The 54,347-nt window shown below is 64.3% G+C and carries 59 protein-coding genes, 1 tRNA gene and 1 pseudogene (2 of these 61 cut by a window edge); 38 read left to right on the top strand and 23 right to left on the bottom strand.

Annotation, left to right across the window (positions count from 1 at the left end; all coding sequences use genetic code 11):
• The 4 genes in view from ACZ1JC_RS25825 to ACZ1JC_RS25810 are tightly spaced (each overlapping or abutting the next) and all read left to right on the top strand, a layout consistent with a single transcriptional unit that may run on beyond the window.
• On the top strand, positions 1-617 hold the 3' portion of the coding sequence (locus ACZ1JC_RS25825; RefSeq protein WP_465137446.1) for a CoxG family protein. Its footprint begins 97 nt before the window's first position; 617 of the gene's 714 nt are visible here — the last part of the coding sequence; the start codon falls outside the window, past its left edge; it ends in the stop codon at positions 615-617.
• Entirely contained in the window at positions 614-1,483 is an 870-nt protein-coding gene (locus ACZ1JC_RS25820) for an FAD binding domain-containing protein (protein ID WP_465137447.1), read from the top strand. The genes ACZ1JC_RS25825 and ACZ1JC_RS25820 overlap by 4 nt, the downstream gene beginning before the upstream one ends.
• The gene (locus ACZ1JC_RS25815; RefSeq protein WP_465137448.1) at positions 1,480-1,986 is read left to right on the top strand and encodes a (2Fe-2S)-binding protein; all 507 of its coding nucleotides are present in this window, start codon (positions 1,480-1,482) and stop codon (positions 1,984-1,986) included. The genes ACZ1JC_RS25820 and ACZ1JC_RS25815 overlap by 4 nt, the downstream gene beginning before the upstream one ends.
• Positions 1,983-4,700, top strand: a complete 2,718-nt coding sequence (locus ACZ1JC_RS25810) for a xanthine dehydrogenase family protein molybdopterin-binding subunit (RefSeq protein ID WP_465137449.1) — start codon at positions 1,983-1,985, stop codon at positions 4,698-4,700. The genes ACZ1JC_RS25815 and ACZ1JC_RS25810 overlap by 4 nt, the downstream gene beginning before the upstream one ends.
• A gap of 223 nt (positions 4,701-4,923) precedes the next feature.
• Here ACZ1JC_RS25810 and ACZ1JC_RS25805 read toward each other — a convergent pair whose 3' ends face one another.
• The gene (locus ACZ1JC_RS25805) at positions 4,924-5,742 is read right to left on the bottom strand and encodes a ferredoxin--NADP reductase (protein WP_465137450.1); all 819 of its coding nucleotides are present in this window, start codon (positions 5,740-5,742) and stop codon (positions 4,924-4,926) included.
• Between the two features lie 690 nt (positions 5,743-6,432).
• Positions 6,433-7,398, bottom strand: coding sequence for a magnesium/cobalt transporter CorA (gene corA / locus ACZ1JC_RS25800; RefSeq protein WP_465137451.1), 966 nt, complete (start codon positions 7,396-7,398; stop codon positions 6,433-6,435).
• Positions 7,399-7,672: 274 nt separating this feature from the next.
• On the opposite strand from corA, the gene ACZ1JC_RS25795 reads away from it, so the two are divergent.
• Positions 7,673-8,014 carry a hypothetical protein gene (locus ACZ1JC_RS25795; protein WP_465137452.1) on the top strand — a complete coding sequence of 114 codons (342 nt, stop codon included), beginning with the start codon at positions 7,673-7,675 and terminating at the stop codon, positions 8,012-8,014.
• A gap of 80 nt (positions 8,015-8,094) precedes the next feature.
• Here ACZ1JC_RS25795 and mprF read toward each other — a convergent pair whose 3' ends face one another.
• Genes mprF through ACZ1JC_RS25780 form a run of 3 tightly spaced genes read right to left on the bottom strand, consistent with a single transcriptional unit; the run spans position 8,095 to position 11,920 of the window.
• Positions 8,095-10,677, bottom strand: coding sequence for a bifunctional lysylphosphatidylglycerol flippase/synthetase MprF (gene mprF, locus ACZ1JC_RS25790; protein WP_465137453.1), 2,583 nt, complete (start codon positions 10,675-10,677; stop codon positions 8,095-8,097).
• 29 nt (positions 10,678-10,706) lie between these two features.
• Complete coding sequence (locus tag ACZ1JC_RS25785) at positions 10,707-11,144, bottom strand: DUF2147 domain-containing protein (RefSeq protein ID WP_465137454.1); 438 nt, start codon at positions 11,142-11,144, stop codon at positions 10,707-10,709.
• Complete coding sequence (locus tag ACZ1JC_RS25780; RefSeq protein ID WP_465137455.1) at positions 11,141-11,920, bottom strand: AcvB/VirJ family lysyl-phosphatidylglycerol hydrolase; 780 nt, start codon at positions 11,918-11,920, stop codon at positions 11,141-11,143. Before ACZ1JC_RS25780 ends, ACZ1JC_RS25785 begins: the two co-directional genes overlap by 4 nt.
• Before the next feature lie 182 nt (positions 11,921-12,102).
• On the opposite strand from ACZ1JC_RS25780, the gene ACZ1JC_RS25775 reads away from it, so the two are divergent.
• Genes ACZ1JC_RS25775 through ACZ1JC_RS25765 form a run of 3 tightly spaced genes read left to right on the top strand, consistent with a single transcriptional unit; the run spans position 12,103 to position 14,682 of the window.
• Positions 12,103-12,570, top strand: coding sequence for a PDZ domain-containing protein (locus ACZ1JC_RS25775; RefSeq protein WP_465137456.1), 468 nt, complete (start codon positions 12,103-12,105; stop codon positions 12,568-12,570).
• Between the two features lie 43 nt (positions 12,571-12,613).
• Positions 12,614-13,300, top strand: a complete 687-nt coding sequence (locus ACZ1JC_RS25770; RefSeq protein WP_465137457.1) for a winged helix-turn-helix domain-containing protein — start codon at positions 12,614-12,616, stop codon at positions 13,298-13,300.
• Positions 13,297-14,682 (top strand): sensor histidine kinase, encoded by a 1,386-nt coding sequence (locus tag ACZ1JC_RS25765; RefSeq protein WP_465137458.1) that lies wholly within the window; start codon positions 13,297-13,299, stop codon positions 14,680-14,682. The genes ACZ1JC_RS25770 and ACZ1JC_RS25765 overlap by 4 nt, the downstream gene beginning before the upstream one ends.
• A gap of 464 nt (positions 14,683-15,146) precedes the next feature.
• On the opposite strand, the gene ACZ1JC_RS25760 is transcribed toward ACZ1JC_RS25765, so the two are convergent.
• Complete coding sequence (locus ACZ1JC_RS25760) at positions 15,147-16,034, bottom strand: bestrophin-like domain (protein WP_465137459.1); 888 nt, start codon at positions 16,032-16,034, stop codon at positions 15,147-15,149.
• A gap of 293 nt (positions 16,035-16,327) precedes the next feature.
• Here ACZ1JC_RS25760 and ACZ1JC_RS25755 point away from each other — a divergent pair, with 293 nt between their 5' ends.
• A complete protein-coding gene (locus ACZ1JC_RS25755; protein ID WP_465137460.1) occupies positions 16,328-16,723 on the top strand; it encodes a hypothetical protein in 396 nt (131 codons plus the stop codon).
• Positions 16,724-16,805: 82 nt separating this feature from the next.
• Here ACZ1JC_RS25755 and ACZ1JC_RS25750 read toward each other — a convergent pair whose 3' ends face one another.
• From ACZ1JC_RS25750 to ACZ1JC_RS25720, 7 genes are all read right to left on the bottom strand, one after another.
• Positions 16,806-17,045, bottom strand: a complete 240-nt coding sequence (locus ACZ1JC_RS25750; RefSeq protein ID WP_465137461.1) for a hypothetical protein — start codon at positions 17,043-17,045, stop codon at positions 16,806-16,808.
• Positions 17,042-17,392: a hypothetical protein gene (locus tag ACZ1JC_RS25745; RefSeq protein ID WP_465137462.1), complete on the bottom strand. Its 351-nt coding sequence runs from the start codon at positions 17,390-17,392 to the stop codon at positions 17,042-17,044. The genes ACZ1JC_RS25750 and ACZ1JC_RS25745 overlap by 4 nt, the downstream gene beginning before the upstream one ends.
• 27 nt (positions 17,393-17,419) lie before the next feature.
• Positions 17,420-17,710, bottom strand: a complete 291-nt coding sequence (locus tag ACZ1JC_RS25740; RefSeq protein ID WP_465137463.1) for a hypothetical protein — start codon at positions 17,708-17,710, stop codon at positions 17,420-17,422.
• A complete protein-coding gene (locus ACZ1JC_RS25735; RefSeq protein ID WP_465137464.1) occupies positions 17,707-17,991 on the bottom strand; it encodes a hypothetical protein in 285 nt (94 codons plus the stop codon). The genes ACZ1JC_RS25740 and ACZ1JC_RS25735 overlap by 4 nt, the downstream gene beginning before the upstream one ends.
• 26 nt (positions 17,992-18,017) lie before the next feature.
• Positions 18,018-18,443: a PspC domain-containing protein gene (locus ACZ1JC_RS25730; RefSeq protein ID WP_465137465.1), complete on the bottom strand. Its 426-nt coding sequence runs from the start codon at positions 18,441-18,443 to the stop codon at positions 18,018-18,020.
• Between the two features lie 118 nt (positions 18,444-18,561).
• Positions 18,562-19,455 (bottom strand): phage shock protein PspA, encoded by an 894-nt coding sequence (gene pspA / locus ACZ1JC_RS25725; RefSeq protein ID WP_465137466.1) that lies wholly within the window; start codon positions 19,453-19,455, stop codon positions 18,562-18,564.
• The gene (locus tag ACZ1JC_RS25720; RefSeq protein ID WP_465137467.1) at positions 19,452-19,652 is read right to left on the bottom strand and encodes a hypothetical protein; all 201 of its coding nucleotides are present in this window, start codon (positions 19,650-19,652) and stop codon (positions 19,452-19,454) included. The genes pspA and ACZ1JC_RS25720 overlap by 4 nt, the downstream gene beginning before the upstream one ends.
• Positions 19,653-19,813: 161 nt before the next feature.
• Between ACZ1JC_RS25720 and pspF the strand changes: the two genes are divergently transcribed.
• From pspF to ACZ1JC_RS25665, 11 genes are all read left to right on the top strand, one after another.
• The gene (gene pspF, locus ACZ1JC_RS25715) at positions 19,814-20,890 is read left to right on the top strand and encodes a phage shock protein operon transcriptional activator (RefSeq protein WP_465137468.1); all 1,077 of its coding nucleotides are present in this window, start codon (positions 19,814-19,816) and stop codon (positions 20,888-20,890) included.
• A gap of 268 nt (positions 20,891-21,158) precedes the next feature.
• A complete protein-coding gene (locus ACZ1JC_RS25710; protein WP_465137469.1) occupies positions 21,159-21,674 on the top strand; it encodes a LuxR C-terminal-related transcriptional regulator in 516 nt (171 codons plus the stop codon).
• A gap of 88 nt (positions 21,675-21,762) precedes the next feature.
• On the top strand, positions 21,763-22,092 hold the full coding sequence (locus ACZ1JC_RS25705; protein ID WP_395330999.1) for a hypothetical protein: 330 nt from the start codon (positions 21,763-21,765) through the stop codon (positions 22,090-22,092).
• Between the two features lie 20 nt (positions 22,093-22,112).
• On the top strand, positions 22,113-22,616 hold the full coding sequence (locus tag ACZ1JC_RS25700; protein WP_465137470.1) for a hypothetical protein: 504 nt from the start codon (positions 22,113-22,115) through the stop codon (positions 22,614-22,616).
• A gap of 32 nt (positions 22,617-22,648) precedes the next feature.
• Positions 22,649-22,975, top strand: a complete 327-nt coding sequence (locus ACZ1JC_RS25695; RefSeq protein WP_465137471.1) for a JAB domain-containing protein — start codon at positions 22,649-22,651, stop codon at positions 22,973-22,975.
• Between the two features lie 621 nt (positions 22,976-23,596).
• Positions 23,597-24,157, top strand: coding sequence for a ribosome maturation protein RimP (rimP, locus tag ACZ1JC_RS25690; protein WP_465137472.1), 561 nt, complete (start codon positions 23,597-23,599; stop codon positions 24,155-24,157).
• Positions 24,158-24,160: 3 nt separating this feature from the next.
• Complete coding sequence (gene nusA, locus ACZ1JC_RS25685; RefSeq protein WP_465137473.1) at positions 24,161-25,792, top strand: transcription termination factor NusA; 1,632 nt, start codon at positions 24,161-24,163, stop codon at positions 25,790-25,792.
• Positions 25,773-26,501, top strand: coding sequence for a DUF448 domain-containing protein (locus ACZ1JC_RS25680; protein ID WP_465137474.1), 729 nt, complete (start codon positions 25,773-25,775; stop codon positions 26,499-26,501). The genes nusA and ACZ1JC_RS25680 overlap by 20 nt, the downstream gene beginning before the upstream one ends.
• A gap of 23 nt (positions 26,502-26,524) precedes the next feature.
• On the top strand, positions 26,525-29,269 hold the full coding sequence (gene infB, locus ACZ1JC_RS25675; protein ID WP_465137475.1) for a translation initiation factor IF-2: 2,745 nt from the start codon (positions 26,525-26,527) through the stop codon (positions 29,267-29,269).
• Between the two features lie 238 nt (positions 29,270-29,507).
• Entirely contained in the window at positions 29,508-29,669 is a 162-nt protein-coding gene (locus ACZ1JC_RS25670; RefSeq protein WP_465137476.1) for a hypothetical protein, read from the top strand.
• A complete protein-coding gene (locus tag ACZ1JC_RS25665; protein ID WP_465137477.1) occupies positions 29,666-30,199 on the top strand; it encodes a DUF1697 domain-containing protein in 534 nt (177 codons plus the stop codon). The genes ACZ1JC_RS25670 and ACZ1JC_RS25665 overlap by 4 nt, the downstream gene beginning before the upstream one ends.
• A 61-nt stretch (positions 30,200-30,260) precedes the next feature.
• Here the strand turns inward: ACZ1JC_RS25665 and ACZ1JC_RS25660 are convergent, their stop codons facing one another.
• Positions 30,261-30,596: an RcnB family protein gene (locus ACZ1JC_RS25660; protein WP_465137478.1), complete on the bottom strand. Its 336-nt coding sequence runs from the start codon at positions 30,594-30,596 to the stop codon at positions 30,261-30,263.
• 111 nt (positions 30,597-30,707) lie between these two features.
• Here ACZ1JC_RS25660 and rbfA point away from each other — a divergent pair, with 111 nt between their 5' ends.
• Positions 30,708-31,124: a 30S ribosome-binding factor RbfA gene (gene rbfA / locus ACZ1JC_RS25655; RefSeq protein WP_465137479.1), complete on the top strand. Its 417-nt coding sequence runs from the start codon at positions 30,708-30,710 to the stop codon at positions 31,122-31,124.
• A 64-nt stretch (positions 31,125-31,188) separates the two neighbouring features.
• On the opposite strand, the gene ACZ1JC_RS25650 is transcribed toward rbfA, so the two are convergent.
• Positions 31,189-32,913 (bottom strand): DUF1963 domain-containing protein, encoded by a 1,725-nt coding sequence (locus tag ACZ1JC_RS25650; protein ID WP_465137480.1) that lies wholly within the window; start codon positions 32,911-32,913, stop codon positions 31,189-31,191.
• Between the two features lie 155 nt (positions 32,914-33,068).
• On the opposite strand from ACZ1JC_RS25650, the gene ACZ1JC_RS25645 reads away from it, so the two are divergent.
• From ACZ1JC_RS25645 to pnp, 7 genes are all read left to right on the top strand, one after another.
• The gene (locus tag ACZ1JC_RS25645; protein ID WP_465137481.1) at positions 33,069-33,662 is read left to right on the top strand and encodes a thymidine kinase; all 594 of its coding nucleotides are present in this window, start codon (positions 33,069-33,071) and stop codon (positions 33,660-33,662) included.
• Positions 33,663-33,827: 165 nt separating this feature from the next.
• Entirely contained in the window at positions 33,828-34,112 is a 285-nt protein-coding gene (locus tag ACZ1JC_RS25640; protein WP_465137482.1) for a hypothetical protein, read from the top strand.
• Between the two features lie 175 nt (positions 34,113-34,287).
• A complete protein-coding gene (locus ACZ1JC_RS25635) occupies positions 34,288-35,217 on the top strand; it encodes a hypothetical protein (RefSeq protein WP_465137483.1) in 930 nt (309 codons plus the stop codon).
• A gap of 184 nt (positions 35,218-35,401) precedes the next feature.
• Complete coding sequence (locus ACZ1JC_RS25630; protein WP_465137484.1) at positions 35,402-36,088, top strand: site-2 protease family protein; 687 nt, start codon at positions 35,402-35,404, stop codon at positions 36,086-36,088.
• Between the two features lie 45 nt (positions 36,089-36,133).
• Complete coding sequence (gene truB / locus ACZ1JC_RS25625; RefSeq protein WP_465137485.1) at positions 36,134-37,180, top strand: tRNA pseudouridine(55) synthase TruB; 1,047 nt, start codon at positions 36,134-36,136, stop codon at positions 37,178-37,180.
• A 6-nt stretch (positions 37,181-37,186) separates the two neighbouring features.
• A complete protein-coding gene (gene rpsO / locus ACZ1JC_RS25620) occupies positions 37,187-37,456 on the top strand; it encodes a 30S ribosomal protein S15 (protein ID WP_021232261.1) in 270 nt (89 codons plus the stop codon).
• Positions 37,457-37,625: 169 nt separating this feature from the next.
• A complete protein-coding gene (gene pnp / locus ACZ1JC_RS25615) occupies positions 37,626-39,935 on the top strand; it encodes a polyribonucleotide nucleotidyltransferase (RefSeq protein WP_465137486.1) in 2,310 nt (769 codons plus the stop codon).
• A gap of 308 nt (positions 39,936-40,243) precedes the next feature.
• Here pnp and ACZ1JC_RS25610 read toward each other — a convergent pair whose 3' ends face one another.
• The 3 genes from ACZ1JC_RS25610 to ACZ1JC_RS25600 all read right to left on the bottom strand — a co-directional run bounded on the left by ACZ1JC_RS25610 (position 40,244) and on the right by ACZ1JC_RS25600 (position 43,213).
• On the bottom strand, positions 40,244-41,521 hold the full coding sequence (locus tag ACZ1JC_RS25610) for a sensor domain-containing diguanylate cyclase (protein ID WP_465137487.1): 1,278 nt from the start codon (positions 41,519-41,521) through the stop codon (positions 40,244-40,246).
• A 272-nt stretch (positions 41,522-41,793) separates the two neighbouring features.
• A complete protein-coding gene (locus ACZ1JC_RS25605; RefSeq protein WP_465137488.1) occupies positions 41,794-42,507 on the bottom strand; it encodes a peptidylprolyl isomerase in 714 nt (237 codons plus the stop codon).
• 4 nt (positions 42,508-42,511) lie between these two features.
• Positions 42,512-43,213, bottom strand: a complete 702-nt coding sequence (locus tag ACZ1JC_RS25600) for a GcrA family cell cycle regulator (RefSeq protein WP_465137489.1) — start codon at positions 43,211-43,213, stop codon at positions 42,512-42,514.
• A gap of 101 nt (positions 43,214-43,314) precedes the next feature.
• On the opposite strand from ACZ1JC_RS25600, the gene ACZ1JC_RS25595 reads away from it, so the two are divergent.
• On the top strand, positions 43,315-44,193 hold the full coding sequence (locus ACZ1JC_RS25595; RefSeq protein WP_465137490.1) for an ABC transporter permease: 879 nt from the start codon (positions 43,315-43,317) through the stop codon (positions 44,191-44,193).
• A 79-nt stretch (positions 44,194-44,272) separates the two neighbouring features.
• On the opposite strand, the gene hspQ is transcribed toward ACZ1JC_RS25595, so the two are convergent.
• Positions 44,273-44,653 (bottom strand): heat shock protein HspQ, encoded by a 381-nt coding sequence (gene hspQ / locus ACZ1JC_RS25590; RefSeq protein WP_465137491.1) that lies wholly within the window; start codon positions 44,651-44,653, stop codon positions 44,273-44,275.
• 155 nt (positions 44,654-44,808) lie between these two features.
• Between hspQ and ACZ1JC_RS25585 the strand changes: the two genes are divergently transcribed.
• The 3 genes from ACZ1JC_RS25585 to ACZ1JC_RS25575 all read left to right on the top strand — a co-directional run bounded on the left by ACZ1JC_RS25585 (position 44,809) and on the right by ACZ1JC_RS25575 (position 47,380).
• Positions 44,809-44,898, top strand: a tRNA-Ser gene (locus ACZ1JC_RS25585).
• 126 nt (positions 44,899-45,024) lie between these two features.
• The gene (locus tag ACZ1JC_RS25580; protein ID WP_465169092.1) at positions 45,025-46,185 is read left to right on the top strand and encodes a tyrosine-type recombinase/integrase; all 1,161 of its coding nucleotides are present in this window, start codon (positions 45,025-45,027) and stop codon (positions 46,183-46,185) included.
• 559 nt (positions 46,186-46,744) lie between these two features.
• Positions 46,745-47,380, top strand: a complete 636-nt coding sequence (locus tag ACZ1JC_RS25575) for a hypothetical protein (protein WP_465137493.1) — start codon at positions 46,745-46,747, stop codon at positions 47,378-47,380.
• Between the two features lie 123 nt (positions 47,381-47,503).
• On the opposite strand, the gene ACZ1JC_RS25570 is transcribed toward ACZ1JC_RS25575, so the two are convergent.
• The gene (locus ACZ1JC_RS25570; RefSeq protein WP_395393705.1) at positions 47,504-48,136 is read right to left on the bottom strand and encodes a plasmid pRiA4b ORF-3 family protein; all 633 of its coding nucleotides are present in this window, start codon (positions 48,134-48,136) and stop codon (positions 47,504-47,506) included.
• 149 nt (positions 48,137-48,285) lie between these two features.
• Positions 48,286-49,629 carry a metal-dependent hydrolase family protein gene (locus ACZ1JC_RS25565; protein ID WP_465137494.1) on the bottom strand — a complete coding sequence of 448 codons (1,344 nt, stop codon included), beginning with the start codon at positions 49,627-49,629 and terminating at the stop codon, positions 48,286-48,288.
• 349 nt (positions 49,630-49,978) lie between these two features.
• Between ACZ1JC_RS25565 and ACZ1JC_RS25560 the strand changes: the two are divergent.
• Positions 49,979-50,274: pseudogene (locus ACZ1JC_RS25560) on the top strand (transposase); the annotation flags it as partial.
• A 228-nt stretch (positions 50,275-50,502) separates the two neighbouring features.
• Here the strand turns inward: ACZ1JC_RS25560 and ACZ1JC_RS25555 are convergent.
• Both ACZ1JC_RS25555 and ACZ1JC_RS25550 read right to left on the bottom strand, forming a co-directional pair.
• The gene (locus ACZ1JC_RS25555) at positions 50,503-50,721 is read right to left on the bottom strand and encodes a hypothetical protein (RefSeq protein WP_395393709.1); all 219 of its coding nucleotides are present in this window, start codon (positions 50,719-50,721) and stop codon (positions 50,503-50,505) included.
• A gap of 359 nt (positions 50,722-51,080) precedes the next feature.
• Positions 51,081-51,299, bottom strand: coding sequence for a hypothetical protein (locus ACZ1JC_RS25550; RefSeq protein ID WP_465137495.1), 219 nt, complete (start codon positions 51,297-51,299; stop codon positions 51,081-51,083).
• Positions 51,300-51,519: 220 nt separating this feature from the next.
• Between ACZ1JC_RS25550 and ACZ1JC_RS25545 the strand changes: the two genes are divergently transcribed.
• The 5 genes from ACZ1JC_RS25545 to ACZ1JC_RS25525 form a co-directional block, all read left to right on the top strand.
• Positions 51,520-52,107, top strand: coding sequence for a hypothetical protein (locus ACZ1JC_RS25545; RefSeq protein WP_465137496.1), 588 nt, complete (start codon positions 51,520-51,522; stop codon positions 52,105-52,107).
• Positions 52,108-53,307: 1,200 nt separating this feature from the next.
• Entirely contained in the window at positions 53,308-53,460 is a 153-nt protein-coding gene (locus tag ACZ1JC_RS25540; protein ID WP_465137497.1) for a hypothetical protein, read from the top strand.
• Positions 53,461-53,519: 59 nt separating this feature from the next.
• Entirely contained in the window at positions 53,520-53,720 is a 201-nt protein-coding gene (locus ACZ1JC_RS25535) for a hypothetical protein (RefSeq protein WP_465137498.1), read from the top strand.
• A 199-nt stretch (positions 53,721-53,919) separates the two neighbouring features.
• Entirely contained in the window at positions 53,920-54,129 is a 210-nt protein-coding gene (locus ACZ1JC_RS25530; RefSeq protein ID WP_395393719.1) for a cold-shock protein, read from the top strand.
• 79 nt (positions 54,130-54,208) lie between these two features.
• Positions 54,209-54,347: the 5' portion of a hypothetical protein gene (locus ACZ1JC_RS25525; protein ID WP_465137499.1), read on the top strand. It continues 74 nt past the right edge of the window; 139 of the gene's 213 nt are visible here — the first part of the coding sequence; it begins with the start codon at positions 54,209-54,211; its stop codon lies off the right edge, out of view.

Here is a 54,347-nt window from a genome sequence, read left to right as displayed (position 1 = left end):
GCCAGTCGCTCGAACGGGATGGAGACAACCGCTTCGTGGCGGCGGCGGAAGTGAAGATCGGCCCCATCGGCGCGCGGTTCAAGGGCGCGGTGGAACTGTCCGATCTGGACGCGCCGAACGGCTATACGATCACCGGTTCGGGCAACGGGGGCGTTGCCGGAACCGCGAAAGGCGGCGCGAAAGTAAGGTTGAGCGACGCAGCGGCCGGGGGGACGCTGATCGCTTACGAGGTCGATGCGGAAGTCGGCGGGCGCATGGCCCAGCTTGGCGGACCGATCATCGATGCCACTGCGAAGAACCTGGCCGGCAAGTTCTTCGCAAAGTTCGGTGAGGTGGTTGCTTCCGGGGGGAAAACAACCGCCGCGACCGAACAAGGGGCGACGGCACCGGGCGCAGCGGTCGGGGGACCTGCGGCCGGTGCCGTTCCTGTTTCCGTTTCGACGGGATCGGCGCCCGGCGGCTTGTGGGGCTGGGTGGCGGCGCTGATCCTGGCGGTGCTGGCCGGCTTCCTGTTGGGCGCGGCGCATCTGCGAACCGAGATGCTGGTGGTGCTGGTGCTGCTGATCGTCACCGCTGCCGCCGCGTTCGAGGCGGGTCGCAGGGGAGCGCGGCGATGAAGCCCGCGCCTTTCGACTACGAGCGGCCCGGCACGATTGAGGAGGCCTGCCGCATCCTTTCCGAAGCGGGCGGCGGCGCGACGGTGATTGCCGGCGGGCAGACGCTGATGCCGCTGCTGAACTTGCGAATGAGCCAGCCTTTCATCCTTGTCGATATCGGCCGGATCGCGGCCTTGCAGGGCGTCACCCGCGTCGAGGGCGGCACGCGCGTCGGCCCGATGACGCGGCAGGCGGATGCCTTGGCCGATCCCGTGCTGGCGGCGCATCTGCCGGCGCTGGTCACGGCGCTGGGCCATGTCGGCCATCACCAGACGCGCAACCGGGGCACTGTGGGCGGCTCCATCGCGCTGGGCGAACCGGCGGCGGAAATGCCCGCGACGGCGGTGGCGCTGGGCGCGGTTTTGGAGATCACGTCGGTCAGGGGCACGCGCACCGTGCCCGCCAGCGAATTCTACATCGGCCCCTACATGACCGCGCTGGAGCCGGACGAACTGCTGACCGGGATCACTTATCCCGACTGGCCGGAGGGGCACCTTGTGCTGTTCCGCGAAGTGGCGCAGCGGCCGGGCGACTTCGCGCTGGTGGGCATGGTCGGCGCGGCGGTGGTGGAGGGCGACACGGTGACCCGCGCGGGCCTCGCATGGTTCGGCATGGGCCCCACGCCGATGCGGATGCGGCAGGTAGAGGCAGCTCTGACAGGCGCCTCGCTCTCCGGCCTCGATCCACGCGCCATGGCCGACCTTGCGGTGGCGGATACCGCGCCGTTCGACGATCACCACGCCAGCGCCGAATATCGCCGCACCGTCGGCCGCCGCATTTTCGCGCGAACCTTGCGCGAGGCACTGCAATTGAGGGAGGCGGCATGAGCGAGCACGTCCTTGCATTGACGCTCAACGGCCAGCGCCGCGACGCGGTGGTGGAGGCGCGCACCAGCCTTGCCGATTACCTGCGGCTCGATGCGGGTTGCACCGGCGTCCACCTCGGCTGCGAGCACGGCGTCTGCGGTGCCTGCACGGTGATGGTGGACGGACGCGCGGTGCGATCCTGCCTGATGCTGGCAGTTCAGGCGGACGGCGGCACGGTCACCACCGTGGAAGGCCTCGCCGCGCCGGACGGCACGTTCCACCCCGTCCAGCAGGCCATGCGGGAGGCGCACGGGCTGCAGTGCGGGTTCTGCACCCCCGGCGTGCTGATGACTTTCGCCGCACTCACCGGAAGCGAGACGAAGGCGAGCGAGGACTCGCTGGTTTCGGCGATGAGCGGCCACATCTGCCGTTGCACCGGCTATCAGGGCATCCGCCGCGCTGCCAAGGCGCTGGCGGAAGGCACTGTCGGCACCGGAGTGGCCGGTTCGGGAGCGGCCGAATGAACGCCCCCAATTCCAACCTTGGCGCCACCCGCTGGATCGGCAAGCGCGTTCCCCGCAAGGAAGACCCGCGCCTGCTGACCGGGCGCGGTCAGTTCGTCGACGATGTGACGCTGCCGGGGATGCTGCATGTCGCCTTCGCGCGCAGCCCGATCGCACGCGGGCGGATCGTTTCGATAGACACTGCGGTCGCGCGTGAGATGCCCGGCGTCCATGCCGTGCTGACCATGGCGGACCTTGCCGCGCGGCCGATCAAGATGCTCTCGTTCTTCTTTACCGAGGGCGAGATCGCGAACACCCCGCTGGCCGACGGCCATGTGTCCTATGCGGGCGAGCCGGTGGTGCTGGTCGCCGCCGAAACCCGTGCGCAGGCGGAAGACGCGGCCTCTCTGATCGAGATCGAGTACGAAGAACTGGATCCGGTCGTCACCATCGCGCAGGCCAAGGCAGCCGGGCCGATCCATCCCGGCATGGACAGCAATGTCGCCGCCGAAATCGGTGACGAGGAGATCGAGGACGAGCTGGAGGACAAGCTCGCCGGATCGGCCCTGCGCCTCAGTCACCGGATCGTCCACCAGCGCATCTCGCAATCGCCGATGGAAACGCGCGGCGTGCTCGCCTCGCGCGACGGACCGGAGGAACTGACGCTCTGGATCACTTGCCAGAGCCCGCATCTGGTGGCGCGTTGGGTCAGTCTTGCGCTTGGCCTGCCCGATACCGCGATCCGGGTGATCGCTAAGGATGTGGGCGGGGCCTTCGGCCTCAAGAACCATCCATGGAAGGAAGAGAGCGCGGTGATCGTCGCCGCGCTGCTGCTGGGCAAGCCGCTCAAGTGGATCGAGGATCGGTATGAGGCGCTGACCGCCTCCAATCAGGCGCGCGAGGCGGAAATGACCTTGCAGGCCGGGTTCGATGCGGAAGGGCGGCTGACCGGATCGCACGGCATCTATGACTGCAATAACGGCGCGTTCCCGCAGGGGGCGGACAGCAATATCGCCGTGCACATGTTCGTCTGGGCGGCCTATCGCGTGCCTGCCTACGCCTTCGTTTCGCGCGGGTGGTACACCAATACCAACGGCCTTGCCGCCTATCGCGGGCCCTGGGCGATGGAATCGCTGGCACGCGAGACTCTGCTGGACCGGGCGGCGCGGCAACTGGGTATCGATCCGATCGAGATCCGGCGGCGTAATCTGGTCTATCTGACGGATCAGCCCACCATGACCTCGATGGGCATTCCGGTCGACGACATCACCCCCGGCGAATGTCTGGAAAAGCTGCTCGACCATTTCGACGTGGCCGCGTTCCGGCGCGAACAGGCGGCAGCGCGGGCAGAGGGGCGCTATCTGGGCGTCGGGATCGCTTCCTATGTCGAGCCGACCGGCTCGGCCGGATCGATGGCACCGATGACGGGCGAACTGGCGCAAGTGCGGATCGAGCCGACCGGCAAAGTCACCGCCACGCTTTCCACCCATTCGCAGGGCCACGGCACGGCAACGACGATGGCCCAGTGCATCGCCGACCGCCTGGGCGTCCGTTACGAGGACGTGACCGTGTTCGAGGGCGATTCCACGCGCGGCGGCTTCGGCCCCGGCGCGGCAGGTAGCCGGCAGGGGGTGATTGCCGGCGGCGCGGCGATCCGCTGTTCGGAAATGCTGGCGGACAAAGTGCGCACGCTGGCCGCGCACTTGCTCAACGCCAGCGTCGAAAGCGTGGTGATCGACGATGGCACGGTGCGCGTGGAAGGCGCGCCGGAAATGGCCCGTCCGCTCGCGGAGATCGCCGCGATTGCCTATGGCGAGCCGGACCGTTTGCCGCCCGGTTTCGAAAGCGGGCTGGAGATGCAGTTTCGTTATCAACCGCCACCGATGACTTTCACCAGCGCCACGCATCTGGCCGTGGTGGAAGTGGATGCGGAGACCGGCTTCGTGAAGATCCTGCGCTGGATCTCCTCGGAGGATTGCGGGACGGTGATCAATCCGGCCGTGGTTGAGGGGCAGATTTCCGGCGGTCTGGCACAAGCCATCGGCATGGTGCTGCTGGAAGAGATGCCCTACGACGCGCGCGGCAATCCGCAGGCGGCGACGTTCAAGGACTACATGCTGCCGTCGATCAACGACGTGCCGACGTTCGAATTCGTCCATGCCAACACCCCGTCCAAGACCATCGGCGGTATGCGCGGCGTGGGGGAGGGCGGGGCGATCATCGGCCCGCCGACTTTGGTGAACGCCATTGCCGATGCGCTCACGCCCTTCGGCGAACTGGGCGATGTGGTGCTGCCGCTGACGCCCGCGCGCATCCTCGATGTGATCGAACAGCGCGACGTTTCGGGCGTCCATGCGCCGGAGCCGATGAAGGTGGAGGTTGTGGAGCCGGTCGCAGCGGCACCGAAGCCGATGGTGGAAGCGCCTGCCGTGTCTTCGGCCGGGCCGGAGGGCGACTGGAACATGGTGCTGAAGACGCCGATGGGGCCGCAGGCGATGGTGGCGCACTTCGATATCGAAGGCACGGCGCTCAGCGGCTATCTCTCCGCGCCGGAAGGGCGACAGGATTTTGCGGGCGGCACGGTGGAGGGCAACCGGTTGCGCTTCGATCTGAAGGTCGAGAAGCCGATGAAGATCACGCTGAAGTACGATCTGGAGATCGGCGGCGACACCATCACCGGCAAGTGCAAGATGGGCATGTTCGGCTCGGCCAAAGTGACCGGCGAGCGAGCTTAGCGCTCAGGCATTCCACCGACGGCGCCGACCCAAACCACCCCGTCATCCCCGCGAAGGCGGGGATCCCGCTTTTCTTGCGGCTTACGAGAGAGCGCAGAAGAAAGCGGGGCCCCCGCCTTCGCGGGGGCGACGGGGGTTTTGGGTGGAATGCGGGGCGCGGAGAGCACAAAAGAAAAGGGGCGCATCGCTGCGCCCCTTTCCCGTATTCCGTCGGTCGATCCGATCAGTCGACGAACGCGCGTTCGATCACGAAATCGCCCGGCTTGTTGTTCGAACCTTCCTCGAAGCCCATGGCTTCCAGGCTGTGTTCGAACTCGCGGATCATCGCCATCGAGCCGCAGAGCATGATGCGGTCGGTCTCGGGATCGAGCTTGGCCGGGCCGCGCAGCTGCGGGATGAACAGGCGGCCGTCCTCGATCAGGTTGCCGATGCGGCCCTGCGTGTGGAAGTCCTCACGCGTGACGGTAGGCAGATAGTGGAACTGCAGCAGCGCCTCGTCGGCGATCAGCGGATCGTCGGCCAGCTGGCTTTCCAGTTCGGTGCGGAAGGCCAGATCGCTGACGCGGCGGACCGAGTGGACCAGCAGGATCTGCTCGAAACGCTCATAGATGTCCGGATCGCGGGCCAGGCTGAGGAACGGCGCAAGGCCGGTGCCGGTCGAGAACAGGAACAGGCGCTTGCCCGGGCGCAGCGCGTCGGCAACGAGCGTGCCCACCGGCTTGCGGCCGAGGTAGATCTGGTCACCCGGCTGGATCTTCTGCAGGCGCGAGGTCAGCGGGCCGTCCTGCACCTTGATCGACAGGAATTCCAGTTCCTCGGCATAAGCCGGGCTGGCGATCGAATAGGCGCGCAGCAGCGGCTTGCCGTTGTCGCCCGGCAGGCCGATCATGATGAACTCGCCCGAACGGAAGCGGAAGGTCGAGGGGCGGGTGATCTTGAAGCTGAAGAGGTGGTCGTTCCAGTGATGGACCGACAGCACTTCCTCAACCGTCAGTGCGCCGGTGGGGGTCAGGGTCGCCGTATCGGCGGCGCTATCGCTCATTACTATCGAATCCTTCGGAAAAAATGCTGTGTCCGGGAAATACTGTCGGCGGCGGTCTTCTTGGGGCGGCTGACCCTGCATTACAGGGTGTGAAGTCGCCGCGCGAACCGTGTGGTCCGCAGGCCGAACAGGATCGCCTCGTCCTCGCCAATGATGCGCCCATCCATCGGCGTGAGTCGAAACCGTTCGCGCGAATGACCTGTCATTGGCGGCATGGCAAGGCGAAAATGGCCGGCCTCCGGAGTGTGCGGCCCGCGCCGAAAGCGCGGATTGCATCGCCTGTACTGCCAGAGACGACTCGCCCGCGCGCCGTCGCGAGCGCGAGACGCCCGGAATTGCGTGGGTTTGGCGCCGGCTGTTCGGCAGATGCAGGCATGGCTCACTCCTTGTCTAACCTCGTTATAGCTAATGATAACTAGTTGCAATAATGGAGCGAGGATTTCTAACAGGCCGGCAAGTTGGGGTTTCGGGGCGGCGCTGGCGATGTTTCGGATAGGTAAATCGGATTTCGGAACTTCGCCCAGATCCGCGTGTTTATCTTATATGTCCCCTGATGGCTCCGGGCAGGTCGGTCTGCTCGGAGCCATTTCGTTTAGAGCAGTCAACCCGCCTGCGCCGGGTCGACTGCTCTAAGTTTTTGGTTTGGCGCATTTCCCGAGTCATCAGGTTTCCACCTGATTAGAAAATGCTCTACAGCCACCTGGTGTGCTTGAACCAACTGAACAGACCTCCGCACAGTACAGCGATCACGCCCAGCACGATGAAATAACCATAGCGGGTGTGCAGTTCGGGCATATTCTCGAAATTCATGCCATAGATACCGGCGATGGCGGTCGGCACTGCCAGGATCGCCGCCCACGAAGCGAGCTGGCGGGTGATCTCGCTCTGGCGCTGCGATTCCAGCAGGTGGCTGACTTCGAAGACCGAGGTGAGCACTTCGCGCAAGTTCGCCACCATCGATTCCACCCGCCGGACATGGTCGAACACGTCGCTGAAATAGGGCTTCACCGCCGCATCCAGGAACGGCATGTCGAGGTGGACCAGCTTGCTGCACACTTCGCCCATCGGCCCCAGCACGCGCTGGAAGCGGATCAGTTCGCGGCGCAGCGCGAAGAGGCGCATCACCTGCTCGCGATCGAGAAATGCGTCGAGCGCCTGCCGTTCGATCTCCAGCACTTCCTCCTCGATGGTCTCGACGATCGGCAGGTAGCCATCGACGATGAAGTCGAGGATCGCGTGCAGCACATAGTCCACCCCGTGCTGCAGCAGCGTCGGTGCCGCCTCCAACTGGGCGCGCAGCGTGGTGTGCGCGCGGGCGGAGCCGTGGCGAACGGAAATCACGTGATGCGGGCCCACGAACATCGAGGTTTCACCGTAGACGATGGCGTCCTTTTCCAGATGCGCGGTGCGGGCAACGACGAACAGCTGATCGCCATAGACGTCCACCTTGGGCAACTGATGCGCCTTCAGCGCGTCTTCCACCGCCAGCGGGTGCAGGCCGTAGGTCTTCTGCACGGCCCGCAGTTCGGCCTCGCTGGGTTCGTAGAGGCCGATCCATACGAAGTCCCCGTCCTGCCGCATGGGCGGGCAGCTTTCGAGCGACACGGGCTCGGCAGAGCGGCCATTGTGGTAGAGTTGGGCGGCGATGACGGTCATTTCTGGTCCCGATTGAGGGGCTTGGGGCGCGACATTAGCGACAGGTCACGGCGTCGGACAACTGCCTGTGCGGTGGCGAAGTGGAGAAGTTCTTTGTTGGGAATGGAGGAGGTGATGAAAGCTCAGCCCCGGCCCCTCCATCTTGCGGGAGAGGGGCGAAACCTGCGAAGTGTAGCGGTGTTAGTCCCAGCGGTGTGGGGGAACGCTACGGCTGCTAAAGCCTCCCTAGCCGCTGTTACCCGATATGATATTATGCGGTCTCGGAGGTTGGCGCATGGCCCTGGTCATTATTGCTGTTCTCTTTGCTTTGACGCTTTTCGGTCTGGCGCGATCGGCAAACGTTCGGTTTCGTCTTGAAGATCGATTGCCGATGCAGTGGTGGCTGGACGGGAACGTGACGTGGTCAGCGCCGCGGCCAGTGGCCCTCGCGTTTATTCCGACGTTGGCAATCTGCGTGCTTCTGAGTTTTGTCGTTTTGTCACTCTGCGTGCAGCCCAGGCTTGGCCAAGAAGGCATGGTGGTTCCGACACTCATCGGGATTGGTGCTTTATTCGTTGTCATCCAGCTTCTTCACGTCTGGATGATCGACAAGACGCTCCGCAGGAACGGCAGCTAACCATCCTCGTCATCCCCGCGGAGGCGGGGGCCCCGCCTTCACGGGGGCGACGGGAGTATTGGGGTTTCGTTGGGGAGACCTTACGACCCGGTTTTCCGCTGCCCTCCGCGCAGTCTCCCCACACTTCGCCCGTCGCCGATCAGCGCTTGCAGGTCCAGCAGGGCGCGGCCGGTCGCCACGCCGCCGTTGCAGGCGATGAAGCGCGGTTCCCATACCGGAGAGAACTTTTCCTTGTAGTTGCGCAGCCCCTCGAAACCGTAGAACGCGGCGCCGTGGCGGAACAGCATTCCCGCCGCGCGGGCCCATGTCGGGGCCAGACGGCGGGCCTCGATGCCGGAGAGGGGGGCAAGGCCGAGGTTGAACCAGGCATAGCCCTCCTGCCGGCCCCAGAGCATCAGGCGGGTGAACAGGAAGTCCATGCAGCCATAGGGCACTTCGGCGCGGTGGCGCATGAGGTCTACCGAAAGTTCCTCGCGCCCCGCCGTCTTCCAGAGGTTGGCGAAGGCGACGATCGCACCCTGCTTGCGCACCACGGCAATGTCGCAGCGGGCGATGTAGGGTTCGTCGAAACGGCCGACGCTGAAGGCTTTCTCTCGCTGGCCCTTGGCGTGGAGCCATTCGTCGGAAACCAGCCGCAGCTCGCCCATGATCGCGGGCACGCGGGCGGCGGGAACGATGGCGAATTCCGCGCCCTCGCGCTCGGCGCGGCGCATGGCGTGGCGCAGCGGGCGGGCGCCGGGGCCGTCCAACGAGAAGTGGGCGAGGTCCACGCGCGCTTCCTCTCCGTACTTCATCAGTTGCAGGCCCATGTCGATGGCGATGGGCAGCACGGCGGGGGTCACCTGATAGAGCAGCACGCGGCCCTGATTGGCGTCCGCCCGTTCGCGCAGGCGCCAGAGCAGGTCGGGCCAGTCGGCCTCATCGCCCACCGGATCACCCATGACGATCCACGAATGGCCGCGCACCTGATACATCAGCAGGCTGCGGTTGTCCGGCCCGGCCAGGAACAGCTTGTCTCCGGTCAGCGCCAGCATCGATTCCGAACGGACGGCGTGGGTCAACGCCTCGTCCACGTCCACCGGCGCCTCGTCGGGCCGTGCGCAGTGGCTGGACGGGCGCAGCAGGGCCAGCACGACGAAGGCACCCGTCGCCACCGCCACGGCGAAACTGGCGCGCATGTAGCGGGAGGCATCGCCGGACCATGCGAACTTCCACCAGAGGCTGCCGCGATAGGCGGGGAAGGTCTGGGTGAAATAGCCGATCACGATCACCAGCGTGATCGTCGCCACCATGGCGAGGATCCAGTTGGCGCTCATCACATCGGTGGTGAGCGCGGTGCGCCGCCAGAAGCCCTTGCGCGCCAGTTGCAGCACGCCGGCGACGGCCAGCAGGGTCATCGCCTCTTCGTAGTCCAGGCCCTTGACCAGCGAGAATACCGCGCCTGCCACCAGCAGCGCGCGGGTCAGGATGAAGGCGGCGTCCAGCCGGCGGTAGAGCGCCGGGGCCAGCACCAACAGCAAAGTGCCGACAAGGCTGGCGGCGATCTGGCTGGCTTCGACGAAGGGTAGCGGAACGATACCACGGATGGCGGCCATGCGCTCCGGAAGGGCAGGCGTTGCGCCCGAAAGCAGCAGCACGCCGCCGCCAAGGAAGACGAGCAGCGCGATCACGCGCGGGGCCAGCGCGGTCAGCATCGTCTCGCCCGCTTTCAGGGCAAGGCCGGCAGGACGCTTCCAGCGGGCATGTTCGTGATGCAGCAGCAGAACCAGCGCACCGGCCAGCGGCAACAGGTAGTAGACGATGCGGTAGACCAGCAGCGCGGAGAGCAGCATCCCCGGCGGCACTTGCGGGCAGAGCGCGACCACGGTCGCCTCGAACACGCCCAGCCCGCCGGGAACGTGGCTTACCAGCGCGACGACGATGGCGAGTACATAGGCCAGCAGCAACGGCGCATAGAGCGCGGGGGCAGCATGGGGAAGCAGCACGAACAGCGCGGCGCAGGCGGCGCCGATATCGGCCAGCGCCACCGTGGTCATGCGCGCCATGCCGGCGGGGCCGGGCAGGTGCCAGCGCCTGCCGATCAGCGCGACGATCCCCAGCAGCGCCAGCAGTCCAGCGCCGGCGGCGTGCTGCATCGCCAGCGGCAGGACATGGCCTGCCACCACCAGCGGGCTCTGGTGCACCAGCAGCGCCAGCGCGGCGGAGGCCAGCACGCCGGCCCAGAACGTGACCCCGGCGATGGCAGTCACGCGGGCGACATCGCCCGTCGTCAGCCCGCGCGCGCCATAGACGCGCAGGCGCGCGGCGGCGCCGGTGATGATGCCGAAGCCCAGATTGTGGCTGAGCGTATAGCTGGTGAAGGACGCCAGCGCCGCCGCACGCCACGGCTGCGGCTTGCCGATCGCGCGCAGGGCCATGACATCGTAGATGGTCAGCAGCAGGTAGCTTGCGGCCGTGAAGCCCAGCGCTGCCGCCAGCCGCCACGCGGGCAGGGCGCGGGCATCGCGCAATACGGCGTGAAGGTCCAGCCGGGTCGCCATGTGGTGCAGGCAGATCCCGGCCAGCAGCAGCACCAGCGCCGCCAGCGCCAGTTGTGCGGGAACCGCCAGCTTATGAGCCAGCGGTTTCAGGTGCATGAGGCGCTTCTGCAGTGGCGTTGTCACGGTTGTCGCATCCCGTCAGTTCCGCTTGTCTATCGTCTCGTCCAGATCTGGGACTTGCAGAGCAGCCCATGCAGGATGCAGCCGCTGATCTTCAGGTGGCCGTCATCGGGCTGGTGAATGCGCGAGAAGAAGGTGGATCCCATGTCGGGCACGAAGACCTGCCCCTGCCAGTTGCCGGCATCCTGACGGCGATAGCCCTGCAGCAGCTGGGTGCCGACAAGGTGCTGCACCCCGGCATCCGACGCATCGGCCAGCGCCTGTCCGCCCACCCATGTCACCGTGCCGCAGAGCAGTGCGCCGCAGGGCGCGACCGAGACTTCCACGTCTCCCGCCGGATTGAGCCAGCGGCCAAACGGATTGAGCGCGGCGGGTTGCGCCACCGTCGGCACGGCCCCGGCGGGAGCGACTGTTGCCAGCGCAAGACCCAGAAGCAGGGCGCGGAAGGGGGTGGTCATGCGGCGGGTCATGTAGTGGACTCCGGGAAATTCAGGCTCTTGGCGGTTTGGAAATGGCCGGCGATCACGGTGCGCAGAGTCGTGAACAGCCGGTCGGCGTCGTGTTCGAGGTAATGGTCGCCGGGCAGCGCAAGCTGGGTAAGGTGGGGAAGGTGCAGCAGCGGGCAGAGGCTGTCGGTCTCCTGCGCGCCGCGAATGCAGACCACCGGCACCCAGTCCAGCTTGCGCGCGGTGGCGATGGCGGGCGCGTCGGGCGTGGTCTTGTCCAGCCATTCCAGCGGGGAGACGCGCAGGAACACCGTGCGTGTCGGCACCGTCAGCACCACCAGCGAAACGTGGGAACGCAAGTCTGCCGGCAGGTTCTCCAGGCCGACATGAACCATGTCCGCCCCGAACGACTGGCCTAGCACGACAACCTTGTCGACATGGCCCAGCGCCATCGCGTCGCGGATCGCCTGCGCCATCATCGCGGTCACTTCGGCGGGGGTGCGGCGCACGCGGAAATAGTTCAGCGAATTGACCGAGACGGTGGCCACGCCGTGTTCGGCAAGGCCCTGTGCCACCGGGGCGCCCATGCCGGCGCGCGGGCCCATGTCGCCCGAAATCAGCACGGCGGCATAGTCCTTGCGGGCATCGCCGCCTGCGGGAAGCTGGCGGAACGGGCTGGCGTCGAATGCGCCCAGCCATGCCAGCCAGCCGAGCACGCCCAGCACGATCACCATGATCGCGACAAGCGCGTAACGCCCTTTCCTTCGGCTCTTTCGCTGAAATGTTGCAGCCCTGTTCATGCTGCCTCCCTGCGCCCACGGTCCTTGCCGCAGCGTGGAGCGAACATGGAATTTCCTTAATGTGACAATCGCCGCTGGCACTGCGATACGTAAGGGCAAGGGTGTGCTTGAGCCGCCGGCTTTCGCGTATCGACCATCGTGTATCGACTATCGCGTGCCGGAGGCGTGGATTTTTCCGTTCGATGACCGAAGCTGACGACACCCATAGAGATTCCGACGCCAAGAACCGCGTGTTGGACCTCCTGCCGATGCTGGGGGCGCTGCTGGTCGTGACCGGCGCGCTGACCTGGGGCGACCTTTGGGCGCAGCACCATTTCGGGCTGGGCGGCCCCGATGCCGTATCCGTGCAGGACAACACCGCGCGGGACGAGGCGAGCCACCGCGTGCTGGACTTCACCGCCGACGATCTGCCCGACGGCAAGCCGGGGCTGGTGATCACCTCCGTCCGTTCGGACGGCTATGCCGAACATGCCGGGCTGGTGGTGGGCGACCGCATCGTCCACGTCGATGGCCGGCAGCCGACCTCGTTCTCGTCTCTGGCGGAGGAGTTGTCTGAGCGCGGGCGGCAGCCTATGCATCTGGATGTGGTGCATCTGGGGGCGGTCCGCAGGATCGACCTTGCCGGTACGCCGCAGTCCGGCAATCCCTGATTTGCCGGAGCGTTCAATGCTGGCGGAGGCGGGAAAGCAAGGCATGGGGCACAAGCTGCTGGTGGTCGAGGATGACGAGGCCACTGCCATCTACATCGTCAAGGGTTTTGCAGAGGAAGGCTTCGTGGTCGACCGGGCCGGCAACGGGCGTGATGCGCTGTTCCTGGCCAGCGACGGCACTTATGACGCGATCGTGCTGGACCGGATGATCCCGCAGATGGATGGCATGTCGGTCCTGGGCGCCTTGCGTGCGGGCGGGATCGAGACGCCGGTGATCGTGCTTTCGGCGCTGGGATCGACCGACGACCGGGTGACCGGGCTGACCTCCGGAGCGGACGATTATCTCACCAAGCCTTTCGCCTTTGCCGAACTGTTGGCCCGCGTGCGCCTGCTGGTGAAGCGCGGCGTCAGCCAGCCGGCGGTGGAGACGCGGCTGACTTGCGGCGATCTGGAAATGGACCTGCTGGCTCGCAAGGTGAAGCGCGGCAGCCGCGCCATCGATCTGCAGCCGCGCGAATTCCGCCTGCTGGAATACTTCCTGCGCCATGTCGACGAAGTGGTGACGCGCACGATGCTGCTCGAAGCGGTGTGGGACTATCACTTCGATCCAGGCACCAATGTGATCGACGTGCACGTCAGCCGTTTGCGCCGCAAGCTGGATGAGGACGGGGCGAGCCCGCTGCTGCACACCGTGCGCGGGGCCGGGTATCGGCTGGGCGTTTCGGCTTGAGGGAAAAGGTCCGGCGGCGCGTGGCGCGGCTGCTGCGTTCCACCTCGTTTCGCCTGTTCGTTCCGGTGGTGCTGTTCCAGCTGGTCGCCACCGGGGGCGTGCTGGCTTTCGTGTGGATTTCCAGCCAGCAGAGCGTGCATGACGAACAGCACGCACTGGTGGAGGATTTGCGCGACGATCTGCTCGCCGCCTTCGAGGATGGCGGGCTTGCCGGCCTGCGTACCACCATAGACACCCGCCTGCGCGCCGAAGGGCGGCGCGCGCCGGTGATGCTGCTCACCGCGCCGGACGGTCAGCGCGTGACCGGCAATCTGGACGCGCTGCCGCCGCGCGGAGACCAGCGGGGCGACTGGTTTTCGACCACGCTCTACCGCAGCGACTATCCCCAGCCCGAGCAGATGATGCTCACCGAAATGCGCCTGCCCGATGGATCGATGCTGCTAGCCGGCGTCGAAACCGGGCGCGACCTGAGGCTTCAGCGCAGTTTCGAGCAGGCGCTGTTCGCGGCGCTGTTCCTGGCTCTGCCGCTGACCATGCTGGTGGCGGCGCTGACCTCGCGGCTGGTGGGGCGGCGCGTGCACGACATGGCGCAGACCGCGCACCGCGTCGGCAGCGGCGCTTTCGACGCGCGCGTACCGCTGGACGGTTCGGGCGACGCTTTCGACGAGCTGGCGGGCGAGATCAACGTGATGCTCGCCCGCATCGAGACGCTGGTGGGCGAATTGCGCGTGGTGGCCGAAGGGCTGGCGCACGACTTGCGCTCCCCCGTCACCCGCCTGCGCGCCGCGCTGGAACAGGCGGCGGTGGAGGCGCGCGACCCGGCGGCAGAAGCGGCGATGAACCGCGCACTGGCCGAAGCCGATACGCTGACCCGCATCCTGACGACCGCGCTGCAGATCGGCCGCGCGGAAGCCGGCATCGGCCGCGAACGCTTTGAACAGACCGCGCTGGCGCCGTTTCTGGAAGACCTTGCCGCGCTTTACGAACCTTATGCGGAGGACGAAGGCTTCACCCTCTCTGCCGAGGCGCCGGAGGGGCTTGCCTGCCTGCTCCACCGCGAACTGATGGTGCAGGCGCTGGGCAATCTGGTCGACAACGCGGTGAAATATGCCGAGGGCGGCAGCCGGATCACGCTGTTCGGCTATCGGCAGGACGGCCAGATGGTGCTGGGCGTGCGCGACGACGGCCCGGGCATCGCGGAAGCACAACGTGAAGCCGCCCTCCAACGCTTCGGCCGCCTCGACCCCACGCGCGCAGTGGCGGGATCGGGGCTGGGTCTTGCCTTGGTGGAAGCGGTCGCCAAACTGCACGATGGCCGGGTCGAACTTGCCGATGCCTTGGGCGGAGGGCTGGAAGTGCGGCTAGTGCTGGGCGCGGGTTAATCGTTTTGGGCGGAAAGCAGCCAGTCCGCATCCGCCGACATTGCGGACCTTTAGCGGAGGTCTATAACGGCTGAGTGCTCATTCTCGCTCTCCTTGCGGCGGCACCGCCTGCCCCCTCCCATACCTGCAACTATGCTAAAATTAGTCCGGTACTCCCGCATACAGATACGACCGTCTTTGTAGCACCCACTGCAACGGCGCGAAGAGGCGAGACGCTGAAATCGGGGGCGTATGTCTACATCTGTGACGAGACGGAAGTCTGGGTTGAGATACGGTTTAACAGCCGTGGTCATGGATGTCCTAGAAATGAAAATGGACTTCCAGTCGAACAGACAAGAAGATGTGCCAAGGGATGGGTTTCGAAAAAAGCCGTGACGGTTTTGTCGGGCTGAATGACCGCTCGCCTGCAGAACCCGCCATTCCTGCGTGCGAGCCGCCTTCCCTTCAAGCATTGGACATTGGTGCTAGATGGGAGTGGCCGCCTCCTGAATACCCCGCGCCTGTCGCAGTGCCTGTTCGCGCGATACTTCCACGATGTGGGTCGAATAGATCCGCCCTTTGCCTATGCCCAGCCGGAACCGCTCGACGCCCGGCGGCACCAGGCCCTCGCGGACGTGGCAGAGGGGGTAGTATCGCGGCCGCCCCATGAAATCGAAGACGCGCTCGATCGTTTCGAACTTCAGGAATTCCCCGCCGAGGTTGAGGTCGCTGAGGTCCTTGATCACGTAAAGCACGGTGAAGATCGTGAAGACCAGCATCCCGCTGAGGAATGACGACAGCACGGTGTCCGATTTCAGCGCCAGAATGCTGGTGATCAGGATCGTCGCCAGCAGCAGCAGGGGCAGCCACTGCAGCAGGCTGACGGTGATCTTGCCGGTGACGATGGTCTCGCGCCGCAGGGCGATCGTTTCCCGCAGCGATGCCACGAAGTTGCGGTGCATGGAGGTGAGGTTCTGCGATGTCAGCGGCGGCAGCGTGTCGAGATTGTCGAACAGGCCGAACAGGGAATCGCGGCCGCGCATAGTGAAGCTGAAGTAATTGTCTCCATCGAAGCGGTCGATCAGGTAGGTGTCGATCAGGTCCACGGTTCTGGCCGTGAACTCCGGGCCGAACGGCTGCGACAGCCGGTAGAGTTCCATCAGCATCGAACTCTCGCGCGAGAGCAGGGATCGGATCGCAGTGAAGCGGTTGAGCAGGAAGGCGACGAAGAAGCCCGCCAGAATGCCGAACAGCAGGCTGCTGACATTGCGCAGCGTGGCAATATCCTCACCATGCGCGGAGGCGCCGGGGCAGGCGAAGGCCGTGGCTAGGCTCAGCGCCAGCGCGCCGCCAAGCACGATCAGGTCACGCATGTGCCAATGTCCGCCGCCGCCAATAGCCATGGCCCGCCTTCTGTCAGGTGAGCGGCGCCCGATCGGGTGCGCCTTTCCACTCCCATGCGGAGAGAATAGTCCAAAATCCCGCCGGGGAGGATTCGGCTTTTCGAACTATTGCGGGAGCGGCTTCGGCTTCGCATAGGCAAGGCATGAAAGTGTTTTCCCTGCTTGCGGTCGCATTCGCCCTTTCGGCCAGTCTGCCTGCCGAAGCCGCCGAACCCGGCGATGCCTCATGCGGTGCCGGTGACGCGAAATATGTCGGAGACTTGTTGACGGTGCTGAGCCGCCGGGCGGTCGAGGCGATCAATCTGGCGGCAGAGGCGCCTGGCAGGTCGGATGCGCGTTTGCAGCAACTGGTTAGCCCGGATGCGGCAATATCGCTGGGGGCGGGCGATGTCGGACGGCCGCTCGGCTCGGGCGTCGCCGCTGTTCGCGCAATGACCCGCGAGATGAAGGCGGATTCCTTCCGCTTTCTCGGCTGGGATTATATTCCGACGCCGATCACCGATCCCTGCGGCACATACGAAGTCACCGTCGAATTCACCAATAGCCTGCAGCGGCACCTATTTTCCGTGAAGTTCGAGTTCACGGCAGGACGGATCACAAAGGCCGAGGGCTGGACACGCTCGTTCCAGGCGGGAGCGATCGCGCCGGTTCGGAATTGAGCGGGGGGATGAAGAGGGGACGCTGCTTAAGAGTGCGGCTGGTTAGGGGTGCGTCTGGCCGGTAGCGTTCCGGCCAGACGGGTCAGTCGCGCAGGGCTTCGATCTGGCGGGCGAGTTCCACGCCGCGCTTGTCGTCGGTGGCGATGCGTTCCAGCACGGCGATGCGCTTGCGCAGGTTCTCCACTTCGGCCTCAAGCTCGTGTTCGCGCTGGCCGTGGCCGTCTTCGCCGAAGCCCAGTCGTTCGCCGCGCAGTTTCTGCGCGCGCAGCCAGACGCCGCAGGCGATCGCGAACATGACGACTATGGCAGTCCAGAAGCTCATTGTTGCGTTACCTCGTGCCGGGCCTCATGTCGGGCTTCCCGCAGGCCTTCGATCTGGCGGGCTACATCATAACCCTGGTCGGTGACAATCCGTTCGACGCTGGCAAGGCGATCCTTGATCGCGCCCACTTCGGCGCGCAGCTGGGCGTTTTCCTGCGTCAGCAATTGCACGCGGGCCTGCGCTTCGCCGTTGTCCTTGGGGTAGACGGCCTTGCCCCAGGAATTCTCCAGCGGATAGCCGTTGCGCATGCGCAGCCAGTTGTTGACCACCCAGCCGACGGTGATCACCGCCGTTGCGGAAATGATCACGGGGGCAAGGGCTTCGATCATGACGAAGTCTACGGCCATGAGGGTGGAGTCCTTAAGTGGAAGGGTTCAGTTCGCGCGCGGATCGGTGTCGCGCAGCGTTTCGATCTGGCGCGCGGTGTCCCAGGCGCCATCGGTGACGATGGTTTCCAGCGCGCGCAGGCGGTTTTCCATTTCGGCATTGTGCGTCGCGTATTGCGCGGCCTTTTCGGCGGCGGTCTTCGCGGCGATGCCGGCGGTCAGTTCCAGCTTGCGCTCCAGATAGGCAAGGCGGCGCTTGTAGACGCCGGCCAGGATCGCGACGATGGCGATCATCGCGCCCATCACGGCCGCAAGGCCCATGACGTCTCCGAAGCTCACTGGCGGGTTTCCTTCTCGCTGGTGGTTTCCTCCACCGCGCGCTGATCGCGCAACGCCTCGATCTGCAGCGCGGTGTCATAGCCGCCATCGGTGATGATGCGTTCCAGCACGCGCACCCGCTCTTCCAGCTCGCGCGAGTTGGAGGCGTATTGGGCGGCCTTCTCGGCAGTCGCCTTGATCTGCAGTTCGGCCATCTTGTGCTGGTGGCGCGTCCAGATCGCGATACCGCCGACGATGAACGGGGCCAGCGGGATGAGGAGGGCGATAGAGCCGTTGTCCATGATGTCTTGTCCCGGTTCTTCGGCGATCAGCGCAGGCTGTCGATTTCGGCGGCGAGGCGCGAATTGCTGCTCTTGTAGTGCTCTTCCATCTCGGCGACGCGGCGGTCGATATCCGAAATGTCCGAACGCAGGCGGCTGGAGCGGCGGTCGGTGCCGAAGCTGCCGAGGCCAAGCCCGCGATCAAGCCCGCGGCTCTGGCGCACGCGGCGGCGTTCCATGCGGCGCAGCAGGCGATCCTCCTCTTCTTCCGAATAGAGGTACATCGGCTTCTTGTCGGCCAGCCAGGCCAGCGCGATGTAGATCGGGATCGTCAGATAGAAGCCGAAGCAGGTGAGCAGCACCGCGGCAAGACGAACCCAGAAGGCGTCGACCCCGGTGTATTCCGCGATCCCGGCGCAGACACCGGAAACCTTGGCGTTCGACTTGTCGATATAGAAATGTCCGCGTGACACTGTCGTTTCCTTCCCCTGAAACTGTTGGAGGCTCAGGGCCTCCGCTCCCGGTCACACGCCCCGTCGAAGGGGCCGGGCGGCGCGCGCATGCCGGGAGGCCAGGCGCGCGCCGACAGGATTAGAACTGATCGCCTTCCGGGGTCTTGGTTGCCGGGGCGGCAGCGGCGGGGGCAGGCGTGCCCATCGCGCGCTTCATCTCGGCAAGTTCGGCCTCGATCGTATCGCCATCGGCAAGAGCGGCGATCTCTTCGGCGAGCGTCGGCTGGCGCTTGTCGGCCAGGCTCATCGCCTCGGCGCGGCCTTCGGCATAGTCGACGCGGCGTTCGAGCTGCTCGAAGCGCACCAGCGCCTCGTCCACCCGCTCGTTCGACAGCAAGGTGCGCAGTTTGACCCGATTTTCGGCGCTCTGCAAGCGGGCGGCAATGGAAGACTGGCGGCTGCGGGCTTCGCGCAGGCGGCTCTGCAGCTTCTCGATGTCTTCCTCATAGGCGCGCAGCGCATCGTCGAGCACGGCGATTTCGGCATTGAGCTGTTCGCCCATGTCGGCGGCCTTCTTCTTTTCCAGAAGCGCGGCGCGGGCCAGATCCTCGCGGTTCTTGCTGAGCGCCAGCTGCGCCTTGTCGCCCCAGTCGGCCTGCAGCTTGTCCAGCTTGCCGACGTGGCGGCGCAGTTCCTTCTGGTCCGCAATGGTCCGCGCGCTGCTGGTGCGCACTTCCACCAGCGTCTCCTCCATCTCGAGGATGATCAGGCGGATCATCTTGGCCGGATCCTCGGCCTTGTCGAGCATGTCGTTGAAGTTGGCGGCGATGATGTCGCGGGTGCGGGAGAAGATACCCATCGTGGTCATTCCTTTGGTGCTGGCCGTACCGAAGCTGGAGAACTGGCGGGGGCGCGCCGCGCCTTCGAAGCCCAGGGTGGACGGATCGAAGGGGCGGGCGCGGCCTGCGAAGCCCTGGCCGGTGCCGTTAGCCGAAGTCTGGAGAATTTCGATCTCCGCGTCGAGCCTGCTCATTGCAGATGTGCTCCCGTGCAGACGGGGGCAGCGGCATAGGCCTTGGTCGCGAACTGGTCGCTCATCGCAACCAGGTTCAGCGTGCCCATCGCCAGGATGCTGATGAGGATCGCCCAGTCGAGCTTGCTGCGAACCGGGGCGCGGCCGGCGGAGAGGCCGGAGGCGCTGTTGGCTGCGGGAGCTTCATGGAACGGCATGGCATCGGTCCTTCGGTTGGTATTCGGTGTGATTGACCAATGCTTCGCAAGGGGTGTGCCAAATTGCACGAATGGCGGAATTGCGCGATTTCAGCGGTTTGGCGGAACCGCGCTCGAAATATGAATTGCCAATGAATGGGAAATTACCCTAATATTTGGGAATGGAGCGCGAAGTCCAATTCATCGGGCAGTCGAGTCCCTTTCTCGATGCGGTCGAGCGGGCCAGCCGTGCCGCTGCCGTGCGCCGCCCGGTGCTCGTCATCGGCGAGCGCGGCACCGGCAAGGAACTGATCGCCCAGCGCCTGCACCACCTTTCGCCCCGCTGGGGGGAGCCGCTCGTCACGCTCAACTGCGCGGCGCTGCCGGAAACGCTGATCGAGGCGGAGCTGTTCGGTCACGAGGCGGGCGCGTTCACCGGCGCGGTGCGGGCCAGGGCTGGGCGGTTCGAGGAGGCCGATCGCGGTACGCTGTTCCTCGACGAGCTGGGCACCTTGTCCATGGCCGCGCAGGAGCGGCTGCTGCGGGTGATCGAATATGGCGAAGTGGCCCGGATCGGGGCCTCGCGCCCGGTGCAGGTGGATGTGCGCATCGTCGGTGCCACCAATGCCGATCTGCCGCGCATGGTGGAGGATGGCACGTTTCGCGCCGACTTGCTCGATCGGCTGAGTTTCGAGGTGATCAACCTGCCGCCGCTGCGCGCGCGGGAAGGGGATGTGTTCGAACTGGCCGACTATTACGGCCGCCGCATGGCGACCGAGCTGGAGTGGGATCGCTGGCCGGGCTTTTCGGCGGAGGCGATGGCCGCGCTGGAAGCGCACGACTGGCCGGGCAACGTGCGCGAATTGCGTAATGTGGTGGAGCGGGCGGTCTATCGCTGGGGATTTGCCGAGGAGCCGATCGGGCGAATCGTCTTCGATCCGTTCGATTATCCGTGGCGCAAGGCGTCGGAGCCAAAATCCGCTCCGGCTGCGGTGTCAGCGGCTTCGATCTCGACTCTGACCCCGACTCCTGCGGCGGCCGATAACGATGATCCGCTTGCCGGCGGCAGCCTGCGTGCCGCTGTGGACGGCTTCGAGCGGCGGCTGATGACCGAAGTGCTGGAGCGGCATCGCTGGAACCAGCGCCGTGCGGCCGCCGCGCTGGGGCTGACCTATGACCAGTTGCGCCATGCGATGAAGCGGCACTGCCTGTCTGCGGCTTCGGGGCTTCCCGATTCTGTCTCGATCGATGCTGTGTGATGATTCGAATCACCGCACTTCGAATCGGCGGGGCGGATGTGCGATGTGCCCGCTCACAACCCGCGCAATCGTTTTTCCGGCAGCCTTTGCGGCCGACGATTCGAAATATCGTCCTGAAAATGCAGTGCCGTAAACGCCGTGATTGTCGAAAGTCTGCGGGTGCCGACTTCAATTCGACAAGAAATTTTGCTTTAGGGGCTGCTCGCGCAGCGGGCTGGTTTGTTATAGTCCTTGCCAGTTGTTGTTTTAGAGGGCCGGCGTGTACCACGTGACCGACATTGCACAGGCCAGGGCCATGCTGGACAGCCTGACCGACAAGCAAGTCGAGGTTCTCGACCGGCTTGTGCTGCATCGCACGACCAAGGAGATCGCGCGAGAGCTGGCGATCGCCCCGAATACCGTCGATCAGCGCATCACCGGCGTGCGAGACAAGTGGGGCACGATCAACCGCAAGGACACGGCGCGTCTGTACGGACGGCTGGTGGAGCTATGTGGCAAACCCCCATATGAGTTTTCCCGTGTCGACGATCGGGCCGAGCAGACGGAAGAAGTCGATCAGGACCTGCCGGTCGATCCGGTCTTCGTTCTCTCGGATGCACGCCCCTTGGTCGGGCATTCGGAATGGGCGGAGATGCGACCTTCGGCAATGGCAGGCCTGGAGGCTTTCGATGCGAAGTTCGGCCGTGCCGGGCGCTTGGTCGCAGTGATCGCCCTGGCATTGATGATGGCGCTGACACTGGCTGCAGCACTCTCCATCGCCGATGCCCTGGGGCGTTTGATCTAGCGGCGCGCCGGTCCGGTTCATCGCTGCGAAGCCTTCGGTCCGCACTCAGCGCATCCCGCAGATCGGGGCGCAACAGGGAATCGAAGCGATGACACCAGAAATTGCCGGCCTGCGCATCACCCGTAGCATCCGTTCGGTTGAGGACGACATGGACGAACTGCTGGCCAAGGCCGGCGAGCTGCTGGCGGAAATCGCCCGCGCCCGTGTCGCCACCGAAGAGGCCGCCCGTCTGGTGCACCAGCCGATGGCCCGCGTCGCCAACGTGCAGCGCACGCTGATGGATGCCCGCCTTGAACTGGTGAAGGCGCACCGCGACCTGACGAAGGTTGCCGAAACTATGGACATTCCGATCCGTTGCCCCGATCAGGCTCGTGTGGCCGATGAACCGGCGACGGCGGAGGCAGCAATCGCTGCGTGATCCCAGCGGAGGGAGCAGGCGTGATCAATACCGAACAGGTGGTGTTCTTCCTGCTCCTGATCGTCTCGATCGGGCTGGCGCTTTGGAAGGGCGGTGCTCCCGAAAGGTGGGGCGCCGTCGTTCTTCTGGCCATGCTCGGCATCGAAGCTCTGGCGGAAGTTGTGCTTCCCAGCGGCTTCAGGCGGGTCGATCCCTTCTCGCTGCTTACCGATCTTGTCGGCACGCTGGGCTTCGGCTGGCTTGCCATCCAGGCGCTTAGGATCTGGCCGCTATGGGCAACCTCCCTGCAACTGCTGAGCCTGAGCGCACATTTTGCGCGATGGGCGGACCTGGGCATCCCGCCGCTGGTCTACGCGGTGATGCGTGGAACGCCCACGGCCTTCGCGCTGCTGGCGTTGATCTTCGGGACGATACTCCACCTGCGCCGGCAGCGTCGCCATGGCAGCGATCGCTCCTGGCAGGATTGGTCCCGGGATACTGCCGGGTCAGACCCCTTTCGCGCCAGCTTCTCGAGACACTGGTAATCCAGCTGGGCCGCCTTGGCCGCGAGATCCTGGTGGAATTGCCTTTCGACCGCGACGGTCGGCTTGCCGGAGAGGCGGTGTGCATCACCGGCGGCGTCGATTCGATCAGCGGCAGTTACCGGATGCTCGTCCAGCGTGCGTTGGAACGCGACGCGGTGGGCATCGTACTTGCGCATAACCATCCTTCCGGCAGCCACCGGCCCAGCAGGGCCGATGTGCTCGCGACCAGACAACTGGCGGCGGTGTGTCGGGCGGTAGACCTGGAATTGTTCGACCATCTGGTGATCGGCGGGCGCAGCGTTGCGAGTATGCGCCATGCCGGACTGATCGCGGGAACGGCACAAGCCCAGCCTGCCTGATCGGTCCGTTCGTATCACCGACGACGAGGTTCGGCGGCACTCCCTCCGCTGTCGAACGCAGGCCGGGTGGGCCCCACCCCCCCCACACTATCCCGCCCGGCCTGCACTGTTTTTGTGACCTGGCGGTCTGGCAAAACGGGCATCCGCCCGTTTTGCGCGGCACCAGCCCGAGTCTTTGTCGGGTGCGCCTTCGACATCCGTCGAAGGCTTGCGGCACCAGCCCACTCCCCCACCCGACCACCCACGAGTGTATCCTGATGGGTGGTCGGTCCCCTCAGCGAAAAGGTCCCCCGGACCTTTTCGTGTTCTTGGGGACGGGAGTGGGCTGGTGCCGCTTCCGGACGTCAGTCCGGATAAAAGACTCTGTTGCGAGCGTTCGGCAGATGTCAGAGAGGCACCCGACTAAATATTCGTCGTCATGCACATTCGTGCGGCAGGCGGTTCGAGCACCATCGAACTCTCGCGCGGGACCCCTTGCCTTTTTCCGGCAATGCGCTTATCTGCGCCTCATCCCGACATTGGTGAAACAAGGTTCGGGCTGGCGCCGGAAGGGGCCGGCGCGAAACTGCGTTGCTCCAGTGTTCGGTTGCACAGACACGAATCGATTCGGAAGGACACGGCTTGGCCGACATCGCACGCATTACCGAAGTCATCGAACCGGAGGTCACCGCCCTCGGCTTCGATCTCGTGCGCGTGCGGATTTTCGGCAAGAGCGAAGTGGGCGACGATGAGATCGCGCTGCAGATCATGGCGGAGAACCCGGAGACGGGTCAGCTCGTGATCGAGGACTGCGTGAAGCTCTCGCACCGCATTTCCGATCGCATGGACGCGCTTGAAGAAGCCGGCGACGTGCTGATCGAGGAAGCCTATCGTCTCGAAGTCAGCTCGCCCGGCATCGATCGTCCGCTGACCCGCCCGAAGGACTTTGCCAACTGGGCCGGCCATGAGGTCAAGGTGAACCTGACGGAGCCGGTGGACGGCAACCGCAAGGGGCTGACCGGTGAACTCGTCGGCATCGACGGCGATCAGGTCACGGTCGATGACAAGAAATCCGGCCGGGTCTCGTTCCCGCTGGGCAATATTCATTCCGCAAGGCTGGTCCTGACGGACAAGCTGATCGCCGCAACCCGCCCGCTGGATGTCAGCGGGGCCGACGAGATCGTCGAGGAACAGGAAGACTAAGCCATGGCCAGTGCGATTTCCGCCAACCGCGCCGAGCTGCTTGCAATCGCGAATTCCGTCGCTTCGGAGAAGATGATCGACAAGTCGATCGTCATCGAGGCGATGGAGGAAGCCATCCAGAAGTCGGCCCGTAACCGTTACGGCGCCGAGAACGACATTCGCGCCAAGCTCGATCCGCGGACCGGCGACCTGCGCCTGTGGCGCGTCGTCGAGGTGGTCGAGCATGTCGAGGACTACTTCAAGCAGGTTGACCTCAAGCAGGCCGAAAAGCTGCAGAAGGGCGCCGCGATCGGCGACTTCATCGTCGACCCGCTGCCCCCGGTGGACCTCGGCCGCATCGATGCGCAGTCGGCCAAGCAGGTGATCTTCCAGAAGGTCCGCGATGCCGAGCGTGACCGTCAGTACGAAGAATTCAAGGACCGCGTGGGTGAGATCATCACCGGCGTGATCAAGTCGGTCGAATTCGGCCACGTGATCGTCAACCTCGGCCGCGCCGAAGGCGTGATCCGCCGCGATCAGCAGATCCCCCGCGAAGCCGCCCGCGTGGGTGAGCGCGTGCGGGCGCTGGTCCTGCGCGTGGAGCGCCAGAACCGCGGTCCGCAGATCTTCCTCAGCCGTGCGCATCCGGACTTCATGAAGAAGCTGTTCGCGCAGGAAGTGCCCGAAATCTACGACGGCGTGATCGAGATCAAGGCCGCTGCCCGCGATCCGGGCTCGCGCGCGAAGATCGGCGTGATCAGCCACGACCATTCGATCGACCCGGTCGGCGCCTGCGTCGGCATGAAGGGCAGCCGCGTGCAGGCCGTCGTGCAGGAAATGCAGGGCGAGAAGATCGACATCATTCCCTGGAGCGAAGACACCGCGACCTTCGTGGTCAACGCGCTGCAGCCCGCGACCGTCAGCCGCGTCGTCATCGACGAGGAAGAAAGCCGCATCGAAGTCGTCGTGCCCGATGACCAGCTGTCGCTGGCGATCGGCCGTCGCGGCCAGAACGTGCGTCTCGCCTCGCAGCTGACCGGCTCGCAGATCGACATCATGACCGAGGCCGAAGCCTCGGAGAAGCGCCAGAAGGAATTCACCGAGCGCTCGAAGATGTTCGAGGAAGAGCTGGACGTCGACGAAACGCTTTCGCAGCTGCTGGTGGCCGAAGGCTTCAGCGAACTGGAAGAAGTCGCCTACATCGATCTGGCCGAACTGGCCGCGATCGAAGGCTTCGACGAGGAACTGGGTGAAGAACTCCAGAGCCGCGCCCAGGAAGCGCTTGAGCGCCGCGAGGAAGCGAGCCGCGAGGAACGCCGTGGCCTTGGCGTCGAGGACGCACTGGCCGAACTGCCGCACCTGACCGAAGCGATGCTGGTCGTGCTCGGCAAGGCCGGGATTAAGACGCTCGACGATCTGGCGGACCTCGCCACCGACGAGTTGATCGCCAAGAAGCGCACCGAACAGCGTCGCCGCGACGGTTCGGTGAACAAGCGCGCCCGCGACGAAGACAAGGGCGGTGTGCTTGGCGAATACGGCCTGAACGAAGAACAGGGCAACGAGATCATCATGGCTGCTCGTGCCCACTGGTTCGATGACGAACCCGAAGCCGGCCAGCAAACTGAGGAGGCCGCCGATGCGGAATCCTCGCAATGAGCGCGTAAGCTCCGACATCGACGGCTCCGGCCCGGAGAGGACCTGCATCCTCTCCGGCGAGACCGGTGCGCGTGAAGACTACATCCGTCTGGCGATCTCGCCGGACGGTCTGGTCCTTCCCGACGTCCACGCGCGTGCCCCCGGGCGCGGCGCGTGGATCGGCGTTTCGCGCACGACCCTTGAAAATGCTCTGACGAAGGGCAAACTAAAGGGAGCGATGGCGCGCGCTTATAAAGGCGCGACACTCACCATTCCGGACGACCTTGCCGACAGGATCGAACAGGCGCTGATTCGCGCGCTGACTGACCGGCTGGGCCTCGAACTGAAATCGGGCAGGTTGCTCATGGGCTCGGACCGCATCGCGCAGAACGCGCGTGAGGGCCGGGTCACGTGGCTTGCCCATTCCGCCGATGCGAGCGAAGACGGCTCGCGCAAGCTCGACCAGGCCTGGAGAGTCGGGAGCGAGGCGGAAGGAAGCGGTCTCAAGGGCACACGCTTGCCACTGGACCGGGAGACGCTGTCTGTGGCATTGGGCCGCGACAACGTCGTTCACCTGGCGCTCAACGATCGCGGCTCGGCCAACCGAGTCGCGGCGCAGTTGCAGCGCCTCCTGCATTTCCAGGGGCAACCCCACGCCGATCAGGCCGGGGGTGGTATGGATGATCGCGACGGGCCGGCACCTGCTGCCGCGCCCGCGACGACGAATTGAGACCGAAGGGCAAAACGAGAGATATGAGCGAGACCGACAACAAACCGACCCTGGGCCGCAAGCCGCTTGGGCTTAAGCGCTCGGTGGAGACGGGTGAGGTCAAGCAGACCTTCAGCCACGGCCGCACCAACAAGGTGGTGGTCGAGGTGAAGCGTAAGAAGCTGATCGGCAAGCCCGGGTCCGAAGGCGCCGTCGAGGGTGGTCACGAGCAGGCCGCTCCGGCGCCGCAGGCTGCGCCCGCACCGCAGACCGCCGCGCCCGCGCCGCAGCGCGCTGCTCCGCCGCCGCCCGCGCCCAAGCCGACGATCATCCCCGGCGAAACCCCGCAGGAGCGCGTTGCCCGCCTCCAGCGCGAGGCCGAGGCTGCCCGCTTTGCCGCGCTTGAGGAAGCCAACCGCCGCGAGCAGGAAGAGAAGCTGCGCGCGATCGAGGAAGAAAAGCGCCGCGCCGACGACAATCGCGCCCAGGAAAGCAAGCGCGCCGAGGAAGAAGCTGCGAAGGCCCGCGCGGCCGAGGAAGCGGCTGCCGCGCCGGCCGAACCAGCTTCGGCGCCCGCGGCCCAGCCCGAAGCTGCCGCCGCTGAATCGGTTGCGGCCGAGCCTGCCGCTGCGCAGCCCGCTGCCGCGCCGGTCGCCAAGGCGCCCGTCGCTGCCCCGACCCCTGCTCCGGCCCCCGCGCCGCGCCGCTTCACCCCGGTCCAGCGTCCCGAGCCGGTGCGCCGTCCGGAAGCCGCTGCCAGCAGCACCAATGCCGGTGCCTCGGCCCCTTCGTCCAGCGCGCCCAAGGCTCCGGCCGGCGCCAAGAAGAGTGCCGCTCCGCCGCCGGCCCGCCCCAATGCCGATCGCGACCGCAAGGGCGGCGATCGTCGCCAGTCGGGCAAGCTCACGGTCAACCGTGCGCTGAACGACGATGAGGGCGCACGCGCCCGTTCGCTGGCCGCGCTGAAGCGTGCCCGCGAGAAGGAGCGCCGCGCGCACTTCTCCGGCCACAACCAGCAGCGTGAAAAGCAGGTCCGCGACGTGATCGTTCCCGAGGCGATCACTGTGCAGGAACTGGCGAACCGCATGGCCGAAAAGGGCGCCGACCTGGTGAAGGCGATGTTCAAGATGGGCATGATGGTCACCGTCAACCAGACGATCGACCAGGATACCGCCGAACTGCTCGTCACCGAATTCGGCCACAACATCCAGCGCGTTTCGGAAAGCGATGTCGACATCGATACCTCGACCGACGTCGATGCACCCGAAACCCTGAAGCCGCGTCCGCCCGTCGTCGCCATCATGGGCCACGTCGATCACGGCAAGACCTCGCTGCTCGATGCCCTGCGCGGCACCGACGTGGTGAAGGGCGAAGCCGGCGGCATCACGCAGCACATGGGCGCCTATCAGATCAAGACCAAGGGCGGCGATCTCGTCACCTTCCTTGATACGCCGGGCCACGCCGCCTTCACGCAGATGCGTATGCGCGGTGCCAACGTGACCGACATCGTGATCCTGGTGGTTGCGGCCGACGACGGCATCATGCCGCAGACGATCGAAGCCATCAATCACACCAAGGCTGCCGGCGTTCCCATGATCGTGGCCATCAACAAGATGGACAAGCACGAAGCCAATCCCCAGCGCGTGCGTGAGCGCCTGCTGGAGCATGAGATCGTCGTGGAAGCCATGTCGGGCGACGTGCAGGACGTGGAAGTCTCGGCCAAGACCGGTGCCGGTCTGGACGAACTGATCGAGAAGATCCTGCTCCAGGCCGAACTGATGGAACTGAAGGCCAACCCCGACCGCGAAGCCGAGGCGACCGTGATCGAGGCCAAGCTGGACAAGGGCAAGGGCCCGCTGGCGACCGTGCTGGTGAACCGCGGCACGCTGAAGGTCGGCGACATCCTCGTCGTCGGCACCGAAAGCGGCCGCGTGCGCGCCATGCTGGACGACAAGGGCCGTCAGGTGAAGGCGGCTCCGCCTTCGATGCCGGTGGAAGTCCTGGGTATCGGCGGCGTGCCGATGGCCGGTGACAAGCTGACCGTCGTCGAAAGCGAACAGCGTGCCCGCGAGGTTTCGGCCTATCGTCAGGAACAGGCGACCGCCAAGCGCACCGCAATGGCGCCCGCCAGCCTCGATACGATGTTCTCGGCACTGGCTGCCAAGCAGAACGTCATCGAGTACCCGGTGGTGGTCAAGGCGGACGTGCAGGGTTCGGTCGAAGCGATCAACGCGGCGCTGCACAACCTCTCGAACGACGAGATCAAGGTTCGCATCCTCAACTCGGGCGTCGGTGCCATCACCGAATCCGACGTTGCGCTGGCTTCTGCCTCGGGTGCGCCGATCGTGGGCTTCAACGTCCGCCCGAACGCCAAGGCGCGCGAGCAGATCGAGAAGACCAAGACGCCGATGATGTACTACGACGTCATCTACGAGCTGACCGCAGAGGTCGCGAAGCAGATGGCCGGTATCTGGGGCCCCGAACGGATCGAAACCGTCGTCGGCCGCGCCGAAGTCAAGCAGGTCTTCCCGGCCGGCAAGCGCGACAAGGCGGCAGGTCTGCTGGTGGTCGAAGGCTTCATCCGCAAGGGTCTCAGCGCCCGTCTCACCCGCAACGACGTCATCGTTTCGGCAACGACGATCTCCTCGCTGCGCCGGTTCAAGGACGACGTGGACGAAGTGCGCGCCGGTCTGGAATGCGGCGTGGTGCTGGCCGACACGAACGACATCAAGGCGGGCGACCACCTCGAAGTCTTCGAAGTCAGCCACCGCGAGCGTACGCTGGGCTGATAGCAGGCGCCCGTTTCGTGCGGGCGCCGGCCGAAAGGTCAAGTACGGCCATCGTCGGGCGAAAAGCCCGGCGGTGGCCGTCGCCGTTTCGGAGCAAGGCGGACTTTCGTGCATGCATTGATCGACGAAGCGGCAACGCGCGCCGGTTGCGACTGCTGGGGGACGATGGCGTCGCTCAGTATTTGCGATGTTTGCTTTTTCGGAGCGCTGCGGTAGCGGCTTGGCCGAAGAGGGGGCTATGGGCGGTCAGGAACCAAACGACGAAACGATCCAGCGCCGCTCGGAAGATGCGAATCTGGCGCTGGGCTGTCTGGGTGAAACGGCGTTCGAAGTGATCGGATGCTTCTGGATTCTGGCCGGTTTGACGCTGCTGCCAATGGGACTGATGATACTGCGATGACCCGCTACTGCGCCTTTTTCGAATCGCTGACCGTTCGCGGCGATCGCCTGTCGATGGCGGACTTGCGCTATGCCTTCGAGCGTGAGGAACTGGAGAACGCGGAGACGGTGATCTCCAGCGGCAATGTCCTGTTCGATTACGAGGATCGGCCGAGCGAGGGGCTGGAGGATCTGCTGGCCTACCTGATGCGCGACCGGTTTGACCTGACGGCTTTCGTGGCCGTGCGCACGCGCGAGGAGATTCGCGCCGCAGTGGAAGAAAACCCCTTCGCGGGGGAGAGTGGGGACAGCTTCGTCCACACCGTGCTGCTGGAAAAGCAGCCGACCCAGCAGCAGTTCGACCGGCTCGTCGCCGATCACGGCCCGCATGGGGGGGAGCGCCTGGCGTTGGGGACGCGGTGCCTGTTCGTCGATTACGCGCGGCCGCCGGCCGAAAGCCTGCTGACGGGTGAGTTCATGGCGAAACGGCTTGGCTGCCGGGGCACGGTGCGCAACGTACGCTCGCTGGCGCGCATTCTCGCCAAGATGTAAAAAAAGGACGGCGCTCCGCCAAGCGCGCCGCCCTTTCTCGATTTTCAGATCCGCTGAGTGATCAGTGGAACATGTTCATGGTAACGGCAGCGACGATGCCGCTGGTGATGCCGACCAGCAGCAGGTCATTGCCCGAACGCACGTAGTGATAGCCGCGCGGCGGGGCCTTCACGTTGCGATACTTGCGGTAATCGACCGTCTGGTAGTTCGTCGCACGGCTGCGGTCGAACCGCTCACCCTTCTGGAAGCGATGCGGGCTGGGGGCCGGCTTCTTGCTGGGGCCGTGATTCTGCTGCGCATGTCCCTGCTGGGGATGGCCCTGTTGGGCGAGAGCGGGTGCCGCGAAAGCAGGCACGACAAGCGTGGCGGCGAGCAGGGTGGCGGTAAACTTGCGCATTCTTTCAGCTCCTTGAAGCGTGGGGGGAACCCTGCCTTAACCAAAGGGCGGATGAATGGTGCCATAATCAATTGTTGCAAATTGTCGCGTCTGGCCCACATGGGGATCATCATGTCCCGTCAGCAGATCACTCCCGAGCAGCAATCCGTCCGCCTTCTCAAGGTGGGTGAGCAGGTGCGCCACGTCATTTCCGAGATTCTCACGCGCCAGCAGGTGCACGATGCCACGCTGACTGCGCACTCGGTTTCCGTCACCGAAGTGCGCATGTCGCCGGATCTGCGCCAGGCCACGGTCTATGTGAAGCCGCTGCTGGGCGAGGATGAAGAGGCCGTGCTGAAGGCGCTGCGCACCAATACCGCGTTCTTCCAGCGCGAGGTGGCCCAGCGCCTGAAGCTGAGGTTCGCGGCCAAGATCCGCTTCCGTTCCGACGAGACCTTCGACGAGGCAGGCCGCATCGACGCGCTGCTCAACGATCCGCGCGTGAAGCGCGATCTCGACGATCAGGATATCGATCTGACCGACGACTGATCTGACGACCGCTGAATACCCGGGCGATCCCGGTTCACAACCGGGATCGCCCGATCGCCGATCGTCAGGCAGCTTCGAACGTCAGCGTCACGCGGTCCCAACGGGCGGCGGCAAGGTCTTCGGGGGCGATCCGGAACTGGAACACGCCTCCTTCGCCCCAATTCCATTCGACCAGGTCGTCGTTCGCCAGCTGCAGCAGCAGGATGTCGTCCGGCCTGTCCGCATGGTTTGCGCCGGTACCGAACAGCTGGTGCTGATCGCCGATCGCCAGCAGGTTGGCGGAATTGATCCGGTCCAGCTCCGTCTGCGGCACTTGCGCGAAGGCGCCGAGATCGCCGGTCACCATCGCGCGCAGCGAGACAGTCGCCAGTGCCTCCAGCGATTGCGGCACGCAGAACCGCACCAGCCGCGCACAGTCGTGATGGACCTGGGCCAGCACTTCTCCCGTCACTTCGACCTCGTCCTCGCTCAGCGGGGCCCAGGGGTCGCGGCCGGAGACGAAACCTTCCATGGCCTCTATCATGCGGCCCAGTTCCGCCTGCTCAGCCTCCAGCGCGGGGATTTCGGCTTCGCTGGCGGCCAGTGCCGCATCCGCCTCGTCATGGTCGGCGGCAGTGGCGTGGGGGTTTTCCGCCAGGGCTGCAAGGCGCGCCCGCGCATGGTGCAGGCGGTCCTGCTCGGTCGCCACCAGATGCGCCGCACCGTCCAGAGCGATGTGCAGGCAATCGGCAAGATGCATCGCGCCATGCCACCACAGCCGGGTTACCGGCTCCTTCGCGGCATAGCCTTCGTTGCGCCGGGCGATGCGCGTATCCAGCCAGGCATTCTCGTCCGCATCGGCCGATGGCTCGTCGATCGGCTCGTTGGCGTTGGAGGGCAGCGGACTGACCGGCCAGAACGGGAAGTAAGGGCGCGACAGGCGCGAGGCATGGGCAGGCAGCGGATGGCCGCCTTCGTCGAAGGCCGGCGGCAGGTCGGCCGGCGGGGCGGTGAACGGGTTGTTCGCCTCGGGCACTTCGATCACGGCCCCGCTGCCCAGGAAGAAGGCCAGCGTGCCGGACAGCGGCAGCGGGCTTTCGGGGAAAGCGGCCGCCAGTTCGGCAAGGTCGATCTGCGCCGCGAAGGGCAGGGCGCCATATTCGTCGTGCGGCCAGATGCGGTCGCCCAGGCGCGGCAGGCCGCCCAGCCAGCTGGCGCTGTCGAACCAGCTCTGTTCGTCGGTACCGCGCTCGCGCGGGTGGCGCACCAGCACCACCGAGGGCAGCAGCGGGTATCGCAAGGGGCCGACGTCTTCGGGCGCGAAGACGGTGGCATCGGCATAGCCTTCGGCCGGCTCCGCGGGGAACTCTTCCACCGGCGGGGCGTCCCGCTCCCGCAGAAGGCCGGGCACATGGTCCATATCGGGCGCCACCGGATCGGGTTCGGGGCGCCACACGAGTTCGGGATCGGGATGCACCAGCTTGCGCCGGCGGCCCTGCCGCGATGCACCGGGCCGCGAGGTGTCGCGCGGGGCTGAGGGCCTGCCATCGGCGGGGACGGGCCCGGCACGATCGCCGCTGCGGCCCACCACCGCCACCAGCAAGGCCAGCACGGCGCCCGTCGCCAGCGGCACGATCACGGCAGGCCCGCGTCCGCCCAGCGCCACGGCGCGCGCGGCGGTTTCATCCAGCCGTTCGAGCGTGGGGCGCAGCGCTGCGGAGCCCTGCGATGCGAATGGAAACAATGCGGCGTAGCCAGCAACGATCGCGGCCAGTGCAAAGACCGCGAAGACGGCGATCCATCTCCTCATCACCACCTCCAGCATGGGCCAACCCGGCCTCGGCCACCGTCAGCTTCGAGTTGTCGCCATGCTTCGTTAGAATACCTTGATCGCGTCCATTCAAGCGGGGACAAATGCAGTTCATGCCCGTGCGGAGGGCAAGTGGGCATGTTATCCCCAGTTTGATGGCGAAACTCTATTTTTACTATGCCAGCATGAACGCCGGAAAGTCGGCGACCCTGCTTCAGGCGAACTTCAACTATCACGAACGCGGCATGCGCACGATGCTGTGGACCGCCGCGCTGGACGACCGCAGCAGCGGTGAGGGCGGGGACGATCATGCGATCGAAAGCCGGATCGGCCTTCATGCCGCCGCGCATCGTTTCGTGCCGGAAACCGATCTTGTCGCCCGCGTCGCCGCCGTCCATGCGGTGGAGCCGCTGGCCTGCGTGCTGATCGACGAGGCGCAGTTCCTCACCCCCGAGCAGGTCTGGCAATGTGCGCGGATCGCCGACCGGCACGACATTCCGGTGGTCTGCTATGGCCTGCGCACGGACTTCCGGGGGGAACTGTTTCCCGGCTCCGCCGTGCTGCTGGGGATCGCGGACGCGTTGATCGAGTTGAAGGCGGTGTGCCACTGCGGCCGCAAGGCGACGATGAACTTGCGCGTCGATGCCTCCGGCGCGGGCGTGCGGGAGGGGCAGCAGACCGAGATCGGCGGCAACGACCGCTACGTCGCGCTGTGCCGCCGTCATTTCTCGGAATCGTTGGGGTTTTAGGGGCAGGCGATTTCGCGCCTTTATAGCATTTGTACGACGAAGGGGCGGGGGCTGAGCCACGGTGCATCGCCTCGGGTGGCGGTCCGATCGATGAATAGGATGTAACGGACGTCCCAATGTCGGCGCGGGCATAAGCAAACGTCGTTTGGCAGAGGGGGCGATTCGATGTTGTCTTCGGAAGTCGTGGCGCCGCTAATTCTTGGGTGGGTTTCGGGATTGGTCATCAACCTTCGTGCCCGTCGTCTCGCACTTCTGGTGAGTTACTGCGTGCCGTACATGTACTTTTTCTTCGCCTCTTACCTTGATGCCGCTCGGATGTGGGAGGGCGGTCATTCGCGGCTTTTTTGGAACGACCTGGCTGAAGTGGCGTTCATTGCGACGTTGGCTGAAGTGCCGTGGGTAATTCTGGTTCGGCTTGGATATGCATTTCGCCTGCGCAAAATTAGGTAGGTGTTGATTGGGGCGGCCGGACGGCTTGCTCCATATCCCATTCCTCCAACCAACTCGCCCGCCGGGCACTTCCTCGCTGCAACCTGTCATTTGGCCGCAAACTGCGCGATATTGGCAGGCAACCTTTCCATCGTCCCCTCGTTGGCAGTGCGACAACGGGTGCAGACGGGTCGAAATGCAGAATGCGATAGTACATCTGGGATACCACAAGACGGCCACGACCTGGCTGCAGCAACAACTGTTCCCTAACGCCACCAGCCACGATTACCTCCCCCGCCAGACGGTGCAGGACGCCTTTCTCAAGCCCGCCGGGATGCATTTCTGCCCCAAGCGGGCGAGTGAGGTGCTTTCGCTGCGCGGGCGCAATCGGCCGGTGCTGCTGAGCGAGGAAAACCTTTCCGGCTATCTCCACAATGGCGGCCTCCACGGCTTCCTCGCCCCCGAAGTGGCGCGGCGCATCAAGGCGGTGCTACCGGACGCGCATATCGTCATCTTCATCCGCAACCAGTTCGAGATCTGCCGCGCCACTTACGCGCAATACGTTTCGGGCGGCGGCACCTGGGGCCAGCATCGCTATTTCGAAACCGCGCGCATGGTGCGCGGCGCGCTGACGCGGCCGTGGAAGGCCCCGGTGTTCGAGTTCGAGCATTTCGAATACGACCGCCTCGTTGCGCATTACGACGATCTGTTCGGACGCGAGCATGTCCACGTCTATCCCTATGAGTGGCTGCGCGAACGCGGTGCCCTGATCGAGCGGATGCAGCAGGACCTTGGCCTCTCGATCGAGGATCTGCCGCCTGAGGGATCGCGGGCGAATACCTCGCTGGGCACGGCGGGACTGGCGATGATGCGCGGCGTGAACCTGTTCACGCGCCAATCGGTGATCAACAAGGATCACATCGTCGATCTGCCGGGCGGGCAGGTGCTGCGCCACGGCGCCAAGTGGCTGGCCGGGCGGATGCCGGTGCTCAATGACCGCCCGGCGCGCCTTTCTCCCCGCCTGCGTGAACGCATTGCCGAGCACTATCCGGACAGCAACCGGCGTCTGATGGACCTGCGCGATCTGCCGCTGGCGGAACTGGGTTATCCGGTCGGAAAGGCCTGACCTACTTTTCGTCGTTGCGAGCGTAGCGAAGCAATCCAGAGGCAGTTTGCGCTGCCTTGGATTGCTTCGCTACGCTCGCAACGACGAAGGGTTGGGAGGCGAGGACAACTTTGTCGTCGGCCGGCCCGCGCGGAATCGCGCCCGTCTCATTGCGGTAAGCCGTTCCGCACCCTAGATCGGCGGAATGAACCAGACCCTGCTGCAGGCCGCGGCGCTCATCATTCCGCTGATCTTGGCCATCGTCTTTCACGAAGTGGCGCACGGTTGGACCGCGCTGGCCCTTGGCGATCCCACTGCAAAGGAGCGGCAGCGGCTTTCGCTCAACCCGCTGCGCCATGTGGATCCGTTTGGCACGCTGATATTGCCAGGCTTCCTGGCGCTCTCCGGCGCGCCGGTGTTGGGCTGGGCGAAGCCGGTTCCGGTCAATCACTGGCGGCTGCGCAACCCGCGTAAGGGGATGATGGTGGTGGCGGCAGCGGGGCCGCTCACCAATCTGGTCCTGGCCGCGATCGGTGCGATATTGCTGGGCTTGACGATCCGCGTCGCTGGGGACAGCACGGGTGGGGCGGTGTCGTTTGCGAAGACGAGCCTTGGCTTCTTCATCATGATCAACGTGTTTCTGGCCCTGTTCAACCTCCTGCCGATTCCGCCTTTCGATGGATCGCACATCGTCGAGGGGCTGTTGCCGGAGAACATGGCGCGGAAATATTCGCGCCTGCGCCCTTACGGTTTCCCGCTGATCCTGCTGATCGTCGTGGTGCTGCCATGGATCTCGCCGGAACTGGGGATCGTGGGCCGCGTGGTCGTGCCGCCGGCGCTGTGGATGCTGGGTCACTACGAAATGCTGGCGAACGCGGTAGCGGGCGGCTGATCCTGCAAAGTTGACAAATCGGCCCGGCGCGACTTGGGGGAAGGCATGACTTCCGCTCCCGCAACCCGCCCGGCACCCCATGGCTGGATCATCCTCGACAAGCCGCTCGGGCTTGGCTCGACGCAGGCCGTCGCCGCCGTGAAGCGCAACTTGCGTGAGGCGGGCTATGGCAAGAAGGTGAAGGTCGGCCACGGCGGCACGCTCGATCCGCTGGCCACCGGCATCCTGCCTGTCGCGCTGGGTGAGGCGACCAAGCTGACCGGGCGCATGCTCGATGCCAGCAAGACCTACCTCTTCACCGTGCGCTTCGGCGAGGAAACCGACACGCTGGATCTTGAAGGCAAGGTCATCGCCACCAGCGATGTGCGTCCCTCGCAGGCGGAGGTGGAAGCCGTGCTGCCGCGCTTCACAGGCCCGATCGAGCAAGTGCCGCCGATCTACTCGGCGCTGAAGGTCGATGGTGAGCGCGCCTACGATCTTGCCCGCGCCGGGCAGGAAGTGGAGCTGAAGTCGCGCAGCGTGACGGTGTACGAGTTGCAAGTCCTCCCCGGGACGGGGAGGGGGACCACCGAAGGTGGTGGAGGGGACTCTCGCCCTGACGCGACGTTGCCGGAGGACGCGAATCCCCTCCACCACCCTGCGGGCGGTCCCCCTCCCCGTCCCGGGGAGGACTTGGCGGAGGTCACCTTCGAGGCCCATGTCTCCAAGGGCACCTACATTCGCTCGCTCGCACGTGACATCGCGCAGGCCCTTGGAACTTGCGGAACAGTGACCATGCTGCGCCGCGTAAAGGCCGGTCCGTTCGACCTGTCTCACGCGATTTCGCTGGACAAATTGAACGAAATCGGCAAGGGCGCGACCCTTGAACAGATACTCTTGCCACTAGAGGTGGGGCTGGACGACATCCCGGCCATCGACCTCGGTTCGGAGCAGGCAAGAGCGGTCCGCCAGGGCCGCGTTCTGACCGAACTGCCCCATGAAGACGGGCTCTACTGGGCGCGAGAGGGAAACACTCCCGTCGCGCTGATGGAGCTTTCGGGCGGAGAAGCCCGCGTCGTCAGGGGATTCAATCTATCGGATGTCGCGGAGTAAAGTACTATGTCGGTTACCGCTGAAAAGAAGCAGGACATCATTTCGGACAACGCACGCGTCGCTGGCGACACGGGCAGCCCGGAAGTTCAGGTCGCGATCCTCACCGAGCGCATCCGCAACCTGACCGAGCACTTCAAGGCTCACCACAAGGACAACCACTCGCGTCGCGGTCTGCTGGCCATGGTCAACAAGCGCCGCTCGCTGCTCGACTACCTTAAGAAGAAGGACGTCGCGCGGTACAACGCACTGATCCAGAAGCTGGGTCTGCGTAAGTAAAGACTTAACGGGAAGCGGCCCCTAGCGGGCCGCTTCTTGCATCAGGGGTTCGTCCGCAATCCGGCGGAGGGCCCGGGGGCCCCAAAGCGGCCCCATACCGGACCGGGACGGCATACCCGGCAGTAAACCCCGCCGCGCAATAGGGCCGGTGGGCTGAGGAATACCTCTTATGTTCGACGTCAAAACCGTAAGCATGGAGTGGGGCGGCAAGACGCTCACTCTCGAAACCGGCCGCGTGGCCCGTCAGGCCGACGGCGCCGTCCTTGCCACCTATGGCGAAACGGTCGTGCTCTGCGCGGTTACCGCCGCCAAGTCGGTGAAGGAAGGCCAGGACTTCTTCCCGCTGACCGTGCACTACCAGGAAAAGTTTTCGGCCGCCGGCCGCATTCCGGGTGGCTTCTTCAAGCGTGAACGCGGCGCCACCGAAAAGGAAACGCTGACCAGCCGCCTGATCGACCGTCCGGTCCGTCCGCTGTTCCCCGAAGGTTTCTACAACGAAATCAACGTCATCGCCCAGGTCCTGAGCTTTGACGGCGAGACCGAGGCCGACATCGTTGCGATGATCGCCGCTTCGGCCGCGCTCACCATCTCGGGCGTGCCCTTCATGGGCCCGATCGGCGCCTGCCGCGTCGGCTTCGTCGATGGCGAATACACGCTGAACCCGAAGCAGACCGCTGCGCTGGCCGATGGCCGCCTCGATCTCGTCGTCGCCGCCACCGGCGATGCCGTGATGATGGTGGAATCGGAAGCCAAGGAGCTGACCGAGGAAGAGATGCTGGGCGCCGTCATGTTCGCGCATGACGAATGCCGCAAGGTCGTGAACCTCGTGATCGACCTGGCCGAGCAGGCTGCCAAGGATCCCTGGGAAATCGACCTGTCGGACAACACGGCCGACATCAAGGCGAAGCTCAAGAAGGCCGTCGGCAAGGACGTTACCGCTGCCTACAAGCTGACCGACAAGTCGGCCCGCTCGAACGCGCTGAACGCTGCCCGCGCCAAGGCCAAGGAAGCTTTCGCCGGCGAAACGCCGCAGCTGCAGATGGTCGCCATCAAGACCATGAAGAAGCTGGAAGCGGAAATCGTTCGCGGCGCCATCCTCAAGGACGGCAAGCGCATCGACGGCCGCAAGCTCGATCAGGTTCGCCCGATCGAATCGATGGTCGGCTTCCTGCCGCGCACCCACGGTTCGGCGCTGTTCACCCGCGGTGAAACGCAGGCGATCTGCACCACCACGCTGGGCACCAAGGACGCCGAGCAGATGATCGACGGCCTGGAAGGCCTGTCGTACTCGTCGTTCATGCTGCACTACAACTTCCCGCCCTACTCGGTCGGCGAAGTGGGTCGTTTCGGCGCCCCGGGCCGTCGCGAGATCGGCCACGGCAAGCTGGCATGGCGCGCGCTGCACCCGGTGCTGCCCGCCAAGGAAGACTTCCCCTACACCATCCGCATCCTGTCGGACATCACCGAGTCCAACGGCTCGTCCTCGATGGCGACGATCTGCGGCGGCTGCCTTTCGATGATGGACGCCGGCGTGCCGCTGGCCCGTCCGGTTTCGGGCATCGCCATGGGCCTGATCCTGGAAGGCGACGAGTTCGCGGTCCTCTCGGACATCCTGGGCGACGAGGATCACCTCGGCGACATGGACTTCAAGGTGGCTGGCACCGAACTCGGCATCACCACGATGCAGATGGACATCAAGATCGCCGGTATCACCAAGGAAATCATGGGCAAGGCGCTGGAGCAGGCGAAGGCCGGCCGCGCGCACATCCTGGGTGAGATGAACAAGGCTCTCGGCTCGGCTCGCACCGAACTGTCGGCCCACGCACCGCGTATCGAGACGATCCAGATCGACAAGTCGAAGATCCGTGACGTCATCGGCACCGGTGGCAAGGTGATCCGCGAGATCGTGGCCGAAACCGGCGCCAAGGTCGACATCGACGACGAAGGCGTGATCAAGATCTCGTCCTCCGACATCGCCCAGATCGAAGCCGCCAAGAAGTGGATCCTCGGCATCGTCGAGGAAGCGGAAGTCGGCAAGATCTACAACGGCAAGGTCGTCAACATCGTCGACTTCGGTGCTTTCGTGAACTTCATGGGTGGCAAGGACGGCCTCGTCCACGTGTCCGAAATGAAGAACGAGCGCGTCGAAAAGCCGACCGATGTCGTCAAGGAAGGCCAGGAAGTTAAGGTCAAGGTCCTTGAGATCGATCCGCGCGGCAAGGTTCGCCTGTCGATGCGCGTCGTCGACCAGGAAACCGGCGCCGAGCTGGAAGACACCCGTCCGGCCCGCGAACCGCGCGAACCGCGCGGCGATCGTGGTGGTGACCGCGGCGGCGACCGTCGGGGGCCCCGCCGTGACGGCGGCCGTGGCGGCAACGACCGTGGTCCCCGTGGCGACCGTGGTCCGCGCGGCCCGCGTGACGGCGGCAACGGTGGCGGTGACCCCGACCACATGCCGGCGTTCCTCAAGGAGGACTGATCGCATAGCGATCAGCGGCCTGAAGGAAGACTGATTCTTCAGGGTTCGCATGAGCTGAAATGAGAAGGGGCCGCAGCGATGCGGCCCCTTTTCTTTTTGTGCGCGGATATGGACTCCAGAACCCCGTCATCCCCGCGAAGCCGGGGATCCCGCTTGTCCTTGCGCTTGGCAGGAAGGAAGCGGGGCCCCCGCCTGCGCGGGGGCGACGAAGTTGGTGAGTGAGTGGACCGGCAAGAACCCCCACGTTCGTCATTGCGAGCGTGGGAAGGGATTAGGCAAGCGCCCGATCCTCAGCAAGGGGCCAGAAATCAGCCCGTAACCGCCAGCCGGGGCGCCTGCTTGTCATCCCGCTTGGAGCGGCGCTCGCAGAGGATCACGCGGTTCTTGCCGCTCTGCTTGGCGGCATAGAGCGCGCTGTCAGCACCGGGCACGACGTCGGCGGCATTGGTGGCGGTTTCGGGCACGGTGGCCACGCCGAACGAGGCGCTGATCGCCGCGCCGTGGGCTTCGGACAGGCTCTCGATCCGCTTGCGCAGCACTTCCGCCTTGGCGGCGGCGTTGTCGAGCCCGCACTTGGGCATGATGACGACCAGCTCCTCACCGCCGTATCGCGCCACGACGTCGGAGGGCCGCAGCGTGCCCACCAGTTGCGCCGCCACGTCGCGCAGCACGGCGTCGCCCTTCGCATGGCCGAATTCGTCGTTGATGCGCTTGAAGTTGTCGAGGTCTACCATCAGCACCGATGTGGCGGTGCCGGTCCGCTCGGCCAGGCTGATGTAGCGTTCCAGCGCATCTTCCATGTAGCGACGGTTGTAGAGCCCGGTCAGCGGATCGCGCAGCGACTGCGTGCGCAACTTTTCGCGCAGGGCAATATTGGAAAGCGCGAGGGACATCGAATCGGCCAGTGCCTGTGCGGTGCGGCGAATGTCGTTCAGTTGTACCGGGGCGGCGTCTACATCGCCTGCCAGCAGCAACAGACCGAACACCTGCCCGCGCGCCATCATCGGCACTTCGATGGTGGTACCCTCGCCGATCTGGTGCATGCAGCACAGGCCGCCGCTCTCTGGATCGTTGGTATGCGGCTTGCCGCGCTTCAGGGCCCAGCAATTGCCGGGCAGCAAGGTGCCGGCCGGCTCGAACGAGGGCGAGCGGCCCCACGACTTGGCAAGGTCCAGCCGGTCGCGCGAGTTGTTGAAGACATAGAGCGCGCCGCCGAAGTCCGGCAGCAGGCGTTGCGCGGTCGCCATCAGGATGGCGCCGGCATCGTCGTGATCCTCGGCCGCCTGCAGCATGTCGGTCATGGCGAAAAGTTCTTCCACCTGCCCGCGGGCATCGCGTGCCTCATCGATCAGGCGGATGTGGTCGCCCAATTCGGCAACGGCGCGGCGGCCGAACAGCACGCCGACGAAGAGCGTGAACAAGGCGCAGGCGGCGGCCACGGTGGCGAGCGAGCGGGCCGTGGTGCCATCGGCGAACATCGCCGCCAGAGCACAGACGGTGCAGATCGCCTGGATGACATGCACGACAACGCGACGGACGAAAGTGACCGTTCTGTTTGGCGACAGGATACTTTCGTGCTGCACCATTGTTCATCCAGGTTCGATTTGGAAAGAACCTAGGTAGGATTCACTAAGAAACGGTAACTCTCGTAACTGGCGCAAACCGATTACAAAATCATAATTATGAAGCTGGTGCCGAAGGATTTGCGAGTACTTCTGTTAACCACGGTGTTACTCGGCGTTGGCCGGGTTAGCTGTCGCGGCCGACCTGAATCGCGGGCGCACAGCCAAGCCGCGCACGCCTTTTCAGGCGGCGCCGAGCGAATCGGGAAATGACGATTTTGTCGGTGCGGGAAGCGTTATTGCGCCGGGGCGGTGGTGCGCCGGGCGGTGAGAATCTTCACCGGCGGCTCCAGCATCTGCCCACGCATCACGCCTTCGCCCTTGGTGGCCGAACGCGGCGCATCCCAGATCTTGCGCACCACATCCATGCCGGAAACGACATGGCCGAAGGCGGCAAAGCCGGCCTTGAACTCGGGATTGTCGGAGGCGGGATTGGCGTCCAGCGAGGTCACATCGCCGATCATGATCGTGAAGTCCGCCGTGGCGGTGCCCGGCGCATAGCGCGCCATGGAGATCGTGCCGGAGGTGTGATGCAGGCCGGTCTGACTGGTCGGCTCATGTGCGACCGGCGGCAGCACCTTGATGCCCTGCAGGCCGCCTTGCAGCAGGCCGCTGGGCGTGTCGCCCCAGTCCAGATGCATGGCGCGGTAGAACGTGGTGCCGTCGAGCTTCTTCGCGTCCACGTACTTCAGGAAATTGGCGGTGGTCAGCGGCGCGTGCGTCTTGTCCAGCGCGAAGACGATCGTGCCTTCACTGGTGGTCATCGCCACATAGACATATTCGACCGGCGTAGCTGCCGGGGCCGGGACGGCCGGAGCAGCGGCAGGGGGCGCGGCAGGTGCCTGCTGCGCCGAGGCCGGAAGGGCGGTGAGAGCCAGAGCCGCGCCGGAAAGCAACGGCACGGCAAAGCGCCAGTTATGCTGAACGCCTTGTCGTGCCGCAATCGTCATCGGATCAGCGAACCCGCGGTCCACCGAAGGGCAGCGGCGGAGGGGGACGGCGCGCGCCGCGCGGCAGCTGGGCCTGATAGGCCCGGCCGCAATGCTCGACGCAGTACGGGAAGCCGGGGTTCACCTTGTCACCGCAGAAGTGGAAGTCCGGCTCGCCCGGGTGGCCCATCGGCCAGCGGCAGACGCGGTCGTTCAGGTCCAGCAGGCTGGTCTTGTCGGCGATTTCCGCGCTCGGCTTGGCGGGCACCAGACGGCGCGGCGGAGCGGGCGGGATCGGCTGCTGCTGATCGCCGGGGCCCTGACGCAGGAAGCCGCCGGGGCCGACCGAGACCACGCGCGGGCCCTTGGGGGCGACGGGCGCTTCGTCATCGGCCGCGAACGGCGGCGTTGCGGGTTCCGGCGCACGCGGCGCAGGGGCGGCGGGCGGCGTCGGCGCGGGGCGCGCGACGGGAGCCTCTGCCGCCTGCGGCGCGGGCGCGGCGGGCCGTTCCTCGGCCGGCTTGGCCTTCTTCGGCGCGGGAGCTGGGCGGGCCGGCTTCTCGTTCGCCTTCACGGGGGATGGGCGTGCCTTGAGGCCGAGGCGATGGGCCTTGCCGATCACCGCGTTGCGGCTGACGCCGCCAAGCTCGTCCGCGATCTGGCTGGCGGTGGCACCACCCTCCCACATCTTGGTCAGCTTCTCGATCCGCTCGTCCGTCCAGCTCATTCCAGTTCCATCTTCTTGCAGGGAGCGATTCGACAGAGAATCGCCCCGAAATTCCGTTGCACGGCTTGCCTTGGAAAGCCGCAGCCGATACTCGCGGGGGCATGGCCGATCAAACGAATTCGACCGCTCTGCAGTCCGCCGAGCGGATCGTGCAGCCCCGCCACTTCCCGGCAAAGGGAGAGCCCCTGATCCACCAGGTGAACTGGCTGGGGCTCAAGACCCTTTATATGAAGGAGGTGAAGCGCTTCTTCAAGGTCCAGACCCAGACGATCTGGGCACCGGCGATCACCACGATGCTGTTTCTGGTAATCTTTACCGTGGCGCTGGGCCGCGGCGGGCGCGAAGTGCTGGGCGTGAACTTCGCCACCTTCGTCGCGCCGGGCCTCATCGTCATGGGGATGATGCAGAACGCCTTCGCCAATTCCAGTTTCTCGTTCCTGGCCGGCAAGATCCAGGGCACCATCATCGACTATCTGATGCCGCCGCTGAGCGAGGGCGAACTGATGCTGGCGATGACCGGCGCCGCCGTCACCCGCGCGCTGCTGGTGGGCCTGGCCCTCTCTGCCGCGATGCTGCTGTGGCCGGGCGTGGACCTGACCGTGCACCATCCCTGGGCGGTGGTGTGGTTCGGCCTGAACGGATCGGTGTTCCTCTCTCTACTCGGCCTGCTCTCGTCGATCTGGGCGGAGAAGTTCGATCACAACGCCGCCGTCACCAACTTCGTGATTGCGCCGCTCTCGCTGCTGTCGGGCACGTTCTACGTGATCGACAACCTTGCGCCGGCGTTCCAGACGGTCAGCCGGTTCAACCCGTTCTTCTACGTGATCTCCGGCTTCCGCTTCGGCTTCCTGGGCCAGAGCGACATCGGCAATTCCAATCTGGCCGTGCTGCATAGCGCCCTCGGCCTTGGCCTGCTGAACGCGGCCTTCGCGCTGGTGGTCTATCTGGTGCTGCGTTCGGGCTGGAAGCTCAAAGGCTGATTTCCCGAACGGACGACATAGAAAAGCCGGCGTAGGTCAAACCCCGCCGGCTTTTTTGTTGTCCCCTAGGACCGGGCGCTCAGTGTGCGAGGCCGCGCCTCAGGCGGTAGTGCCCGTCGTGGAACGCTTCGAACAGCTGCGGCACGGAAGGGTGCTCCACCGGCCCGCCGTCGGCGTCTTCCATCAGGTTCTGCTGGCTGACGTAGGCGACGTAGCTGGAATCCTCATTCTCGGCGAGGAGGTGGTAATAAGGCTGGTCTCGTTTCGGCCGCACGTCGACGGGAATCGATTCGTACCATTCCTCGCTATTGGCGAAGACGGGATCGATGTCGAAGACGACACCGCGAAAGTCGTGATTACGGTGCCGGACCACATCGCCGATAGCGAAACGAGCCCGGGTCTGGCGGGGTGCATCGATGACGCGACCGGCCTGAGGAGAGAAGAACGACGCCCTGTTCATGTGCTCAATATAGGTTTGGGGCCGGGGGCTCACAAGCTGGCCTGTGGATTGTTCCCCACATTTTGCAAAAATGGGGCTTGGCAAGCGCGATTGTGCCAGCTAGAGGCGCGCTTCCCGACCCGATGGAGACCTTCCATCGCTATCGCATCTCTAGCGGAGAGGTGGCAGAGTGGTCGAATGCGCTGCACTCGAAATGCAGTGTACGGGCAACCGTACCGTGGGTTCGAATCCCACCCTCTCCGCCAAGGGACCATCCCACCACATCACGATTCAGTCTCATAAATCCAAGGATTTCCTTGGTTTATGCCCTGATTCGCATCCCACCGCATCCCACTCCATCGCACGGCGTCCGATTCGTTTCGTGGGAAGAAATGTGGGAAGGTTTTGGCATGGGAAAACTGTCCGCAACGAGCGTTAGAGCGGCCACTCGGCCGGGCCGAATGGGTGACGGCGAGGGCCTGTACCTTGTCGTCCAGCCAGGCGGTTCGAAGAGCTGGATATGCCGGGTGCAGAAGCATGGGCTGCGGCGGGATTTCGGTCTCGGCAGCGCCTCGAAGATCTCGCTCGCGACCGCCAGGGAGATGGCGAGAGAAATCCGAAGCTGGATGGAGATGGGCCTCGACCCCATTTTCGAACGCCGCAAGGCGCAGGGCATACCGACTTTTCGTGAAGCAGCTGCCAAGGTGATCGCCGCCAACGGCAAGACCTGGCGCAACGAAAAGCACGCGGCGCAGTGGTCCAGCACGTTGGAAGCCTATGTCTTCCCACATATCGGTGATCGGCAGGTCAGCGAGATCACAGGTCCGATGATTCGCAATCTCCTCTCGGAGATTTGGCTCTCCAAGCCCGAGACCGCTCGCCGTGTCCGCCAGCGGGTCGGCGCAATTCTCGATTGGGCCTATGCCTCGGGCTTTCGCGAGACCGAAGCTCCCATGCGTGCGATCACCAAGGGGCTTCCGCGTCAGCCGAAGAAGGACGGTCATTTCGCCGCCATGCCTTACGACAAGGTTCCGGCGTTCCTGCGTCGCCTGCCCGAGCGCGAAACGTTCAGTCGGCTCGCCTTGCAGTTCGCGATCTTCACCGCGGCTCGCTCAGGCGAGGTGCGGGAGGCAAAATGGAGTGAGATCGATTTCGATACCAACCTCTGGACTGTGCCCAAGGAGCGCATGAAGGCCAACCGCGAGCACGTGGTGCCGCTGAACGATGGGGCCTTGAGAATTCTGCGGCGATGTCTCGAACTGAGGCTGGGGGAGGCGGCTCTAATCTTCCCTGGGTCTCGGCCAAAGTCCCCCTTGTCCGACATGACTCTTTCCAAGCTGCTCAAAGAAATGCGCGAACCCTACACGCCGCACGGTTTTCGCTCGTCGTTCCGGGATTGGGTCAGCGAAGAAACCCAGCATCCCAGCGACGTTGCCGAGGCGGCGCTTGCGCACGTGGTGAAGAGCAAGACCGAGGCGGCGTACCGTCGAGGCAATCTCCTCGAGAAGCGGCGGGTGATGATGGACGACTGGAACGCATTCTGTGTCAGCTAGCTGGCCGGATCGAACTTGCGATCACTAAACTGCGCAACGGCGGCTACTTCCCGAGCTTACTCCGCGGAGAAGGCCTTTGCGGCGGCGATCCAGGACGCCAACGTCTATGGTGTTTTCGACTCGTTTCGGTCGCCGATTTCGTCAAGGCGATCGGTGTCAGGGGTGTATCAAGAGTCAGGTGAGCCGCCTGGTTGCAGAAACCGATGAGCGGGAGCACCGCTTCGACCGCGCCCCATTTAGGGTGGAGTGGCCGTACCATGGATCGAGGCCGCCTATGTCAAAGAGTGCGAGGGCTGACGGACCGTCTCGATGGCGTCGTTAATCGAAGGGGGCGTCAATACCGATGGCCGGCGCGGGGTTCGGGGTGCCGTCACGGGCCTGTCGGGCGCTGAGCCCTTCTGGAAAGCCTTCAAGCGCTTACGGACTGATCGGGCCTGCGCGGTTTGGCGCTAGTCGTCGCCGACGATCAAAGAGGGCAGCAACCAGGTATTTTCAGCATCCTAGCAGTGCGCACGCGTTTGCCCAGGCTGCGCTCAAACAACGTCCCGCTGTCATTGCCATGATCAAAACCATTTTCGCGCAGGAAACGGCCGAGGCGGCGTACCGGCAGTGGGAACAGGTTGCCGATGCGCTGCGCGAGGAGTTCCCAAAGCTGGCTGGCAGGATGGAGGCGTCACGTGACACCTGCTCGCTCACACGGCCTTTGCCAAAGATCACTGGGCGCAGGTTGGGTCTACCAACCCGCTGGAGAAGGGAACAAGGAGATCAAGCGCAGGGCAGATGTTATCGGTGCCAGCCAGCGCGAATGGTCCTTGGCAGGGCCGGCGCTCGGGCGCGCCACCGCGAAACTCTCGAAAGAACTGAGGCATCCCGCATGCGCAATTGCGACATCGAATATCTTGGGCATACCACGATGGAAATCGCGTGGTCTCGTAAGGATTTTTCTATGTCGGTTTCCGCAGAAGTTTACCAGCAAGCGACCACGTGGCTCGATGGGCTTGAGCCCAAGCAGGTATTGGAAGTTTACATCGATCTTCCGGAATATGGTTGGGTTGAGATCACGGATATCTGCACATCCGATTCGTTCACCGTTGCGAAGGTGCGCCATCGGCACGGCGTCTTCGATGGCGGCATTGGAGAAGTCGGCTTTGATATGGGTGCGCTAAAGGCTGTTCGAAAAACGCCCAACCGCTGAGCGATTTGGGGAAACGGCAAAAGAGGCCGCTCACGAGAGGGGAACGGCCTCCGATTCGGTGCCGCCGGGGGTGGCGGGACCTTTTGCGCAAGGACAATTATAGTGTCCACATCGCGTCAATTATCATGGCCGGTCTTGGCGGAACCTGTAGTCGCCGCGTGAGACGCGCATGGCTTTGCTAATGGCTTTGTTGATAGCGTCCAGATTGCATTGCTCGGGATGGAATTTTCGGCCGACCCAGCGATGCATGGCTTTGTGGTCTTCATGATCGGGATCGAGCCAAGCTTCCAGGAAATCGGCGTATCCGCCGGTTCCGCCGACGTCTTCAGGTGGAGCTGAGCGCGCGCCGGCGATGCATCTGGGATATTTGACGCCTTCCTCGCGGGGTAGCCGTTCGAGGCGAAGCAGGTGACGCCAGCTATCACCAAAGTCGTATTCGTAAATGATAGCGAGTGGCTGGCCGTCGGGATCGTAGGGAAAAACGAAATCGACGAGCCTTAGCTCGGTAGCTTCGAAAATCCGGTTGTCGAACAGTTCGTCTTCGTCGAACTCCGGTGCGCCGAATATGAGACCGCCGACATTGAACTGATGGAGATGGCTGTCGGTCCAGCCAAAGGCGGCCTGAAGGACTTCATGGAGTTCGGCGAAGTTCAATGCCATTGGCAGGTCGAGCGTGCGGGTGATCTTCGGCTCGATCTCCAGGATATGGACCTCGGCGCGCACGATGAAGCTGTCGAATGCAAAGGGATCGAGCATGTGTCGGAACATGCCGTGCGTAATTGACGCGAGCAACCGGTGATCGCGTCAATTACGTCTCCGCGCGCATTGCCTCATTGCCGAAGTGCTTTCATCTTTTGGACGCGCGGCTTTGCAAAGACAGAGTAAGCGAACTGTCAATGCCGATGTCAGCTCGGTAGCGTGTTTTTGTAGACCTTCCCGTCCTTCATGATGATGACGAAGTTCCTCGCCGGATCGGCGACGAGGTTGAGATTCTCGAGCGGGTTGCCTTCAACGAGGAGCAGGTCGGCATAGGCGCCGGGCGCGACCACGCCGAGCGCGCCGGGATAGGGATTGCGCAGGCCCGACATGCGCAGCAGTTCGGCATTGGTCGAGGTCGCCATGATCAGTGCCTCCGCCGGCGTGTACCAGCGCATCAGATCGACCAGCATATGACCCTGCTTGCTGGCTCCCGCTGCGGAGAACAGGATGTCGGTGCCCCATGCGGTCTTGATGTGATATTTGCGTACGAGTGTGTAGACTGTGTTGGTACCCTCGACGACCTGCGCGAACTGGGCCCGCTGGTCAGGCCCCAACATCGCCACCATGCTCATATCGAGAAGGGGCTGGGTGCTCAGCCAGACGCCCTTGTCGGCGATCATCTTCGCGGTGGCCTCGTCCATCAGATGGCCATGCTCGATGCATTTGACGCCTGCCTGGATGGCGCGCTGAATCGCCGCAGGGGTGTAGGCGTGGACGCAGACATAGGTTCCCCAATTGTCGGCCGCTTCGACCGCGGCGCGAAGCTCCTCGAGCGTGAAGGTGGAGACGTCGAGCGGGCTGTGCGGCGAGGCGACGCCGCCGCCTGCGGTCAACTTGACCTGGGTCGCGCCCTGCATGAGCTGCTCGCGCGCGCGTAACCGCACCTCGTCGGGGCTGTCGGCGAGCGCGAACCCGCCCACCTCCTCGCCGTGCGTCATCTGGCCCATCGCCCGGGGCAAATCGTTGGAAGTGCGGAAATCGCCATGGCCACCGGTGATCGTGATCATCGCGCCCGAGGGATAGATGCGAGGCCCGGGCAACAGGCCCTCGTCGATCGCACGCTTGAGCGAGAAGGACGGGCCACCGAGATCGCGGACCGTGGTGAAGCCGCGCAGCAAGGTCGCCTCCGCCTCGGCGCCGGCGAGCAGGTTGATATAGCCGGGTTCGCTGGTCATAAGCATCGGCGGCGTCGGGCGTACGAACATCGTATGCCAGTGATCGTCGATCAGCCCCGGCATCAGCACGCGCCCGCCGCCGTCGATTACGCGGGTGTTCGCGTCGGGCGTGATCGGGCTGGTCGAGATGCGCTCGATCTTGTTGCCGCGCACGAGCACGCTTGACGGGGGCGAGAGACTGGTGCTCTTGCCGTCGAAGACGCGGACATTCTGGAACAGCGTCGCCGCAGGCTCGGGCGACGCGGCTTGCTGCGCGCGACCAGGGACGGAGGCGATGATGAGGGCGGCGATCGCCGCGAGCAGCAGCAATGCCACGCGCAGGATCCGCAATGCCGGAAGGGGGGATGACGAACGCATACGATCGATTGAGATCACGGCGGGGCTCCCTGCCAGCGCTCGCCTGGTGAGGCGGGCGTTGCGGCGTCGGCCCCGGTTCGCGCGTCGAATGGAAATTGCTCGGTCGGGACAGGCCGGATGTCCCAGTTCAACCGTTCTATCGAAGTCTCGGACATCGCAGTATCAGGGGCTGCCCCTAGGTAGGTGGGGACGAGCCCGTAGAAGCTCCGCGCGGAAACCCGAGCTTTTTAACAGATCGCTGAAACAGAGATCCCTTGAGCCTCTTGAGATGATTGAAGTCCCTCGGCTGAGGTTTGAAGGATTTGAGATGCGCGGCGGCGATAAACGGGACGAAGGGCTGTTTTCCTACGTGAACTGCGAAGCCCGGGTTCCGGCGAACCATCCACTTCGGCGATCCGTGCGATTGTCGACGAAGCTCTCGAGGTGATGTCTGCTGGTTTCGATGCGGCGTATTCGCGCATTGGCCGGCCATCGATCCCGCCCGAGAAGTTGCTGCGCGCATTGCTCTTGCAAGCTTTCTATACGATCCGCTCGGAACGCCAGCTCATGGAGCAGATGGATTATAACCTGCTTTTCCGCTCGTTCGTCGGCCTGGCGATGGATCCGCGCAACGCGGCGTTTCGGAAAGGTGCGACGGCCGCCGCGAGATCGACGTCACGTTCTCATTGCTGCCACACAATCTCACATCCCACGATCAACCTGCCTGAAGACGGGTTTTCCCGCGACCTGTCAGAGCCGCAACCCTGAGCAATGTTAGTGCGTGCGCCACTTGAGGGGGCATCATTTCATGGACCAATTTGGCGGCGATCACGTGCGCGGCTCGCTTGCGTATTAAGTTTCCACCGACTCAAGGCTCTCTTTGCGCGCGCTGATAAGCCAAAAACCACCTTCGCTCAGCGTTGCCGTGCATAGATATGTTCCATTTTCCAAAATATCCGCGTCACCGTAATTTAAGCGCTCCACCAGTGCGAGTGCAGAGCCGGGATCGTTGCCTATGAACTCTGTGGGCGGCTTCGCCTTATCGAAGGGGACAATGGTGAAACGGGACATGAGAATGCTCCTCTATCAGCGGGAACAAGCACAAACATGTTGTCTCAGGTGCCGGCCATTTGGGCGGCGGTCTGCGAAAATACTCCTTTTAGAGATTTCCTCTAGCCTATTGAGCGATTCGGTAGTCGGGGGGGAACTTCCAATAGGGACCCATCGCTTTTTTCGCGCGTGCCTGCACATCATGTTATCATCGAACCCGACTTTGTCCGGCTGGTCACGATATCGCGGGTCCCCAGCTCGACATCCTTCACGACGCGGTGATCCATCAGTCCGGCCTGGATTCCCTGGCAGGCAGGCGCGGGGGCCGAGGCGATCTCACTTCTTGTCGAGCAGGCGGCGCAGATCAGCAGGGGGGCGCATCATCTTGCGGCCGACCCCGGGCCCCACGCGGCGTGCGTCTTCATCGCTGCGAAATAGTCATCCCGGCCGCGACGTGACCGTTCAACATTGCGGATGATCAACATGACCGCGTCGAACGCCGCGACGAGCCGGTTGATTTTGGCTTGGAAAATGCTTTTGGCTCCCGGGAGCAGGACCCACCTCAGGACGGCGCCAAGCAGAAGATCGATGGCGATCACAAACGCCAGATTGCACCAACGCTTCGTATCGCCTCCGCTGGCAGAGCCGCCAAACGGAAGCGGCCGCGTATCCTCACTAGAACGGGCGGCTCCGCCTTCATGGCAAGGCCCGAAAATAAATAAGTTAATCTACCCCGTCCATGGTAAGATTGCGCCTCGGACGAGGTTGCACCCGACTCAATATTAAGTGGCCTCGTTGCTCCCATGTGGACACTTGGCCATGGACCTCAATGAGTTACTCTATCAGCATCAGCTTGCGCTAATCCACGCACGAGCTTCTCTGCCCGGAGAGAATCGGGAAGCGTATTCCAAGATTGCGGACCATTACGCTGGAAGGCTGCGTGCTTATCGCAGCCGGAACCATATTCGGCAGTATTCTGGAACTACGACGGAGGATGAGCTGCGCTCGCCCCTGCCTTCCGCAGCATCGTGTGATGAGGCGGCGCTTTCCTTCGAGGAGGTTGAAATGATTAGTCTCGCTGCTGCCCGACATGGCGGAACTACAGAAGAGCGGAAAGTTCTGGCGCTGGAAATGATTGCCGATCAGTTGCTACTCCTCCATGCCGACCTGCTGGCTATAGATGCTCATTCCCGGTCGGATATACCCGAGCAAACCCCGTCTCAAGATGTCAGCGCCGCCGATGACGCAGAGGGCCGGGAGGACGCAGGCGAACAGTTGGATGTTCCTGAGGGTGAATTGCCACCTGGTGTGACGGTGAAGACGATGAGTGTCTACTCCGTCGGGCCCTACACCTACTCAGACCTCTCCTCAGCCTTGTTGGAAGCAGCCCGACAGAGCACCCACTGATCTGCACAGATGCCGTTCGGCTCGCCGCGTGAGCTGCATTGCAGCAACTAAGCGCGCGAACCATACGCCTCGCCGAAGCGGGTTTTGAATCTGCTACCGCCCTCCATAACTTCCTGTTCACCCAGGTACGGGGTCGGTTATGAAACCCTCAATCGAGCGCCTGCTGTGCCGGGCGCGAAAGGAAGCTCGCAAGGCGCAGGAAGCGCTGCGGCGCAGACGCTCCATCGCTGCCGTCTACGCCCACCGTGAGCGAGCCGTGGCTTATCACGCGAAAGCCCTGCTGCTGAGCAAGGCGCAATCCTGAAAGAAACAGGCCCCGATGCTTGCTCTGGGCGCCGGGCTGCTCACAGCTTCGACGCCAGCTCCCGACGCGTCACCGAAACCGACGCCGCGCGGGTCCGCAACCACCACCACATTCGCACGAGTAGCTGCTGACTGAACACGAAATCGGTTTGGCGAAGCAACATGGTCGGCTGCAGCTGAAGCGGAGTGCCTGCGGTGCTACGCGGGGTGGGGAGTGAGCCCTAAACGGGTCCAGAGCATCTAAGAGCGCGAAGTGCTCAAGGCGCCGTAGCGCCAGCCCAACGCGAACACCCGACTTCACGCCTGGCGCGGTTGTTTGAGTGCTCCGGGGAGCTATCTAAAAATCCGACCCAGAATTTGACGGATCGCAAAGTTTCTAAGACAGGGCTCCGAAGTTATAAATGGAATCGCCATCGTTTCCGGCTTGCAATTTTTAAACATTGGTTTATATAAAAATTGCCTCACGTCGTTTGCGACGGAATTTGATAGCCGCTTTGCCGGCCCGCCTTTTCCATTTCATGCTGCATGGCTCTGCGCCGGGACACGCCCGGTTGCGGACGATTATTTGTACGCAAGGAACTGGTTTGGCGAAGGAAGAACTCATTTCAGTCGGAGGCAAGATCAAGAGATCCGGCCCTATGGGCGCCTCGGTGTTGACCCTCGACAATGAGCTTCCGATCATCGCCTACACGGCAGCTGCAAGCCGCCGTTGCCGGATCCACCCGGTCGTTGGAAACCACATACGCGCGGCAACGCCGCCTTACGATCTGCCCAAGGGTCGGATGGCCTATCGCGAACGGACGCTCGGCCAAGGGGCAAGCAGCGTCTCGCGGGGGTATGGATCAGGCGCCAACCCGATTTCAGAAGGGGGCAGAAACTGCTGCCCGCAAGGATAATATGAATTATTTGAACACCGGTGCTGCCAAGCTCAGCCCAATCTCGCTGCGTAAAAGCTCGGCTGACAACGGTTCCATGGAGCGGCATTCGACTTTCTCCGCCATGCTTTCGACCCTTGAACTGCGACGGCTTGTCGCTGCGATGGTCGACTGATCAGGAAAGCACTCGCGGCGAGCCCATGAGACATGGGCGCGCCAAGCAGGAGATATCGCATGGATATCAACAAGGAATACGCCGCACACCAGCATGCATTGATGCGTGCCGACAATTCCGTCTGCAATGACGATCGCCGGGCGCACCTCGCCCGCGCTTCGTCGATCGCAGGCCGTATTGGCGCCTTCCAGCGCGAACTTGGCGCCGCGGCAGCCTGTGCCTGGAGCATGGCGCAAGTTTCGGCGGCTGTGCGCGCCTGACATCCCATCACCAGCAGAATCTGGTATTTGAATCCTGCTCTCGTTGAAATTCGAGGGGGATCGACGATTTTGGTTCAGGTTCGGAAAATCACTTTCCCATTCCTGCAAGACGACGACATCCTTTCAAGTAACGACCTGAAGCAAGAGTCCGTCAGTGATTGCGCTGTCGGTCACAACCGTTTCTTGAAAGGAAACGCTCATGACTATCGGAACCGTAAAATTTTTCAACGAAGACAAGGGCTATGGCTTCATTCAGCCTGATGACGGCAGCCGGGACAGCTTTGTCCATATTTCTGCCGTGCAGGCTGCTGGCCTTGGAACCCTGAACAAGGATCAGCGCGTGTCCTATGACGTCGAGTCCGGCCGCAACGGCAAGGAATCGGCGATCAATCTCAGCCTCGCCGACTGATCGACGGATAGTCCGGCAGTGCGTGAGGCGACTGCCGGGCCATCTGACCCCGCTGACCCCGTACCGCGAGTGTATGCCTATGGCGCTTTCCTATGAATTTCTCATCGCGCGCGCGGAGCAAGCCGCGCAAGAGGCAGCTTGCTCGCTTCTCGAAAACGCGCGGGACCGCGCACTGCGTTCGGAAAAAGCCTGGCGGACCATGGCTGACCAGGTACTTG

The sequence above is a fragment of the Sphingomonas sp. BL-S-28 genome (assembly GCF_055521515.1).
The sequence above is the reverse complement of the archived record's forward strand: the minus strand, read 5'-3'. Positions and strand labels throughout refer to the sequence as shown.

Bases quoted from the DNA above. Each gene is read 5' to 3' on its own strand.
- ACZ1JC_RS25575 (WP_465137493.1), top strand. From the start codon at position 46,745: ATGATCAAAACCATTTTCGCGCAGGAAACGGCCGAGGCGGCGTACCGG.
- ACZ1JC_RS25810 (WP_465137449.1), top strand. From the start codon at position 1,983: ATGAACGCCCCCAATTCCAACCTTGGCGCCACCCGCTGGATCGGCAAG.
- ACZ1JC_RS25805 (WP_465137450.1), bottom strand. From the start codon at position 5,742: ATGAGCGATAGCGCCGCCGATACGGCGACCCTGACCCCCACCGGCGCA.
- ACZ1JC_RS25735 (WP_465137464.1), bottom strand. From the start codon at position 17,991: ATGGACAACGGCTCTATCGCCCTCCTCATCCCGCTGGCCCCGTTCATC.
- ACZ1JC_RS25720 (WP_465137467.1), bottom strand. From the start codon at position 19,652: ATGCCGTTCCATGAAGCTCCCGCAGCCAACAGCGCCTCCGGCCTCTCC.
- pspA (WP_465137466.1), bottom strand. From the start codon at position 19,455: ATGAGCAGGCTCGACGCGGAGATCGAAATTCTCCAGACTTCGGCTAAC.
- ACZ1JC_RS25780 (WP_465137455.1), bottom strand. From the start codon at position 11,920: ATGAACAGGGCTGCAACATTTCAGCGAAAGAGCCGAAGGAAAGGGCGT.
- ACZ1JC_RS25555 (WP_395393709.1), bottom strand. From the start codon at position 50,721: ATGTCCCGTTTCACCATTGTCCCCTTCGATAAGGCGAAGCCGCCCACA.
- ACZ1JC_RS25680 (WP_465137474.1), top strand. From the start codon at position 25,773: ATGCGGAATCCTCGCAATGAGCGCGTAAGCTCCGACATCGACGGCTCC.
- ACZ1JC_RS25660 (WP_465137478.1), bottom strand. From the start codon at position 30,596: ATGCGCAAGTTTACCGCCACCCTGCTCGCCGCCACGCTTGTCGTGCCT.
- ACZ1JC_RS25580 (WP_465169092.1), top strand. From the start codon at position 45,025: ATGTGGGAAGGTTTTGGCATGGGAAAACTGTCCGCAACGAGCGTTAGA.
- ACZ1JC_RS25635 (WP_465137483.1), top strand. From the start codon at position 34,288: ATGCAGAATGCGATAGTACATCTGGGATACCACAAGACGGCCACGACC.
- rpsO (WP_021232261.1), top strand. From the start codon at position 37,187: ATGTCGGTTACCGCTGAAAAGAAGCAGGACATCATTTCGGACAACGCA.
- ACZ1JC_RS25630 (WP_465137484.1), top strand. From the start codon at position 35,402: ATGAACCAGACCCTGCTGCAGGCCGCGGCGCTCATCATTCCGCTGATC.
- ACZ1JC_RS25785 (WP_465137454.1), bottom strand. From the start codon at position 11,144: ATGACCCGCCGCATGACCACCCCCTTCCGCGCCCTGCTTCTGGGTCTT.
- ACZ1JC_RS25535 (WP_465137498.1), top strand. From the start codon at position 53,520: ATGGATATCAACAAGGAATACGCCGCACACCAGCATGCATTGATGCGT.
- nusA (WP_465137473.1), top strand. From the start codon at position 24,161: ATGGCCAGTGCGATTTCCGCCAACCGCGCCGAGCTGCTTGCAATCGCG.
- rbfA (WP_465137479.1), top strand. From the start codon at position 30,708: ATGTCCCGTCAGCAGATCACTCCCGAGCAGCAATCCGTCCGCCTTCTC.
- truB (WP_465137485.1), top strand. From the start codon at position 36,134: ATGACTTCCGCTCCCGCAACCCGCCCGGCACCCCATGGCTGGATCATC.
- ACZ1JC_RS25540 (WP_465137497.1), top strand. From the start codon at position 53,308: ATGAATTATTTGAACACCGGTGCTGCCAAGCTCAGCCCAATCTCGCTG.
- ACZ1JC_RS25670 (WP_465137476.1), top strand. From the start codon at position 29,508: ATGGGCGGTCAGGAACCAAACGACGAAACGATCCAGCGCCGCTCGGAA.
- ACZ1JC_RS25545 (WP_465137496.1), top strand. From the start codon at position 51,520: ATGGACCTCAATGAGTTACTCTATCAGCATCAGCTTGCGCTAATCCAC.
- ACZ1JC_RS25570 (WP_395393705.1), bottom strand. From the start codon at position 48,136: ATGCTCGATCCCTTTGCATTCGACAGCTTCATCGTGCGCGCCGAGGTC.
- ACZ1JC_RS25820 (WP_465137447.1), top strand. From the start codon at position 614: ATGAAGCCCGCGCCTTTCGACTACGAGCGGCCCGGCACGATTGAGGAG.
- ACZ1JC_RS25650 (WP_465137480.1), bottom strand. From the start codon at position 32,913: ATGAGGAGATGGATCGCCGTCTTCGCGGTCTTTGCACTGGCCGCGATC.
- infB (WP_465137475.1), top strand. From the start codon at position 26,525: ATGAGCGAGACCGACAACAAACCGACCCTGGGCCGCAAGCCGCTTGGG.
- corA (WP_465137451.1), bottom strand. From the start codon at position 7,398: ATGACCGTCATCGCCGCCCAACTCTACCACAATGGCCGCTCTGCCGAG.
- ACZ1JC_RS25760 (WP_465137459.1), bottom strand. From the start codon at position 16,034: ATGCGTGACCTGATCGTGCTTGGCGGCGCGCTGGCGCTGAGCCTAGCC.
- pnp (WP_465137486.1), top strand. From the start codon at position 37,626: ATGTTCGACGTCAAAACCGTAAGCATGGAGTGGGGCGGCAAGACGCTC.
- ACZ1JC_RS25815 (WP_465137448.1), top strand. From the start codon at position 1,480: ATGAGCGAGCACGTCCTTGCATTGACGCTCAACGGCCAGCGCCGCGAC.
- ACZ1JC_RS25530 (WP_395393719.1), top strand. From the start codon at position 53,920: ATGACTATCGGAACCGTAAAATTTTTCAACGAAGACAAGGGCTATGGC.
- ACZ1JC_RS25665 (WP_465137477.1), top strand. From the start codon at position 29,666: ATGACCCGCTACTGCGCCTTTTTCGAATCGCTGACCGTTCGCGGCGAT.
- ACZ1JC_RS25610 (WP_465137487.1), bottom strand. From the start codon at position 41,521: ATGGTGCAGCACGAAAGTATCCTGTCGCCAAACAGAACGGTCACTTTC.
- ACZ1JC_RS25640 (WP_465137482.1), top strand. From the start codon at position 33,828: ATGTTGTCTTCGGAAGTCGTGGCGCCGCTAATTCTTGGGTGGGTTTCG.
- ACZ1JC_RS25770 (WP_465137457.1), top strand. From the start codon at position 12,614: ATGGGGCACAAGCTGCTGGTGGTCGAGGATGACGAGGCCACTGCCATC.
- ACZ1JC_RS25605 (WP_465137488.1), bottom strand. From the start codon at position 42,507: ATGACGATTGCGGCACGACAAGGCGTTCAGCATAACTGGCGCTTTGCC.
- ACZ1JC_RS25600 (WP_465137489.1), bottom strand. From the start codon at position 43,213: ATGAGCTGGACGGACGAGCGGATCGAGAAGCTGACCAAGATGTGGGAG.
- ACZ1JC_RS25745 (WP_465137462.1), bottom strand. From the start codon at position 17,392: ATGGCCGTAGACTTCGTCATGATCGAAGCCCTTGCCCCCGTGATCATT.
- ACZ1JC_RS25595 (WP_465137490.1), top strand. From the start codon at position 43,315: ATGGCCGATCAAACGAATTCGACCGCTCTGCAGTCCGCCGAGCGGATC.
- hspQ (WP_465137491.1), bottom strand. From the start codon at position 44,653: ATGAACAGGGCGTCGTTCTTCTCTCCTCAGGCCGGTCGCGTCATCGAT.
- ACZ1JC_RS25750 (WP_465137461.1), bottom strand. From the start codon at position 17,045: ATGAGCTTCTGGACTGCCATAGTCGTCATGTTCGCGATCGCCTGCGGC.
- ACZ1JC_RS25705 (WP_395330999.1), top strand. From the start codon at position 21,763: ATGACACCAGAAATTGCCGGCCTGCGCATCACCCGTAGCATCCGTTCG.
- pspF (WP_465137468.1), top strand. From the start codon at position 19,814: ATGGAGCGCGAAGTCCAATTCATCGGGCAGTCGAGTCCCTTTCTCGAT.
- ACZ1JC_RS25645 (WP_465137481.1), top strand. From the start codon at position 33,069: ATGGCGAAACTCTATTTTTACTATGCCAGCATGAACGCCGGAAAGTCG.
- ACZ1JC_RS25795 (WP_465137452.1), top strand. From the start codon at position 7,673: ATGGCCCTGGTCATTATTGCTGTTCTCTTTGCTTTGACGCTTTTCGGT.
- ACZ1JC_RS25775 (WP_465137456.1), top strand. From the start codon at position 12,103: ATGACCGAAGCTGACGACACCCATAGAGATTCCGACGCCAAGAACCGC.